Origin of the sequence: Methylobacillus glycogenes JCM 2850, from assembly GCF_000617925.1 — a bacterium.
GTDB lineage: Bacteria > Pseudomonadota > Gammaproteobacteria > Burkholderiales > Methylophilaceae > Methylobacillus > Methylobacillus glycogenes.
On the sequence record NZ_BAMT01000006.1, the window covers coordinates 1 to 56,704 of the forward strand.

Consider the following 56,704-nt stretch of genomic DNA (forward strand, 5'->3'; position numbering starts at 1 on the left):
TTTAAGTTCCAGAGTTTCTCTGGAATTCCGCAAGAGCCCTCTTTAAGAGGGCTTTTGTTTTTGTGCTATTTGTATTATCAATTGCTTGTGGTGATTGATATAATGTAACTCTTTTGAGATGGGCTTATAGCCCATTTTTTATTTGTAAAACCTCAGCATTAGGGTTCGCTATGCAGGATTTGAACGCATTGTTGGATAAGTCATTGAGTCAGCTCGGTTATGAGCTGGTTGATATGGAAATCAGCAATCGAGGCAAGTTGATTCGCTTGTTTATAGACAAGCCGGAAGGCATCAATATTGATGACTGCGTACTGGTGAGTAATCACTTGAGTGATTTGCTGGCCGTTGAGCACGACATAGATTACGACAGATTGGAAGTTTCTTCCCCCGGTTTGGACAGGGCATTGAAGAAAGAAGCCGATTTTGTGCGCTTCAATGGTGAACGTGCACAAGTGAAGTTACGTGTTCCCGTTGAAGGACGTAAAAATTTTGTAGGTATATTGCGTGGTTTGGAGCAGGACCAGTTGGCCATTGAGTGCGAAGGCGTGCTACATCATGTAGCGCTTTCCAATATCGATAAGGCCAAGTTAGCGCCTGAGTTCTAAACACCCAACATTTGGCGGAGATTGAAATGAGTCGCGAAATTTTACTATTGGTTGATGCCTTGGCCCACGAGAAGAACGTGGCCAAGACGGTTATTTTCACAGCGCTGGAATTAGCGCTGGCTTCAGCCACCAAGAAGCGTTTCCCTGATGATGCGGATGTCCGCGTCGAGATCAATCGCGAAAACGGCGAATATAATTCTTTCCGCCGCTGGCAAATTGTTGAAGATGAGTTGCTGGAAAATCCAGCAGCTCAAATTGCACAGGATGACGAGCGCGCTGCCAATCTGTCCATAGGTGACTACATTGAAGAGCCGCTTGAGTCTGTAGAGTTTGGCCGAATTGGCGCCCAAGCTGCTAAGCAGGTGATTTTGCAAAAAGTGCGTGAAGCTGAGCGCGAGCAAATTCTCGATGATTTCCTCGCACGCAAAGAGCACCTGGTGACTGGTGTGATCAAGCGCATGGAAAAGGGCAATGCCATTATCGAGGTGGGCAGGATTGAATCCATGCTGCCGCGCGAACACATGATCCCTAAGGAAAATTTGCGAGTGGGTGACCGCGTGCGCGCCTATTTGTCGCGTATCGAACGCGGTGGCCGTGGTCCGCAATTGATACTGTCGCGTATTGCACCTGAATTCCTGATCAAGTTGTTTGACCTGGAAGTGCCTGAAATTGAAGAAGGCCTGTTGGAAATTCGTTCTGCGGCACGTGATCCTGGTCTGCGTTCCAAGATTGCGGTGAAGTCTAACGACCAACGTCTGGATCCTGTAGGCACTTGCGTAGGTATGCGTGGTTCACGCGTACAAGCGGTGACTGGTGAGTTGGCCGGTGAGCGTGTGGATATTGTGCTCTGGTCTATGGAGCCTGCGCAGTTTGTGATTAACGCCATGGCACCTGCAGAAGTTTCCGGCATTGTGGTGGACGAAGATGCGCACAGCATGGACGTCATTGTCGATGAAGAACAACTGGCCCAGGCCATTGGTCGTAACGGCCAAAACGTCAGACTCGCATCTGAGCTGACTGGTTGGACGCTGAATATTCTGACTGAAGAAGAAGCTGCGAAGAAGAACGAAGAAGAGCACACCGGCATTCTCAGCCTGTTTGTCGAGAAGCTGGATGTAGATGAAGAAGTGGCGGACATCCTGGTGCAAGAAGGTTTCAGCACTCTGGAAGAAATTGCCTATGTACCGCTGGCCGAGATGAGCGAAATTGAGCGTTTGATGAGGACACCATCAATGAATTGCGCAAGCGTGCACGTGCTGCCCTGCTGACCGAGGCGATTGCCAAGGAAGAAAAGGTAGGCGAAGCCGCTGACGATCTATTGCATATGGATGGTATGGATGATTCCACCGCGCGTACCCTGGCAGGTAAGGGTGTAACGACGATGGATGATCTCGCTGATTTGGCTGTTGACGACTTGGTTGAATTGACCGGCATGGATGTTGAGCGCGCCAAGCAATTGATCATGACCGCGCGTGCGCCTTGGTTTGCCTAAGGCAAAAGTTAGAGCGTAGCAGAAATGCACTGTTAGTCAGTGCAAACAGAAAGAGACTGGAGTAACAGGATGGGACAATCGAGCGTAGCACAGTTTGCCAGTGAATTAGGGCTGCCGACTGAACTGCTTCTGGAGCAATTGAAAGGTGCAGGTGTCACTAAGCGGGCATCCGATGACACGTTGACTGAGCAAGACAAGAACTCGCTCTTGGAATATCTGCGCAAAGAGCATGGCTCTGAGACTGCCAAGACCAAGATCACCCTCACGCGTAAGCAGGTTACTGAGATCAAAAAATCGGACAGCAGCGGTAAGGCGAGGACGATACAGGTTGAAGTGCGCAAAAAGCGTGTATTGGTACGTCGTGATCCTACGCAAGATCCTGTTGCTGAAGAAGAATTGAGCGCTGAGTCAGCAGAAAGCTTTGTTGAAGAAACTGCTGCTGAAGTGGTGGTTGAGCCTGTACTAGAAGCGGTGGCTGAAGTTGAAGCCGCTGCTCCTGAAGTAGAGCCAGAGCCTGTGGTTGAAGTCATCCCTGAGCCAGAGCCCGTGGTTGAAGCTGCGCCAGAGCCGGAACCTGAAGCGCCTGTTGCAGAACCCGTCGTAGCTGCGGAAGAAAAACCTGCTGAACCTGTACGTACCAAGCTCACCGTCAAGGAAATCTTGGGTGCGGATGAGCTTGCCCTGCGTGAGCGTGAAGCCAAGCGTCACGCCGCTCTGGTTGCTATTCAAACTGAAGAGCTGCGCAAGAAGCAAGAAATGGCGCAGCGCCGTCAGGAAGAAGAAGCCAAGCGCGCGGCAGCAGCCGCTGCCAATGCCAGCAAGCTCTCTGAAGGTACATTGCACAAGCCCGCAGCCAAGGAAGCGCCTAAGGCTGAAGATAAGAATGCCAAGAAGTCAGGCAAGGGCAGTGCTAAGGAGTGGGCAGATAAGGATAGCAAGAAGCGTCCAGGGGTGAAGACCCGTGGTGATGCTGCTGCCACACCAGGTTGGCGCGCACATAAAACCAAGGGTAAGGCGCAAAAAGGCAATGATGCACAACACGCCTTCAATGCACCGACTGAACCTATCGTTCATGATGTATTGGTACCTGAAACCATTACGGTGGGTGATCTCTCGCACAAGATGGCCGTGAAGGCGAGCGAAGTGATCAAGACGCTCATGAAAATGGGCATGATGGTCACCATCAACCAAGTGCTAGATCAGGAAACCGCGATTATTATCGTTGAGGAAATGGGCCACAATGCCAAGGCGGCAGCGTCTAACGACCCGGAAACCTTCCTCGATGATGCTGAACATGCAGAAGCTATTCAGGAATCACGTCCACCAGTAGTGACCGTCATGGGTCACGTCGACCATGGTAAAACCTCGCTACTCGATTACATTCGCCGTAGCCGTGTAGCTTCTGGTGAAGCTGGCGGTATTACCCAGCATATCGGCGCCTACCATGTGGAAACCCCGCGTGGCATGGTGACCTTCCTGGATACCCCTGGTCACGAAGCCTTTACTGCGATGCGTGCACGTGGTGCCAAGGCCACTGACGTGGTGATTCTGGTGGTAGCAGCGGATGATGGCGTGATGCCACAAACCATAGAAGCTGTGCACCATGCCAAGGCGGCAGGTGTGCCTCTGGTGGTTGCAGTCAACAAGATTGATAAATCCGAAGCCAATCCAGAACGTGTGAAGCAAGAGTTGGTGACACATGAAGTCGTGCCTGAAGATTGGGGTGGCGACACCATGTTTGTCGAAGTCTCTGCCAAGACTGGTCTGGGCATAGACAATCTGCTGGAAGCGGTATTGCTGCAAGCAGAAGTGCTGGAGCTGACCGCACCTAAGAATATCCCGGCCAAGGGCCTGGTGATTGAAGGTCGTCTGGACAAGGGTCGTGGCCCAGTGTCTACCATTCTGGTACAAGCTGGTACGCTGAAGCGTGGCGACATGATTCTGGCAGGTTCCACCTATGGCCGTGTGCGTGCCATGCTGGATGAGTCTGGTCAGGATGTGAAAGAAGCTGGCCCATCGATTCCGGTGGAAATTCTCGGCCTTTCTGATGTGCCTAGCGCAGGTGAAGAAGTCATTGTGCTGAATGATGAGCGCAAGGCGCGAGAAATTGCCTTGTTCCGTCAAGGCAAGTTCCGTGACGTCAAGCTGGCCAAGCAACAAGCCGCCAAGCTGGAAAATATGTTCGAGCAAATGGGCGAAGGCGAAGTCAAGGTCTTGCCATTGATCATCAAGTCCGATGTACAAGGCTCTTACGAAGCGCTGGCGACTTCGCTGCAAAAATTGTCCACCGACGAGGTTAAGGTCAATATCATTCACACAGGTGTGGGTGCGATTACCGAGTCTGATGTCAATCTGGCAGCGGCTTCCAAGACAGTGATTATCGGCTTTAACGTACGTGCCGATGCCGGAGCGCGCAAGCTGATCGAAAGCTCAGGCGTGGATGTACGTTACTACACCATCATCTACGAAGCTGTGGATGAAGTGCGCGCAGCCTTGGGTGGCATGTTGTCGCCAGAGCAGAAGGAAAACATCATTGGTACCGTGGAAGTGCGTGAAGTGTTCCGTATTTCCAAGATTGGTGCTGTTGCTGGTTGTTATGTGCAGGATGGTCTCATCCGTCGTAACTCCAAGATACGCTTGATCCGTGACAACGTGGTCATCCATACCGGTGATCTGGATTCCTTGAAGCGCTTTAAGGATGACGTCAAGGAAGTGAAGGCTAACTTTGAGTGCGGCTTATCCTTGAAGGGTTACAACGAAATCGAAGTCGGCGATTTGCTCGAAGTCTTTGAAGTCGTGGAAGTGGCGAGAACTCTGTAGTTTATGGCCAAGGTATTTTCAAGAAGCGACCGTGTGGCCGAGCAGATTCAGCGTGAACTCGCTGATCTGCTGCAATTCGAGGTCAAAGACCCACGCGTGTCCATGGTGACGGTGACTGAAGTTGAGGTAAGCGGCGATATGGCGCATGCCAAGATTTACTACACCGCAGCTGCAGGCACGCCCGAATTGCAGAAGGGGCTGGAAAAAACCGCAGGTTTTCTGCGCAGCCAGCTAGCCAAGCGTTTGCTGCTGCGCACGGTGCCGCAACTGCATTTCAACTATGACGCCTCAATTGACCATGGCATGCACATTGCCAAGTTGATTGATGAGGTGTTACCTCCTGGTGAGCGCGAGCAAGACCCAGAAGACGATTAAAAGGCAAGTTAGGCGTGCAATTCAAACGTATCAAGCGTCGTATTGATGGCGTCTTGTTGCTGGACAAGCCTTTGGGTATTTCCTCCAACCAGGCGCTGCAAATCGCTAAGCGCCTATTTCAAGCAGCAAAAGCCGGGCACACCGGCAGTCTGGACCCGCTAGCCAGTGGCTTGCTGCCTATCTGTTTTGGTGAGGCCACCAAATTTTCCCACTTTCTGCTGGATGCTGATAAATCCTATAGAGCCCGTGTGCAACTAGGCAGCACCACCACAACGGGTGACGCCGAAGGCGAAATACTGCAAACACGCCCAGTGCAGGTGACCTTGGCACAGTTGCTAGCGACTTTGCAGCAGTTTATCGGTGAAATAGATCAAGTCCCGCCTATGTATTCTGCGCTGAAGCATGAGGGCAAGGCCTTGTACGAATACGCGCGCAAGGGCGTGGATATTGAGCGGCCAGCCAGACGCATTACCATTCATGATATCCAGCTGGAATCCGATACGCTGGAGCATGCGTGCTTCGATATTGTTGTCAGCTGTAGCAAGGGCACTTATATCCGTACGCTGGCAGAAGACATAGGCGAAGCGCTGGGCTGTGGTGCTCACCTCGCAGGCTTGCGTCGTTTGAATACCGCGCACTTCCACTTGGAAGATGCGGTCACCATAGAACAGCTAGAGCAAATGTCGCTAGAGCAGCGTGACCAAGTGCTTTTGGGGCCCGATGTAGCGATTGAGGACTTGCCCGAAGTCACCATAGATGCCGATAGCGCGTTTTATTTATTGCGCGGCCAAGAGGTCTGGAAATCAGGCTTGAAAATCGATGGTTTGTTCAGAATTTACTCCGAAGATGGTGTCTTCCTGGGTATAGGGGAGCAAACATCCCGCGGATCTATAGCGCCCAAACGCTTGCTTAGCCAGGCAAGTTAAATACAACGGTTTCCCCTCTCGCGCATTAGCAGCATTTTGCAAAAGTGGCTTGTTGATCATGAGTGTTTGATTGATCAGCAACTGACCTCCCACTTATACCAGCGCGCCCATATTGCTTCATTGAACTCACGCCCAAATAGCGTTATAATCGAAAAGTTGATTGTAAATGAATGCTCTAGCGGGATTGAAGTAGCCTGCATTTGCATTGACGCAAAACACATCTCAAACATTAGGATTAAGTTATGGCAATTACAGTACAAGAAACAGCAAAGATCGTTGCTGATTTCCAACAGGCTCCAAACGATACAGGTAGCCCAGAAGTTCAAGTAGCACTTCTAAGCGCCCGTATCACCTACCTTACCGAGCATTTCAAGAGCAATGCCAAGGATCACCACTCCCGTCGTGGTCTGCTGAAGTTGGTAAGCCAGCGCCGCAAGTTGCTGGATTACCTCAAGCGCAAGAATGCTGATCGCTATCGTACTTTGATCGAGCGTTTGGGCCTGCGTAAGTAATCATCGCGCACTTGTGAATTCATAGGATAAGCCGAAAGCAAAGCGGAAACGCGATGCTTATCGGCTTATTTTTTTATTAAAGGACAAATATTGTGACGGCAATCAAGAGAACGATTACCTATGGTCAGCATGAGCTGACTATTGAAACTGGCGAAATTGCTCGCCAGGCAGATGGTGCAGTCGTAGTTAGCTATGGCGATACCGTGGTCCTGGTGACCGTGGTAGGCAAGCGTGAAGTTAAGCCTGGTCAAGATTTCTTCCCATTGACCGTGGACTACCAAGAGCGTACTTATGCTGCTGGCAAGATTCCCGGTGGTTTCTTCAAGCGTGAAGGCCGTCCTTCCGAAAAGGAAACGCTGACTTCCCGTTTGATCGATAGACCACTGCGCCCCCTTTTCCCAGAAGCTTTCTACAATGAAGTGCAGGTTGTGGCGACTGTGATGTCGTCCGATAGCGAAATCGATTCCGATATCCCTGCGATTATTGGTGCTTCTGCAGCCATGGCGCTGTCTGGCATTCCTTTCTACGGCCCTATCGGTGCTGCTCGCGTTGGTTACATCAACGGTGAGTATGTATTGAACCCCACAGCCAGTCAGCTGAAGGAAACCCAACTGGACCTGGTGGTTGCTGCAACCGACAGCGCAGTTTTGATGGTGGAATCCGAAGCGCGCGAATTGCCAGAAGATATCATGCTGGGTTCCGTGGTTTACGGTCATGAACAAATGCAAGCCGTCATCAACGCCATCAACGAACTGGTGGCTGAAGTTGGTAATGAGCCATGGGACTGGACCCCGCCAGAAGAAAATACCGCGCTGATTGAAAAAGTCACCGCCACTGCGGGTGATGACATCAACGCGGCTTATCAAATCAAGTCCAAGGGTGCACGTTCTACCAAGCTTGATGAAATCAAGAGCCGTGTACTGGGCGAGCTGGTGACTGAAGAAACTTCTGCCAGCGAAGCCAACGAAATCAAGTCCATTCTGCACAATCTAGAAGCCAAGGTTGTACGTAGCCAGATCCTGAACGGTGAACCACGTATCGATGGTCGTGATACCCGTACCGTGCGTCCTATCAGCATTCGTACTGGCGTACTGCCACGCACCCATGGTTCTGCTTTGTTCACACGTGGCGAAACTCAGGCACTGGTTGTTGCTACCTTGGGCACAGGCCGTGATGAGCAAGTGATTGACGCCTTGCAAGGTGAATACACAGACCGCTTCATGCTGCACTACAACATGCCTCCATACGCCACTGGTGAAACTGGTCGCGTAGGTACACCTAAGCGTAGAGAAATCGGTCACGGTCGTCTGGCCAAGCGCGCCTTGCTGGCAGTATTGCCTAGCCAGGAAGAGTTTGGTTACACCATCCGTGTGGTTTCCGAAATCACTGAATCCAATGGTTCCAGCTCCATGGCGTCTGTCTGTGGTGGCTGCCTGTCTCTGATGGATGCTGGTGTTCCAGTGAAAGCGCATGTGGCTGGTATTGCCATGGGTCTGATCAAGGAAGGTAACCGTGTTGCCGTGCTGACCGACATTCTTGGTGATGAAGATCACCTGGGTGATATGGACTTCAAGGTAGCAGGTACTGAAACAGGTATTACTGCCTTGCAAATGGACATCAAGATCACTGGCATTACTGCAGACATCATGCGTGTTGCATTGTCCCAGGCCAAGGAAGGTCGTTTGCACATTCTCGGCCTGATGAAGGAAGCCCAGGGCGAGACACGCCAAGAGCTGTCTGCCTTTGCCCCGCGCATCATCACCATGAAGATCAATCCGGAGAAAATCCGTGATGTGATCGGCAAGGGTGGTGCTGTAATCCGTGCCTTGACCGAAGAAACTGGCACCACTATCGACATCGAAGAAGATGGCACCATCAAGATCGGTTGTGTCAGCGCAGAAGCAGGCGAAGAAGCCAAGCGTCGTATCGAGCTGATCACGGTTGAAGTGGAAGTGGGCCAGGTCTATGAAGGCACTGTGATCAAGCTGCTGGACTTCGGTGCGATTGTTTCGCTGATTCCTGGCAAGGATGGCTTGCTGCACATCTCGCAAATTGCGCATCAGCGCGTGAATGCCGTGGCGGACTTCCTCAAGGAAGGCCAAGTAGTTAAGGTTAAGGTACTGGAAGTGGACGACAAGGGTCGTGTACGTCTGAGCGCCAAGGTCTTGCTTGACCCGCCTGCCGCTGAAGAACCAGCTAGCGATGCGTCTGACGCATAAGCTTAGCATTTAGCCAGTCTGATTCAGGTCAGACTGGGCAAACAAAAAGGCCGGATGAAAATCCGGCCTTTTTTATTATCCTGTTAATGCTGCTAGGCTGCTTTTATAAATCGTAAAGATGATAGGCGCATTACGGTTTATAGTGCGTCGCTCTCCGCATGCGTGATACTAGATCCGCATGGAAGAACAAAAGCAGAAAGCTTATTTGGCTACTTGCTTTTCGCGGATTTCATCCAGCGTCTTGCAATCTATGCACAGTGTAGCAGTAGGACGTGCTTCTAAGCGTTTAAGCCCGATCTCCACACCACAACCATTGCAATAGCCATAGTCGCCTTCATCAATCTTGGACAGGGTTTCGTCTATCTTCTTGATCAGCTTGCGCTCGCGGTCACGGTTACGCAATTCGAGGGCCATGTCGGATTCTTGGCTAGCCCGGTCGTTAGGGTCAGCAAACATGGTGACTTCGTCTTGCATGGTATGTACCGTGCGATCAATATCATGACTCAGCTCTGCTTTCCAGTCGTTCAAAATCTTGCGGAAATGATTGAGTTGCTTGTCATTCATATATTCCTCATCAGCCTTGGGCTGGTAAGGAACAAACTGTCGTGTAATTGCTTCAGCCATGTGCGCCTTAAGTTAATTTTCGATTAACAGAAAAATAAAGCAGGCGCAAGTGTACACGGAATAATTGGGCGATGCAAAAGCCTTGTCTCGCAAGGCTTGCATAGTTTATGAGGCTATTTTGTATGTGCGGTGAAATTACCCGCTGAAATTAACTCGCTAGCTTGCCAGCTTCGCGCAATTCCAGGGCTTTCAGGGTGTTCTGCATCAGGGTAGCAACCGTCATGGGGCCCACACCGCCAGGCACTGGAGTAATCCATGCCGCACGTTGGCTGGCAGTGGCAAATTCAATATCGCCGCACAAGCTGCCATCTTGCAAACGGTTAATACCAATGTCGATGACGATGGCACCAGGTTTGATCCACTCACCCTTGATTAGGCCAGCCTTGCCTACCGCAGCAACCACCAAGTCGGCACGTTCAACTGCTGCACGTAAATCCTTGGTGTGGCGATGGCAACTGGTGACGGTACAGCCTGCCAGCAGTAATTCCAGCGCCATGGGTCTGCCCACATGATTAGAAACACCCACCACGACGGCGTCTAACCCGAGGATATTGACGCCCGTAGATTGCAGCAGCTTGATCACGCCGTAGGGGGTGCAAGAGCGTAGGGTAGGTTGGCGCACGGCCAGTCGACCAATATTGTAGGGATGGAAGCCATCAACATCCTTGCTGGCGCTGATGGTCTCTATAATCTTCTTTTCTTCTATATGGGCAGGCAGTGGTGACTGCACCAGAATGCCATCCACCTCATCATCATCATTCAGCTGCTGGATCAAAGCCAGTAAATCGGCCTCGCTGGTACTGGCGGGGAGATCATAAGCCAGAGAGCGGATGCCGGTTTTCTCACAAGCGAGGCGTTTGTTGCGTACATAGATGGCCGAAGCTGCATCCGTGCCTAACAAAATCACCGCCAGAGTGGGCGCACGCTGGCCTTGGGCCAAGCGCTTTTCAATCAATGATTTAATCTCGTCTAGCGTTGCTTCTGCTATTGCTTTACCGTTAATGATGTTGGCTGACATGACATTTTTTTCAAAAATAATGCGCTATTTTAGCAGAATCAGTTTGACCTTCCCTCTGGAGTGCGCTATATTTCTCGCCCTCGGGGTGTAGCGTAGCCTGGTAGCGCGCCTGCTTTGGGAGCAGGATGTCGGGAGTTCGAATCTCTCCACCCCGACCAAATTCTTCAATGTATAGATTGTCCGACAATCTGCCCGTAGCTCAACCGGATAGAGCACCAGCCTTCTAAGCTGGGGGTTACAGGTTCGATTCCTGTCGGGCAGGCCATACACTGTTAGATGTCGTAGTTTCAATGGTGGCTGTAGCTCAGTTGGTAGAGCCCTGGATTGTGATTCCAGTTGTCGTGGGTTCGAGCCCCATCAGCCACCCCACATTCCTCCCTTAAATATCCTCATTTGATTCGCCAGTTGCACTAGGCGAGCATGCTGTCCTTGGCTGCTGTCAGCCATGGCGCCAGTAGCATCCAGCGTGTTGATTTATGCGGGTGGGATGTAGGGAGTGACGCAACAAAACGGGTAGATTGAAGATTGATCAAGGCCATTTGATCAGCAGCCCATTTGATCAGCAGCTTAGATGGCCTATGTGCTTGAATTATTGATGGACACCTCAAGGCGTAAGCCGTAGACTGCCGCCACTGTTGTTTTGCACTCCTCATCGATTCAGGCCTTATTAGTTGCAATAGTGCTTGATGCAACCAGTCCACAGCGTTAAAGCCTTACCGTGTGGCCTACTTTCCCTTCCGGCTAGCAATTTCTCGGACGGTACAAATAGGTGCCGTTACCGCCTGCCGCTTGCATAGTAATAAGTTGCAATGTGGATGATGGACTGTGGAGAGCGCGCTTAAGGTATTACCCATACAGAAAAATATAGGAGTAATTATGGCTAAAGAAGAACTGATTGAGATGCAAGGTAAAGTGGACGAGGTGCTGCCAGACTCTCGTTTCAAGGTCATACTGGATAACGGTCATCAGATCATTGCCTACACTGGCGGCAAAATGCGCAAGCACCATATTCGTATCTTGGCGGGTGACAGTGTTTCAGTGGAAATGTCACCTTATGATTTAGGCAAGGGTCGTATTACTTTCCGTCATCTTGATGTGACGAATCGCGCTCCCAAGCCCACCAAGCAATTCAAGCGTTAGGCCATTGAGCTGAGCACCCACAGTGGTGCGCAGTATCAACCCAAGCCCTAGCTTTAACCATTCCTAGCACCCGTGCTAATGCTAACTTTAGCGCTTTAATGCAGCTGCAATTTGCTCTCTGACACGCTTCAGATTCGATTTGTGCAAGTTTGCGCAATGCGTGCATGGAGAGCTTGTTAGGACATGTTCTAAGTTCTCCCGCCATGCGTCTTCAGTAACATGGCTTGAATCCGTCAACGGTACTAATCTTGTGTGAACATGGCGATATGCTTATAGTAGCGCCATGGTTTACGCTCATACTTCCCCCCGCATGATTCCAAGAAAGCCGCGCTAATGGCTGCATTGCGCCCAACCTTGATCATCATCGATGATGATCCACTGATCTCCGATACCCTACATTTTTTGCTTGGCAAGGATTTTGAAGTCTACGTTGCCGAGTCACGCACCCAAGCCAAGAGCGTGTTGCGCCAGTTGCCAGAGCCACCTTCATTGGCCTTGGTTGACTTGGGGCTACCGCCAGTGCCGCACAAGCCTGATGAGGGCTTCAAAGTCATAGGTGAGTTGCTGGCCCATTCCCCCACCATGAAGATTCTGGTGTTGTCGGGGCAAAATGAAGAGGTCAATGTCAAGCATGCGCTGACCTTGGGTGCGGTCGATTTTATTCCCAAGCCTTGTGATGTCGATAAGCTGCGCGAATTCTTGCACAACGCGCTGAAGTTGCAGGACGCCGAACTGGGAGAGAATCAGTCCGCGAATGACGGTTGGGGTCTGCTGGGCAAAAGCTTGCCCATGGATACCTTGCGTACACAGATCACGCAATTTGCCGACGCGCCGTTTCCGGTGTTGATCGAAGGTGAGTCGGGCAGTGGCAAGGAGTTGGTGGCAAGTTGCTTGCATCGCTTCAGTCGCCGCTCACAACAGCCCTATCTATCATTAAATTGTGCGGCGATTTCGCCCAACTTGGCAGAATCCATCTTGTTTGGACATGGCAAGGGCTCTTTCACTGGCGCTGCCAATGCCCATACCGGCTATTTCGAAGATGCGGGTGAAGGCACGCTGTTCTTGGATGAGGTTGGCGAATTGCCGCTGGAGCTGCAATCCAAGCTGTTACGCGTGCTGGAAAATGGTGAGTATCAACGCATAGGGGAAACTCAGACCCGCCGCTCGCGCGCTCGTATAGTCGCGGCGACCAATCGTGATTTGCGGGAAGAGGTGCGTAAAGGCAATTTCCGAATTGATCTCTACCACCGACTTAGTGTGTTTGCTGTGCGTGTGCCGCCTTTGCGCGATCTGGATCAGGACAGATTATTGCTACTGGAGCATTTCAACCTGTTTTATTCGCGTGAAACCGGGCAGCAGCCGTTTGAACTGGATGAAAAAGCCAGACAGCGCTGGATGGCTTACCACTTCCCTGGCAATGTGCGGGAGTTGCGCAATATCATCATCCGCCTGGTGGCCAAGTATTCCGGGCGTATTGTCAGTGATGTGCAGTTAGCATCCGAGCTTGATTTGATGCATAGCGGATTTGCCAGTGCTGCGAGTGGCCCTAGTGAAACAGCATTGCTCAGTGACGATGCCGCGATGGCAACGCAAGCGCACAAACATCTGCAGACGCAGGCCAATGTCAATCTGGATCAGGTGCTGAAATCCTGGGAGCGTGCTTATGTCGATGCTGCCATGAAAATTACCCACGGTAATCTTAGCCAGGCCGCCAAGCTCTTAGGCATCAATCGCACCACCTTGTATAGCCGTATTCAACTGCAGCAGGATTACAAAGGCGAATAGTGTATTACGCTCACTTCGGCCTGAAAGAACCGCCCTTTAAAATCACCCCCAATACCGATTTTTTCTTTACTGGCGGTAACCGCGGTGCAGTGCTGGAGGCCGTGCGCTACGCCATTCTGCATGGCGAGGGCATCGTCAAAGTGGTGGGAGAGGTGGGCAGTGGCAAGACCATGCTCTGCCGTATGCTACAAGCGCAGTTGCCGTCCCAGGTAGACAGCGTTTACCTGGCCAACCCCAGCATGGCACCTGAAGACGTGTTGTATGCAATTGCTCAGGAATTGCATCTTGACGTCAGTGTGGAGGCAGGGCGCTTGGAGGTGATGCAGCGATTGCAACAACTCTTGCTGGAAAAGCATGAGGCCAAGCGCAGGGTGGTGGTGTTTGTCGAAGAGGCGCAGGGCATGCCTTTGGCTACCCTGGAAGAAATCCGCTTGCTCACCAACCTGGAAACCCGCCACGACAAACTCTTGCAAATCGTGCTCTTTGGCCAGCCAGAGCTTGATGATAATTTAGCCTTGCGCGAAATCCGTCAGCTCAAGGAGCGTATCACCCATAGTTTTTATCTCGGGCCGCTCAAGTCCGAGGAAGTGGGGGATTACCTGATGTTCCGCCTGCGTGCTGCCGGATATGCCGGGCCGCCGCTATTTACTCAGCGTGCAGTCCGCTGCCTGGCCCGCCAGGCTAATGGCCTGGTGCGGCGGGTGAATATTCTGGCGGATAAATCCTTGCTGGCGGCTTTTGCCGCCAATACCTATCAAGTCACGCCCCGACATGTGCGGGCAGCCATACAAGATAGTGATTTTTCTGCCGTGTCTGCGCCCGCATTACCGTATCGCTGGTTGATGGCAGGTATGTTGGCGATAGGACTGATCAGTGCAACAGCCTGGGTTTATTTTGCGCCTGGGCCCATCGCCCAAGCGCCTCAGTCATCAGCTTTACAAGCCTTTACACCCCCTGCAATAGAAAATCCAAGTATGATGTCCGTGATTGAGCAACGGCGCGCTGAAGCTGGCGATTGGCTAGCAGCTCAGAGCGATTCTGACATTAGCCTGGAGCTGATTCGAGGACAAAATCTCGGCACGCTGCAACAGGCGTTGCAAGCTTGGTTACCTGAGCTGGTGCTGGATGAGTTGCATGTGCTGGAAACGCAGCAAGAATCAGGGGTTCTGGTGCTTTACGGCACATTTGCAGACAGGCAGCAGGCTCTGGACGAGCTCAATCGTTTGCCAGCGGCGGTGCAGCAAAACGCTCATCTGCGAACTATCGCTGGAATCAAGCAAGAATTAGCGCAAAATCAATAGCTTGATTGCATGCAGCTGTAATGTGAGATAAATTCAGCAAAACAATATCAATATCTAACGGGGAGTTGTGTCTTGTCCGGCCATTTGCCACGCGTTGTCAGCATTCTGATCTTGCCATTCGTGCTTGGTTTGGCCAGCTGCGCGCATCAATCTGCCGTCACACCTTCCAGCGGCCATATTGATGGCCACATCAATCCGACTATCCCTGATCCTGCGCTAGCCGCCAGCATTCCCGCGCCTGCCCGCAGCACTGCCTATCTACCTGCACCCAAGCCACGCACCAAGGAGCAGACTTATAGCGTGGTGGTCAACGATGTGCCCGTAAAAGAAATCCTCTTTGCGCTGGCGCGTGAGAGCAAGCTTAATATCGATATCCATCCTGCCATTCAAGGTCGCGTGACACTGAATGCAGTAGACCAGACCCTTCCTGCCATTCTGGAACGCTTGTCCAAACAGGTAGACCTAACCTATCGCGTAGACGGCAATGTGCTGAGCATTGTGCCTGACATGCCTGTGCTGCGAAGTTACAAGGTGGATTACGTCAATATGTCGCGCGATACAGTTGGATTTATAGGGGCTGCGGCTGAAATTGCCAGTACCGGACGTAGTGCATCCACTACCAGCGGAGCAGGTGGTAGCGCCAGCAGCTCCAGTTCTGGCACTTCAGGCACGGGTGCTGCCAATAGCTCACGCACTGCCGTTAATAGTGAATCAAAGAATCATTTCTGGCAGACCCTGATCCAGAATCTGCAAGATATCCTGGCTGAAACCGATAAAGAGGTCATCATCACCCGCGCAGGTAGCCCTGCGCAGCAGGCTGAGACAGCAACTCAGACGGCAGAAGATGGCACGGTAACGCCAGCCGCAGCAAGTGGCCGTACTACTAATGAAGATAGAGAGCAGGCTCGTACCGAATATAAAACCCTGTTTGCTGCCACCGTGATTGCCAGCCCGGAAGCGGGCATGGTGAGCATACGTGCAACCAGCCGACAGCATGAGAAGGTGCAAGAGTTCCTCGACAAGATCATGACCAGCGCCAAGCGCCAGGTGCTGATTGAGGCTTCTATTGTCGAAGTCACGCTTAACGACACCTACCAGGCTGGCATAGACTGGACTCGTCTGGGCAATGGTTTCAATATGACCAACCAGTTGGGCTTGAGCACGGTGCTGGCCCCAGCCGGAATTGCAGGTACTGCAGGCACCAGTGTGCCATTCAGCGTTGGCTATTCAAGCACCAATAGCAATATTGATTTCAACCTGCGCCTGCTGCAGCAATTTGGCAATACCAAGGTATTGTCCAGCCCCAAGCTCATGGTGCTCAACAATCAGACCGCTGTACTTAAGGTCGTGGATAACTTGGTGTATTTCACTATCCAGTCGCAGATTTCGCAGGGCACAACACTGGGCGCGAATAACCTGCAATCCATCACCACCACCCCCAACACAGTGCCGGTTGGTGTGGTCATGAGTGTTACCCCGCAGATCAATGACAGTGGCGCGGTCAATATCAATATCCGTCCGACAATTTCCCGCGTGCTTAGCTATGTACCGACCCTAACCCGCAATTAGGCTTGGGCACCACCCGCATTGAAAGTCGTATCCCGCAGATTCAGGTGCGTGAGCTGGAGTCTGTGCTGCGTATCAACAGTGGCAATACTGCCGTGCTCGGCGGCTTGATGCAGGACAATATCCAGCAAGCCAGTGATCATGTACCTGGCCTCAGCAAGATTCCGCTGGTGGGCAAGTTGTTCACGGGACGTAGCAATTTCAACGTCAAGACCGAGTTAGTTATCTTCCTGCGCCCCGTGGTGCTGCAGAATGCCAGCCTGGAAAGTGATGAGTTGAGCAGTTACAAGCAATATCTTCCTGCTCAGCAATTGCAGAGAATGATCAATGAGTCTGTTAATTAGCGCGCTACAGAAGGCGGAACAGGCTCGTAAACAGTCCGTGGACAAAGCGGATGTTGAGGATTTTCTGCTCGAACTTGCCCCACAGGAAGAGAGCAAGCCTGAGGATGTGGCTGCACCTGCCAGCGTTAATCTGGCACAAGAGAACGCAAGCAGGCAAAGGGCCGCTGCACAGCTGCTGGCAGCCAAAGCCAGTGCAGTAAAGCTGGAAACACGTATCTCACCTTTCATGCTGGGCTTGTTGCTGCTGTCGCTGTTGCTGATGATAGGGGCAGGTGTCTTCTGGTATCTCAGCTCCCTGACTCAGCCCGAGGTCATGATTGCAAAGCCTGTGACTCTGCCCGCACCCAGTACGCCCGGCGTAGCGAATAACGCAACCATAGAGGATGCTAGTGCGGAGACGCTACTCTCAGAGCCGCCGCTGGCAGAGACTGCCCAAACTCAAACTCCAGCCGAAAGCGTCGCTCAGCCCCCGCTGGAGGCATCGTCACTTAGGCCAGAGCGTGTTGCAGCCAATCCAAGCGCTAAATCACAAGCAAGTGTAGAGCCTGCCCCAGCTGTGCCTCCCGTATTTGGTGAGCCGCTCACAAGCTCAGAGGCAAGCCGGGTCTCGATCAGTAAAAATCGCGCTAGTGTAGGTGTTAGCCGGGATGTCATGACGGCATATGAAGCATTTAACCGCGGCGATGATCAGGCGGCACAGCAGGCTTACCGCCAGGCTCTGCAAGCAGATGTGCGCAATATTGATGCCTTGCTGGGTATGGCGGCGGTAGCGGCACGGCAGGGACGCCAGGCTGACGCGTTGGCGTGGTATGGCAAAGTGCTGGAACTCGAGCCGCGCAATAGCGTGGCCCAGACCGCCCTGCTGGATCTGCAAGGGCAAGCAGACCCCCAGGCCAGTGAATCGCGCCTTAAGACCATGATCAGTGCTAACCCGCAAGCCGCCCATCTGCACGCCGCACTGGGTCAGCTCTACATTAGCCAGGGTCAATGGCCGCTGGCTCAGCAATCTTTCTTTGAAGCTCATCACCTCGATGCCACTCATCCCGACTATGCATTCAACCTGGCTGTAAGCCTGGATCACATGGGCAAGTCCGCACTTGCCCTGCAATATTACCTGCAAGCACAGTCTTGATGGCCACGCATGCAGCAAGCAGCGTCAATCCGGCGCAACTGGCGACAAGAATCCAGCAACTTCAGTAAGTCTCTCCCGCTCATAGGGAAGAGGCTAGCCTCAAGTTGTCCGATTAACAGAACAAAAGTACTCATCACATGGTAGAACAGCGTCGCAAACTCCGTTTAGGGGAGTTGATGGTTCAGCAAGGCCTGATTAGTCAGGACCAGCTGCGCATCGCCCTTATGGAGCAGGAGCAAAGCAATATACCGCTGGGCAGGCAGCTGGTGCGCCTGGGCTTTATCACGGAATCTGTGGTGCGCGATCTGGTGGCGCATACCATAGGCCAGGAAAGCATAGACCTCGCCACAGTGATTGCCGATGCCGATGCGCTGAATATGGTGCAGGAAGCTTTGCCCGCCGTTATCATCTGTTGCCAGTCGCTTTCGACAGCAGCAACAAGCAGCTCACCGTGGCCATGTCCGACATGTTCAATGTGGTGGCGCTAGATCAATTGCGCAGCATTGTCGGGGTGCAGGTGCAGGTCAAGCCTGTGCTGGCTGCCGAAGCCCAACTCGAAGAATACATAGATCAGTTCTATGGCTACGAGCTGTCGGTGGACGGCATACTGCGCGAAATCGAGACTGGCGAAATTGATTACCAGAGCCTGCAATCGGTCAGTGATGAATATACCCAGCCTGTCGTACGTCTTGTGGGTGCGCTGCTCATGGATGCGGTCAAGCGCGGCGCTTCGGATATTCACTTTGAGCCAGAATATGCCTTCCTGCGCATACGTTACCGTATAGATGGCGTGTTGCAGCAGATTCGCAGTTTGCACAAAACTTACTGGCCAGGGATAGCGGTACGCCTCAAGGTGATTAGCGGCATGGATATCGCCGAAACCCGTTCGCCGCAGGATGGCCGCCTGAATATGAATCTGTGCGGCCGCCCGATTGATTTCCGCGTGGCCAGCCATCCCACCATACACGGTGAAAACATCGTGCTGCGCGTGCTGGATAGAGAAAAATCCATTATCCCGCTGGAGCGCATGAGCTTGCGCGGCGATGCGCTGGATGAACTCAAACTGATGATGACCCGGCCCGAGGGCATCTTGGTGGTGACTGGGCCTACCGGTAGCGGCAAGACCACCACACTGTATTCGCTGCTGTCATTCCAGAATACCGAAGCGGTCAACATCATGACCCTGGAAGACCCCGTGGAGTATCCGGTGACCATGATGCGTCAGACCTCGGTGGCCGAAGTTAATAAAGTGGATTTTGCCAATGGCATACGCTCCATCATGCGGCAAGACCCGGACATCATTCTGGTCGGTGAAATCCGTGATGCCGACACCGCCACCATGGCCTTCCGTGCTGCGATGACAGGCCACCAGGTATTCACCACGCTGCATACCAACTCAGCACTGGGCACATTCCCACGCTTGCTGGATATTGGTATTTCACCCGATATCATGGCGGGCAATATCATAGGCGTGGTGGCCCAGCGTCTGGTGCGCGTGCTGTGCCAGCACTGCAAACTTGAATATGCGCCCAATGATGACGAGCGCAAGCTGCTGGGCAGTACCCACCGTCTGGATTTGCGCATACACCGTGCGCAAGGTTGCAAGCAATGCAACTACACTGGCTATCGTGGACGTATGGCCATCATGGAGTTGCTGCGCATAGATCATGACATGGATGGCCTTATCGCGCGCCGTGCGCATTTCGATGAAATGCGCACCATGGCGCTGGATAAAGGCTTTACCACCTTGGCCGAGGATGGCATACGCCGCATTCTGGAGGGCTATACCAGTCTGGCCGAAGTCATGCGTGTGATCGATTTGACCAGCCGCGTGAGATAAGCCATGCCCAGCTTCGTCTACAAGGCAGTGGATCAAGGCGGCAAAGCCACTCGGGGTCGCATAGATGCGCTCAATGAGATTGATCTTGAGCTGCGCTTGAAGCGTATAGGCCTGGACCTGATCACCTTTAAACCTGCGAATGTGGGCAACAGCATGCTGGGGCGGCGCAGGGTCAGCCTGCAAGATCAGGTGATTTTCTGCTTTCAGCTGGAGCAGATGACCTCGGCAGGTGTGCCCTTGCTGGAAGGGCTGGTAGATTTGCGCGATAGCACGACTAACCTGAATTTCCAGAAAACCATAGGCGGCCTGGTATCGTCGGTGGAGGGCGGCAAGATGTTGTCGCAGGCCATGGCCGAGCATCCCGATGTGTTCAATCGTGTGTTTATCAGCTTGATACGCGCTGGTGAACAGACCGGGCGTCTGCCCGATATATTCCAGCATCTGGCAGAGACCTTGAAGTGGCAGGATGAGCTGATAGGCCAGACCAAACGTCTGATGCTATATCCCGCCGCGGTGCTGGTGGTGGTGACCGCAGCCGTGGTCTTTCTCATGACCTATCTGGTTCCGCAGATGGTGTCTTTCCTCACCAATATGGGACAAGAGCTACCGCTGCAAACCCGTATCTTGATTGCGGTATCGCATGCGGTGGTGAATTACTGGTGGCTGATGCTCTCGGTGCCAGTAGTGTTAGTGGTGGCGCTGGCGATAGGGGTGCGCAAAAGTCCCCAGGTGCGCTACCGGTTCGATGAGTTTGTGCTGGGTATGCCCATCATAGGGCCGATTCTGAATAAAATTATACTGGCGCGTTTTTCGCGCTATTTTGCCCTGATGTATCAGGCTGGCATTCCAGTGCTGGATGCCATGCGCAGCTGCGAAGAAATTGTGGATAACCGTGTGGTGGCCGAGGCACTTAACCGTGCCTGGCAACAGATCAACGCGGGCGAAAGCATGAGCGATAGTTTCCGCAATGTGGGTTTGTTTCCGCCGCTGGTGGTGCGCATGATACGCGTAGGTGAGAGCACGGGCGGCCTGGACAAGGCTCTGCTCAATATCAGTTACTTCTACGATAGAGATGTCAGTGAGTCCGTGGAGAAAATGCTCAAGCTCATAGAGCCTATCTTGACCGTGGTACTGGGTACCATTCTGGCGTGGATCATGTTTTCCGTGCTGGGCCCGGTGTACGATTCCTTCAGTCAACTCAAACTCTAGCCGCCATGTTCGAGCGCCTTATTCTTTGTGCCACCCATGACAAGCTGATAGCCGGACGTTGGAGTCTCGGCCGCTTGCGCAGTTACGAAGTGTTTATCAATGATGCGTAAGGCCATGCGGCGTTTGCGCAATATTTGCTGCGGAATAGCTATATCCCCATTTATGTCATGGTGGATGCCCAGGAAGAAGATTTCCATCTGGAAACCCTGCCACATGCGAGTGGTACAGCACGCAAGGAAATGTTGCAGCGCAAGCTCAACCAGGTCTATAGAGGCGTGACCTTCCGCGCCGCACAGTTCTTGTTGCGCGAGCGTGACAAGCGCAAGGATGACCGCTTTTTGTTTGTGGCCCTCACCAATAGCGAGTTTTTCCAGCCCTGGCTAGAGAGCATCATTGCCCAACAGGCACCGCTGGCTGGGGTGTACAACCTACCCATGACAAGTCAGTTTCTGCTGCAGAAACTCAAACTAAGTGCGGGGGATATTCTGCTCAGCGAGCAGCTTTCTTCCGGCTTGCGCCAGAGTTATTTGCACCAGGGCAAATTGCGCGTCAGCCGTCAGGTCAAACTACCTACGGAAGACCCCGAGCAACTGCCGTTTCTGCACCTGGTGGAAACCGACAAGGCCAGATTGTATTTGCTGAGTCAGCGCCTGATTGCGCGCGATACTGCACTCAAGGTGGTGGTGCTGACTTCATCATCGGCGGCAGAGCGTATCTCGCGTGATATCCAACAGGAGCAAGGCCTGGAGTGCCAGGCCATCAACCTTGCCACGGTGGCACGCCAGATCGGGCTGCCGCCAGCGCATGTGCAGCAACTGCCAGAGTTGATGCATATGCATTTGATGGCACGCGGTTACCGTCCGGCCAACTTGGCACCGGTGAGCATGATCAAGACGCACAGGCTGGAGTTTGTGCGCAAAAGCCTGGTGGCTGCAGCCCTTGTCATTGCCTCCTTGGGCTTGTTGTTCTCACTGCTGTATCTGGGGCAAGCCATAGACGACGCGCAAGAAATACAGCAACTTGTGGCCGATACGCGTGTGCAAGAGCAGCGCTATCAGGAAGCCGCCAACAATTTCCCGCAAACCCCAATGCCAGGCCTGGCCCTGGAAACCGCGGCCAAGGTGCGCGAGAGCATACATGCGCAAGAGCACACGCCACGCCGCATGATGCAGATTTTGAGCGCTGTGTTGGAGCAGATGCCCAGCATAGAATTGCAGCGGCTGCGCTGGGTGCTGAGTACAGACCCAGAATTCAAGGACGAGGCGCAAGCCATGGGGGCAATTCAGGCATCAGGCATTAGCAACAATGCGGAATTAGAGCTGGGATTTGTGACGGGTGAAATCCGCGGCTTCAGTGGTAATTACCGTGCCGCGCTGGAAAGCGTGCATCGCCTCGCAGAAACCTTAAAAGCCAATCCTGAAGTGCAATATGTCAGCATTGTGCAGCAGCCCGTGAATGTCAGCTCCTATTCCAGCCTGCAAGGCAGCACCACGGATGAGCGCACTGCCCAGCGCGAGAAAGCAGTGTTCAAGCTTAAATTGGTATTGAAGCCACGCCAAGAGGCTGAAGCATTGCCCTTGGCTACCTTGGAGGCTCAGCCATGAATTTGACGCGTCAGGACTGGATACGCCTGGCCTTGCCACTGCTGGCATTGCTGGTGGCGATCATATTTGCCATCGGCATGGTCAGTTACGCCCAAACCTATAGTCACGATCTGGATCAGAAGCGCCAGCAGCAAGAACAGCAACTCATGCAGGCCCGTTCACGGCTGCAATCTTCCGGGCAAGAGCGTGACAGCATCATCAAGTATCTGCCTATTTATCAGCGCCTGATTCAACAAGGCTTTATCGGGGAGGAGCGGCGTATCGAGTGGGTAGATGCGCTGCGCAATATCCATCAACGTGAGCATCTGTTTGGCATACGCTATAGCATAGGCGCCCAAGCGCCTTACAGTCTGAGTTATATTGCCAATCCTGCGCCATTCAGCCTGTACCGCTCGGTCATGACGCTGGAGCTGCCCATGCTGCATGAAGGCGATATTTTGTTGTTGCTGGATCAACTGCGGCAGACGCAGCCCGCTGCATTTCTACCGCGCGATTGCATCATTACGCGCAATGGCATCCTGACGGTACCCCTTAGCCTGACCCCGACCTTGAATGCTGCTTGCGAGCTGGACTGGTTGAGCCTGCGTGAATCCGAGAATGGAGTGAAGCCATGAACGTACGCAGTTTGATTGTCTTGCTGGCGCTGATGGCAGGGCCAGTGCAGGCCGCTGATTCCTTGGGTAAGCTCTTCACCACACCCACCGAGCGCGCCAATCTTGAGCGCCTGCGCCAGAACAGTCCTGGTCAATTGATAGAGCAAGTGTTGCCTGTCACGGATGAAGGTGCGGCGCTAGCACCGCCTGCTGTACAGTCAGAACTCAGCGTGCAAGGCTATGTGCGGCGTAGTGATGGTGCACGAGGTACGGTTTGGGTCAATCATCAACCTTGCAAGAGCGCAGTGAACATAGCCATGTACAAGTGGGCAGCTTGCCCAAGGAAAGCAGTCGCGACAGCAACCGCGTGCCTTTGACCGTGCCCAGCACCGGCAGCCAGGTTAAACTTAAAGCGGGGCAGTCTTATGATGCCAATACCGGGCAGATATCCGAGCGTAATGTGCACAGTGACCAGGCCGAGCATCAGGCGCTGGAACAAGGCGAAATCCGCTAGGGCATCATGTCCGGCCAGGGGACCTCACACGTGCTAAGCAAGCAAGGTGGTATGGCCATGTTGATGATGATGTTTATCATCGGCTTGGCGAGTGTGACCTTTGTGCTCAGATATCTGGAAGCGGGCCGTTGGGACAATCAACGCCAAGCCACGACCTCCAGGGCGCTCACTGATGCCAAGCAGGGGCTGCTGGGCTGGGCTATCAGCCATAACGACACGCCTGGGCAAATGCCGTGGCCGGATAGGCGAGAAACCCAGAATCCCAATTATGATGGCCGCAGCGATTGCTCGGCCAGTTCATTCAATCTGGTCAATAGTGTGGGAGAGGCCAATTTCCTTGGGCAACTGCCCGCCCTGCCTTCCACCACTCCCTGCCTGGCCTATCCCGGCGTGGGTCATGTGTATAGAGATGCTGAGAACAACAAGCTTTGGTATGCGGTTTCGCGCAACTTGGTACGTAATTATTTTCAGCCCGGAAACCCCATCATCAACCCAAGCAGCATTACCAACCCCAGCTACCCATGGATGATCGTCCGTGATGGCAACGGCAATATCCTCTCAGACCGGGTGGCCGCAGTAATCATTGCCCCTGGTGGTCCGCTACAAGGGCAGAATCGCGGAGTAGCTGTACCGCCCGCCAGCGCTTTTCTGGATCGCATCAGCATCAATGGCACGGTCTACAACCACGCCGTATACACGGCAGAGCCTAATGAATTTATACAGACTTCTCCCAGGGCCGGTTCAATGATCGTTTGGTCTATATCACTATTGATGAACTCATACACGGACTGGAGCAACGCGTGGCACGCGAGGTCAAACGCGCGATGGATTTCCCCAAGCGTTATTCCGGTCTGCGCTATCTGCCCTGGATGATTCCGCTGGACGACGAGTCTGGCCCACCTGGGTATCACTTGAACGCAGGGGAGTATGACTTTGAGCGCGTGGGCTATGTGCCAGCACGTTGTGCATTGGATGAGAGCTGCAGGCGCTTCCCTACGCGCTTGAGTTGGAAATTCAATGGCGTGGTTGTGATTGCTCCGACTCAACCCTATACACCAGCCAAGGAAAGCGCACTCAAAAGCCACCTTACCAGCAATAGTGTTAGCAATCTGGAGTTCAACTGTGAGCGCGACGTGGGTGGTAATGCCTTGTATTGCATCGGGGAAGTGGCCAATGTCACTCCTAAACGCAAGCTTTACATCACACTCCCTACCAATAACGCTACCACGCTTGTGCTGCATGATTCCCAGCAAAGTAGTCTGAGTGCTGAAACCCTTGAGACTTTAGGTACAGGGGCCATTAAGGTAGTGGATGTTTATGAAGATCATGAAGATGTGCTTGGTCAGCTTGTCCCGGCGACATCGGGCCAGCTGACCGTCAGCAACATCAATCTCTACCCCATACTACCCACCTGGTATTTCAGCAATCGCTGGTATGCTTTTGTTTTTGCTGCAGTAGCGCCCGCCTATGTTGGCGGCGGTGACGCAGTGTGCAGTGCTGAGGACTGCCTGAGCTTGCAAACCCTGCAAGGCGGGGCCAGCAGCCGTATTGCGCCATTGCCAGCATTGGTATTTACGCGTCAACCACCTGGTAATTTCTCCTTGGTGACTGGGGATGCAGCGTCGCTGAATTTCACGCGACCAGCAACTATAAATGGAGTAGTGGCATGGTAGGACAGACACGCATAAGCCGGAAAAACAAAGCCCAAGCTGCGGGTATGCACGTGAGCGCAGTGCATGCAGGTTTTTCGCTGGTGGAAATGGCGGTGGTGCTGGTTATTCTAGGCTTTGTCATTTCGGCATTGATATTGCCCGTTACGGCCCAGCGTCAGGCGGCTTTTCTGCGCCAGACCGATGCCCAGCTGGAGTTGGCCAATAAAGCGCTGCTGGGCTTTGCCCAAACCCATGGCCGTCTGCCGTGCCCGGCATCGGCCAATGGCGAAGGGGAAGCGGGCAGTAGTGGTCGTGAGGAGTTTCTCAATGGCAGCGCTGGTGCGTGCAGCAGCATGGCTGGCTTTGTGCCGGCAGCTACTTTGGGCTTAAGCCCGGTGGATGCATTTGGTTTTATGCTGGACGGCTGGGGTAGACGCATACGTTATGCGGTGGCACAAAACCCTGCGGGTAACCCGCCGTTTACCACGCCCAATGGCATGGCAACCACAGGCATGGCCAATCTGCTGCCCAATCTGCGCGTGCTGGACAGAGCCAATGGCAACCCAAGGATTGAAAATGCCGTGGCGGTGGTGTTTTCCCTGGGTGCTACGGGTAATCTTGGCAGTGGTGGGGCAGACGAATCTGCCAATCTTGACGCTGATAATGTGTTTGTCAGCCACGATATTGAAGCCAATGGCCCCAATGGCGAGTTTGACCATATGTTGGTCTGGCTTTCACCCTATGTGCTGTATAACGCCATGATACAGGCGGGGCAATTGCCTTAGGCGCGCTTGGGATTTTTCCATCACATCATGCGGGCTTGGTAAGCAGCCAGCCAGCCCTTTAAAATGCAGCTCGGGCGCAATCCAAGCCCGCTAAAATCTGAACACTCATGAACGACAATCAACTATTACGCTATAGCCGCCATATTCTTTTGCCGCAGATTGGCTATGAAGGTCAGGAGCAACTGGTTAACAGCCATGCCTTGATCATAGGCGCTGGCGGCCTGGGTTCTCCCGTGGCGCTTTATCTGGCGGCTGCAGGTGTAGGCACCTTGACCATCTGCGATTTCGACGTGGTGGATTTGACCAATCTGCAACGCCAGATTATCCACACGACTGCTGCGGTTGGTAGTAACAAGGCGCACTCAGCGGCGCAGACCATTGCCGCAATCAATCCGGAAACTCAAGTGCAGGTGATAGAGCAACGCGTGGATGCGGCCAGCTTGCAGGCGCTGGTGGCAGATGCCGATGTGGTGATTGATTGCACGGATAATTTTGCCATACGCTATGCCACTAACCAGGCATGTGTAAGCTTGCGCAAACCCTTGGTATCAGGCGCGGCGATAGGCTTTGAAGGCCAGGTCAGCGTGTTTGATATGCGCCATGATGACAGTCCCTGTTACCACTGTCTGTTTCCCAATCTGGGCGGGGATGAAGCTTTGCGCTGTGCTGATAATGGCGTGTTTGCGCCCTTGGTGGGCATGATAGGCACTACCCAGGCAGCTGAGGCAATGAAGTTATTGCTGGGCCTGGGCCGTAGCTAGAAGGGCGTCTGCTGCTGCTGGATGTGCTATCCATGGAATGGCGCAGCTTAAATTGAGCAAGGACGCCAGCTGCCCGGTTTGCAACCATGAGGGCGGTGCTGGCGTTAAGGCTTAAGCAAAAGAAATTTGGACGAGAGACATTTGGCCCAGAGGCCTTGCGCTGTCAGGCTAGATCTTCCCGCCACCCACCAGTGATTTCACCGCACTGACCACATCGCCAGGCATCACCACAATCTTGCTGTTATTGCCCGCAGACATGCGTTGCAAAGCCTGAATGTAACGATCACCGAGCAGGAAGGTGGCAGAGTTGTCATTGCCTTGCACTGCGGCGGCAATCAGGCGTATCGATTCTGCCGAAGCCTCGGCCGCCACTTTCTGTGCCTCTGCATCCTTACGCGCCGCTTCCAGCCGCGCTTCGGCGTTAAGAATCAGCGATTGCTTGTCACCTTCGGCCCGGGTCACTACAGCTACGCGCTCACGTTCGGCTGAGGCCTGCTGCTCCATGGCGTTCTGCATATTAACGGAAGGCTTGATATCCTGAATTTCAACCGATTTCACCGTCAAACCCCAGTCGGCTGCTTCATCGGCAATCGCCAGTTTGAGTTCGCTCTTGATGCGCTCACGTGAAGTCAGGGCTTCGTTCAGATCCATGCCGCCTATGATAGAGCGCAGATTGGTCTGCACCATATTGCGCATGGCCTCACGGAAATCCTCAATGCCATAGACCGAACGCTCAATATTGGTCACCTTGATAAAAGCCACGGCATTGGCCAGGATCACCGCATTATCCTTGGTGATGACATCCTGCTCCGGTACATCAAGAATAATGTCCTTGGTGGTGACTTTGTAGGTGACCTTGCTGAACAGCGGGTTGATAACAGTCAAACCCGGCTTGAGCACGCTATTGAACTTGCCCAGACGCTCTACCACCCATTCTTCACCCTGGGGCACGATGCGTATGCCTTTCCAGGCCAAGACTAAAACGACGGCGATAAGTACAGCGGCGAAGAAGAACATGCAAGCTCCTTATTGAGTGTTAATTATTGTGATCAATGCGCTATGGGCAGGCGTGTGCGGTAGTGGCTGTCAGGTTGGCGGCTATTCAGATTCTCTTGCTCACGCGCAAGCGATTGCCCTCTACCGCAACCACGATGGCTTCAGCGCCAATCTCTATTTCTTCATTGGCAATCGCCACCCATTGCCTGCTACCGAGCACACCCTGAGCAAACTCTATACTGCCGTTCTGGCGAGGGCTGACGCTGGCAGTGATAACGCCTATGCGGCCGATTTCATCACCACGCGATTGGCCAATATTGGAGTCATCCCTGACGCGTTGGTAAAACTGTTTCCAGACAAACAAGCTTGTCAGTGACAGCACCGCAAAAATCAGCAATTGCCAGGCGATTGCCATGTCAGGAAACACAAAAGACAGCATGCTAAGTGCAAAAGCCGCGATGCCAAACCAGAGGATGTAAAGCGTGCCCGTCAGCATTTCCAGTGCAAGTAAAGCCAGGCCCAATATGCCCCATATCCACTGCGCTTCCAGCATGGTCGTCATCTCGTTTTGAACAGGCCATCATCGTACCAGAACTTGGATGTGGAAACTTTCTTATGACTACCCTGTCCTCCTAAAGGGGGGATGACTGGGGTTATTAGCTTAAATCCGCATTAATAACCGTAGGAAATTCCAGGAGTTCATATGAAAAAATCACTGCTTGCTTTATTACTATCTTGCGCCCTAGCGCCAGCCGCATATGCGGACACGATCAGCACCCTGGATCAGTGGGATGGCACCATAGATTCCAGTGTTTCACCGTTTGGTAATCCCGACACTGCGACCTATGGCCAAACCATCACAACCGGCAATGTTGCCCAGGTATTGCAATCCTTCACCTTTAACCTCACTGCCCTGGATGCAGCGTTTACCGTAGAGGTAGGGACATGGACAGGTAGCAATGTGGGTGAAGTGATTTACCGTTCCGACCCATTTAGTTTCACGGCACAAAGTGAGTTCACAGCGATTACTGCAACGCCAGATGTCACTCTTAATGCAAACAGCCAATATGTGCTGTACTTCACCACTTCAGGCATACAGGACAACACAAGCAGCACCAATGCCTGGGGCTTTACTGCGGATACTGCCTATAGCGGTGGCACATTTGTCTATCTCAACAATGGCAATGACAGAAGTCAGCTCACCTCGGCTGCATGGAATTCTGCCTTAGGCGGTGATCTTGCGTTTACCGCCACGCTGGCGCCTGTGCCTGAACCCAGCACTTATGGATTGCTGCTGGCAGGCTTGGGCTTGGTTGGCGTATTTGCCCGCAGGAGAAAATAAGCCTTTGCGCTTGGCTAGCATTGGGTGTAAATGCCATTTGGTTGGCACATTGAACAAGACATGTCATTGCACGTCTGGCGCATCGCGGATTACACTCCCGGCATCAAAGGGGAGGGTGGTATGCCGATTTTCTTGTTGGTTTTGCTGGTGGTCTGCGTGATTTACTTCATTCTGGTCTACAACGGACTGGTGAGTCTCAAGCACAACGTCGAGAAGGCCTGGGCCAATATCGACGTGCTGCTCAAACAGCGTCATGATGAGTTACCCAAGCTGGTGGATACCTGTAAGCAGTATATGCAGCATGAACAAACCACCCTGCAGCAGGTGATACAGGCTCGCGCCCGCGTGCAGTCTGCCACTGAGCAACATGATGTCAATGCGCTGGGCGCGGCAGAAGGTGATTTGCGCGCAGGTCTGGGGTCATTATTTGCGCTGGCGGAATCTTATCCCGAGTTGAAGGCCAATGAGCAATTTCTGCACCTGCAAGCCCGTATCAGCGGCCTGGAAAATGCCATCGCCGACAGGCGCGAGTTCTATAACGAAAGCGTTAACCTGCACAATGTGCGCATCGCGCAGTTTCCTGACCTGATAGTCGCGCGTAGCCTGGGGTTTTCTCGCGAGCAGATGCTACGTTTTGCCAGCCGCGAACTCAGAGACGTGGATATCGCCAGCCGCTTCAAGCAGTAAGCAAGGTAGCGCTTGATGTTCAAAGGCTGGCGCAGCCATTATCTGGATTTTCTCAGCGGCAGCGCCTATATGCTGCTGGGCGGCTTTGCCCTGCAAATCTCCGAGGCGCGCGCCTGGATAGTATCTTTGCTGTTGGTGGCTGGCATAGGCTTGATCGCATGGATTGCTAGCTACAGGCGCATGCGCACCATTGCCGATTTACCTACTTCACGGATTGCCTCGCAGCACAAGGCTATGCCGAACTCTATGGCAGGGCCGTCTCAGCACCCGATCATCTCATCGTCAGTCCCTACACCGCAGCACGCTGTGTGTGGTACCGCTTTTGCATTTATGAGCGTGGTGAGCGCAATCATTGGGAATTGCAGCATGAGGGTGTCAGCCATGAGCTGTTTGTGATCAGTGATGGCTCAGGTCAATGTTTTATAGACCCTGACCATGCAGAGGTGGTGGGCACTGAGCGTAGGGTCAGTTACGAGGGCCAGTACAAGCGTGTCGAGCATGTGCTTTATGCTGGGGCGATTTATGCGCTTGGGGAGTTCACCACCGTAGGCGGCGCCAGCATGCCACTGGACAGCAAGGAGGACGTAGCCAACTTGTTGGCAGAATGGAAGCAGGATAAAACCAGTCTGTTGCAGCGATTCGACTTGGATGGCAACGGCGAGATTGATATGCAGGAGTGGAACCTGGCGCGTCAGGCTGCCAGGCGCGAGGTTGAGCGCCAACACCGGGAGTTGCGTGCAGCACCAGGTGTGCACCTGCTGCGCGCGCCTGCCGATGGCCGCATGTTTCTGCTCTCTAGTCTCTCGCCGCAAAAGTTACGTCGCCGCTACTTCTGGCTATGCAGCATGCATGGGCTGGTGGCACTGAGCGCTTTGTTGGGTTTGATGCTGTTACGACAGCATTTGCCAGTGTTCTAAGCCGCGTTTTTCCTTGCGATGTTTCACCGCGCTGGCGATGTATAGCACGACTGCTATGCTAAAATCCCACCCCTATGAATACCGACACCACTACAAGCAATACCTTGGATAAATCCTTTGAACCCAAGAACATAGAAAGCCGCTGGTACCAATTCTGGGAAGACCGCGGTTTCTATGCAGCAGGCATGGACGCCAGCAAGCAGGACAATTTCTGCATTCTGTTGCCGCCGCCCAATGTCACTGGCACCCTGCATATGGGCCATGGCTTCAACCAGACCATTATGGATGCGCTGACCCGCTACCATCGCATGCGCGGCGACAATACGCTGTGGCAGCCTGGTACCGATCATGCCGGCATTGCCACGCAAATCGTGGTGGAGCGCCAGCTGGATGCGCAAGGCGTGAGCCGCCATGACCTGGGCCGCGAAAAATTCCTCGAGAAAGTCTGGGAGTGGAAGGAATACTCCGGCGGCACCATCACCAAACAAATGCGCCGCCTGGGCACCTCGCCAGACTGGAGCCGTGAGCGCTTCACCATGGATGAAGGCCTGTCGCGTACGGTCACCGAAACCTTTGTGCGTCTCTACAACGAAGGCTTGATTTACCGTGGCAAACGCCTGGTAAACTGGGATCCCAAGCTGCACACCGCTGTATCTGATCTGGAAGTGATCTCCGAGGAAGAAGACGGTTCACTCTGGCATATACAGTACCCACTCGCTGATGGCAGTGGCCAGCTGGTGGTGGCGACTACACGTCCAGAAACCATGCTGGGTGACGTTGCTGTCATGGTGCACCCTGAAGATGAGCGCTACGCCCATCTGATAGGCAAACAGGTCAAGCTGCCCTTGTGTGAGCGCGAGATTCCGGTGATTGCTGACGACTATGTAGACCGTGAATTCGGTACTGGGGTAGTCAAGGTCACGCCTGCACATGACTTTAACGATTATGCCGTGGGTCAGCGTCATGGCCTGCCCATGATCAGCATCCTGACCTTGGATGGCCATATCAACGAAGCGGCACCTGCCAAGTATCAGGGCCTGGAACGCTTTGCCGCACGCAAGGCTGTGGTGGCTGACCTTGAAGCGGGTGGTTTTCTGGTCAAGGTCGATAAGCACAAGCTCAAGGTGCCGCGCGGTGACCGTACTGGCGTGGTGATTGAGCCTATGCTGACCGATCAGTGGTTTGTGGCCATGACCAAGCCTGGCGATGACGGCAAGAGCATCACCGAAAAAGCCCTGGAAGTCGTCGCCAGTGGCGAGATTCGTTTTGTGCCGGAAAACTGGGTCAATACCTATAACCAGTGGCTCAACAACATTCAGGACTGGTGCATCTCGCGTCAACTGTGGTGGGGCCACCAAATCCCGGCATGGTATAGCGATGCGGGCAAGGTCTATGTCGCCCACAGCGAAACGGAGGCCATACAGTTGGCGGCCAATGATGGTTATCGCGGCAATCTAAAGCGTGATGAGGATGTGCTGGATACCTGGTATTCCTCAGCGCTATGGCCATTCTCCACGCTGGATTGGACTGGCGATGCCGAGAAGGACCAGGCTAATCAGGCGCTGCAACAATACCTGCCTTCATCGGTGCTGGTCACAGGCTTCGACATCATCTTCTTCTGGGTGGCACGCATGGTCATGATGACCAAGCACCTCACTGGCAAAATCCCGTTCAAGGATGTATACGTTCACGGCTTGATTCGCGATGGCGAAGGTCAAAAAATGTCCAAGTCCAAGGGTAATGTGCTGGACCCGATAGACCTGATTGATGGCATAGCCCTAGACGCCTTGGTTGCCAAGCGTACTACTGGCCTGATGAATCCCAAGCAGGCTGAGCAGATTGAAAAGCGCACCCGCAAGGAATTCCCCGAGGGCATTCCGGCCTTTGGCACCGATGCCTTGCGCTTCACCTTTGCCTCGCTGGCTTCGCCGGGCCGCGATATCAAGTTTGATTTGCAGCGTTGCGAGGGTTATCGCAACTTCTGCAACAAACTGTGGAACGCCACGCGCTTTGTGCTGATGAACACCGAAGGACAGGACAACGGCCTTGAAGATTGCAAGACCCAGCCTGAAGGTTATCTGGACTTCTCACAGGCAGATCGCTGGATAGTCAGCCTGTTGCAGCAAACCGAGGCTGAAATTGAGCGTGGCTTTGCTGAATACCGTTTCGATAACGTGGCGCAAAGCATCTACAAATTTGTCTGGGATGAATATTGCGACTGGTATCTGGAACTGGCCAAAGTGCAATTGCAGACTGGCGATGAGGCCCAGCAGCGCGCAACACGCCGCACTCTTCTGCGTGTGCTGGAAACCATATTGCGCCTGGCTCACCCCTTGATGCCGTTCATCACCGAGGAAATCTGGCAAACCGTAGGCCCGCTGTCTGGCCGCAAAGGCATCAGCATCATGCTCGAAGCCTACCCGCAGAGTCAGCCCGCCAAGATTGATGCCGCTGCTGAAGCCTGGGTAGCCTTGCTCAAGCAGGCGGTGGATGCCTGCCGCAGCTTGCGGGGCGAAATGAATGTCTCGCCCGCCACCCGCGTGCCACTGATAGCCGCTGGTGATCAGACCAAGCTGGCGGCGTATGCGCCTCATCTCAAGGCCTTGGCCAAACTGAGTGAAGTGGAAATCGTTGCTGAATTACCAGAAGCCGAAGCACCAGTGGCCCTGGCAGGTGATTTCAAGCTTATGCTCAAAATCGAAATTGATGTGGCGGCAGAACGTGAACGTCTGGGCAAGGAAATCGCCCGCCTGGAGGCTGAAATCGGCAAGGCACAGGCCAAGCTGGGCAATGAGAGCTTTGTGGCACGTGCGCCTGCCGCTGTGGTGGAGCAGGAAAAAGAAAGACTGGCAGGGTTTACTACGACAGTTGAAAAACTGCAGTCACAACTGGCCAAGCTTAAATAAGGGCTATAAGGAATAAGCAGCACACCGGGCGCAGGGGGAAAACATGATCACACATCCACATAACCCCAGCGCCTGGACTCTGCTGTTTTCACTGCAGGGCTCCATCATCCCGGCCATCTGGCGCAAAGTGCTGTTCACTGTGGTGCTGAGTTCGCTGGTGGTGCTGAGTCATGGCACCCTGTATCACTACAAAATCACGCCCACTGCCACGCCCTTCACTTTATGGGGGCTGACTCTGGCAATCTTTCTCGGCTTTCGCAATAGTGTGGCTTACCAGCGTTACTGGGAAGCGCGCACGCTCTGGGGTGAGCTGCTGATCAGTGCACGCAATCTCACGCGCCAGGTGCAGGATCATATGCCCAATCTGCCACGCGAGCAGCGCCTGCATGTCTTGCAACCCTTGCTGGCTTTTCCCTATGTGCTGAGAAATTTTTTGCGCGGCGTTGTATATGAAGATACCAATCGGGTGTTGCTGGATGTAGAACTGCATAGTCACAGGCAAGCACCGGCACTGATGCTGGCCTTGCTGGGAAAACGCCTGCATCAGCAGGGGCAGCAATATGGGTTGAACCCTATCCTGCAGGCGCAGATGGATATTCAACTCAACCAGCTATCGCAGGTGCTGGGCGGTTGTGAACGCATCAAGTCCACACCCATCCCTTATCCCTATATCCTCATGTTGCATCGTATCGTGCATGTGTATTGCTTCTTGCTGCCGTTCTGCTTGATAGACAGCATAGGTTGCTGACGCCGCTGGCGGTCTGCATCCTGGCGTATACCTTCTTTGGGCTGGATGCACTGGGGGACCAGATTGCCGACCCGTTTGATACCCAACCCAACGACCTGCCGCTGGATGCCATGAGCCGGGGTATAGAAATCGCGGTATTGGAAATGCTGGGAGAAAAAGCGCTGCCGCCAGCTGTGGAGGCCAAGGACGGCATACTGCTCTAAACAGGGGGTATCAGGTAAAGGCGGAGTTAGCTGCTGCGTTTGCGGATATGGAAGATGAATTCCTTCACCTCCGCCACTGTATTTTCTTCTGTGGCCAGCATTTCATGCCCGGTCTGCTTGCAAAATGCCTGGAAGTCACGCACTGAGCCAGGGTCGGTGGCGATGACCTTGAGCGTTTGGCCAGGCTCAACTTCTGCTAATGCCTTCTTGCAACGTAGTATGGGCAGAGGGCATTTCAAGCCGCGCGCATCTAGTTCCTTGTGAAATTCCATGATGTTTACTCAGTCTTGGCGCTAAAGGTAAAACCAGCATTGGCCCAGGCCAACACACCTCCGCGCAGGTTATAGACATTTTCACGTCCCAGCTGGGCCAGATAAGCCGCCGCTTGCGCCGAGCGTATGCCACTGTGACAGTAAATCACCATGGCGGTATCTCCCTGCTCGCACAAGGTCTGCGCAATGCCGGGAATCACTGCCATAGGCAGATGAATGGCGCCTTCAATGATGCCGCGCGCAACTTCATCGTCGTTACGCACATCAACGAGTATGACTTTCTCGCTGGCGAGTTTGCTGTTGAGTTCTATCGGGTCTATATCGGCGTGGCGGGTCATGGGTATGCGACTGGAGGTGGCTGAAACGAGAATAGGGTAGGGAGTATATCCTCCCACCCCTATTTGCTCAAACCAGGGTGATCAATTCTGTTCAATGAATAGGCAGATGCAATCTTCAGCATTTGGCGAGTGTGGTGGCGAATCTGGAACTGCAATGACAACGTAGCTGATCTATGTTGGAGCGAGTTGGAGTGCGTTGTCATGAAGCCATTGTTGCTAAAAGGCTTAGAAGCTGAGGACAAGACGGGTGCATGAGGTTACGCAAATGCATTGTCTGCGTGAGGACAATAAATGAAAAAGGGCTAGCTTCATCACTGAAGCTAGCCCTTTATATTCTTTGGTGGCCAGGGGCGGGATCGAACCGTCGACACGCGGATTTTCAATCCGCTGCTCTACCAACTGAGCTACCTGGCCATTTACTACTGCTACGCTGGCTTTAGAAGCTCACGCAAGGCCAGCATTATAGCAAACTTCGGCATTTCGTCCAGCGCATTTAAAAAATTCCTGAACTATCTGCGCATTTAAAATTATGCTCGGGTATGCTCCAGCCTTAATATTCCACGACTGAATCCACACTAAGCATAGATAGCGATTGATGATTTCTGCACAACCTGTATTCCATATTGCATCTCTGAGCGCTGACTCTGATGCGCAGCTCAAGCTCGAATTACAAGCCAAGATTGATAACAAGACCAAGCCTTTGGGGGCCTTGGGCCAACTTGAAGCCCTGGCCTTGCAGGCTGGCTTGATTCAGCAGACCTTGACCCCAAGCTTGAGCCGCCCGGTGATGCTGGTGTTTGCTGGCGATCATGGCATTGTCGAGGAAGGGGTTAGCCCCTATCCGCAAGCGGTCACTCAACAAATGGTGAAGAATTTTCTCGCAGGCGGGGCAGGCATCAATGTGTTTGCAAAACAAAATGGCATGAGCATCCGTATTGTCGATGCTGGGGTTAATCATGAGTTTGCAGCCCACCCTAACTTGATACGCGCCAAAGTGGGCCTGGGCACCAATAATTTCCTGCATCACCCGGCGATGACTGAGCAGCAATGCGCGCAGGCCATCTTCAAGGGTAAGGCTTTGGTGCAAATTGAGGCAGAAGCGGGCAGCAATGTCATCGGTTTTGGTGAAATGGGTATAGGCAATACCACCTCTGCGTCCGCCATTGTGGCGGTGCTGTGCGGCCTGCCTGTGGCGGAGTGTGTGGGCCGTGGCACAGGGCTGGATGATGCGGGCTTGCGCCACAAGGCTGAGGTTATCTCTGCGGCTATTGATCGTCATCAAACCAATGCGCAGGATGCAGATACAGTCCTGGCCACTTTTGGCGGCTATGAAATTGCATGATGGTGGGCGCCATGCTGGAAGCCGCAGAACGCAGAATGATTTTGCTGATTGATGGCTTTATTGCCACCGCCGCCTTGCTGGTGGCCAGCCGTTTGCAGCCTGCGGTGCTGGATTACTGTGTGTTTGCGCATTGCTCGGATGAATCCGGCCATGCCAAGGTGCTGGCTCATCTGGGTGCCAAACCATTGCTGAATCTGGGCTTGCGTCTGGGTGAAGGCACGGGGGCAGCGTTGGCTTATCCTCTGTTGCAGGCCGCGGTGAATTTTCTTAACCAGATGGCGTCATTTGATTCTGCGGCCATCAGCCGCCAGGGTGAGGCATGAGCCAGCAACTTAGGCTGGTGATATTGGCGCTGGCGTATTTCACACGTCTGCCCATGCCCCAGCAGCACAATGTGACGGCGGAAGAATGGGCCAAGGCAGCGCGCTATTTGCCGCTGACGGGGTGGCTTGTTGGTGGTTGGGCGGCCTTGGTGCTTTATGTGGGCTTGCAATATTTACCTGTCGGGCCTGCCATTGTCTTGAGTATGCTCAGTAGCATTTTGCTGACTGGCGCCTTGCATGAGGATGGCCTGGCGGATAGCGCAGATGGCCTGGGTGGCGGCTGGAGCACAGAGCAAGCGCTCACAATTATGAAAGATTCGCGCATAGGTTCGTATGGTGCTATTGCCCTGGTCATCGCCTTGTTGCTCAAATTCAATCTGCTCTCTTCAATGGAGCCGGAATACTTGCCGCTGGTGCTGATCGCTGCGCATGCAGTCAGCAGGCTGGCGGCATTAATGGTGATGTCTAGCCAGCGCTACGCGCGTGAAGAAGGCAAGGCCCAGGCTTTGGCCAGCCCGCCTTCAATAGCAGGTTTGCTCACAGGCCTATTGTTTGGCTTGTTGCCCATGCTGCTATTGCCTGTGCAGGCCTGGCTGGCATTGCTGCCTGTGCTGTTGGTATGGGTTTGGTTCAGCCTCAAGCTCAAGCGCCGGCTTGGCGGTTACACCGGGGATTGCCTGGGGGCGATGCAACAATTAACTGAGCTGGCGTTTTATCTTGGTATTGTGATCATTTCGATTTAATTACTAGTTTTTAATCTGGAGTCTGTCATTGGAAATTTATCTGGTACGCCATACCACCCCTGATGTAGTGCCTGGCACCTGCTATGGCCAAAGTGATGTGGATGTCACCGAAACCTTTCTTGCCGAGTTTGATGGCCTACACCCCAAGCTAAGACATTTGCAGCAGCCCTTAATTTTCAGCAGCCCCTTGCAGCGCTGCTTCAAGCTGGCCACTTCTGTGGCTGCTACTTACAGCCCGCAGATTCTGGTGAGCAGGATGCCAGGCTGAAGGAGCTCAATTTTGGCGATTGGGAAATGCAGTCCTGGGATGATATTCCGCGCGGGCTGGTGGATGTCTGGGCAGAAGATCATGTGCAGCACGTGCCGCCGAATGGCGAATCCTTCCAGCAGCTGTCATCGCGGGCACAGGATTTTCTGCAGGACTTGCCCAGCCAGAGCGAACCTGTGGTGCTGTTTACTCATGCGGGGGTAATCCGCGCCATGTTGGGATTTGCGCTGGATTTACCGCTTATACATACATTTAAGCTACAGATTGACTATGCTAGTGTGAGCAAAATCATCGTAGAGGATAAGGTGACGCGCGTCGCTTACGTCAACCGCTGACCCATGACCGCATCAAACAAACAGAGTAAGCAAAAAACCCAGGCCGTGTTGCTGGAGGCAGAGCGACAATTGGCGCTGGATCAGCCCAGCAAGGCATTGGAGCTTTATAACCAGGTGCTGGCTGGTGATGAGCAGCAGTTTGATGCCTTGATCGGCTGTGGCCGGGCGCTGACTGCGCTGCGGCAGTATGATTTTGCGCTGGCGCATTTCAACTTCGCGCTGGGCTTGCAGCCGCAAGCGGCGATTGCCTTCCACTATCGTGCCCTGGCTTATCATGGAAGCAAGCATTTTGATGAAGCCTGATGGATCATCAGCAGGCACTGGCGCTTAATCCGAATGAAATTTCCACTTACCTCAACCTCGCCAATACCCTGACGGAAATGGATAGGTTTGAGGAGGCGCTGGAGTTTTATAACGGCGTTATCGACATGGCGCCCCAGTATGCGATTGCCTATAACAATCGGGGCAATCTGTTTCTGGATCAGCGCATGATAGAAGAAGCGCTGGCAGATTATGCCCAGGCAGCCAAGCTAGACCCCGGCCAGCAAAAATTCCGCTGGAACCAGAGCATCATGCATATTCTGCTCGGGCAATATGAGCAAGGCTGGCCTTTATATGAAGCCGGGCTAGGCATACAAGGCTTTGCGCGCGGCTTGCGCAAACAGGTGCCACAGCCGGAATGGCTGGGCAAGCAGAACGTCAGCGGCAAGCGCGTACTGCTCTATGCCGAGCAGGGTTATGGCGACACCATACAATTCTGCCGCTATGCCAAGCAGGTGCAGGCTTTGGGCGCTGAGGTAATTTTGGAGGTACAAGCGCCGCTGGTCAGCCTGTTGCAGACCATCAATCAGGGCAGTACGGCACAGAATGAGATCAAGGTAGTGGCACAAGGCCAGGGCTTTGCCGAGTTTGACTATCATTGCCCGCTATTGAGCCTGCCCATGGTATTCAATACCACGCTGGAGACAGTGCCTGCCCCCATCCCTTATCTACATGCTCAGCCCTCTGACCATGTGCTGTTGGAAAAGCCTGCGCGGCCACGCATAGGGCTGGTCTGGTCAGGTTCCACCACGCATAAAAATGACCATAGGCGCAGCCTTGCCTTGGCAGCACTTGCTCCCCTGCTGGCATTGCCCTACGAATTCCATTGCCTGCAACAAGAGGTGAGGGCGGCCGATGCAGAGTTGCTGGGCCAGCTTTCAGCCATCACCCTGCATCAGGCGCAGCTCAAGGATTTTGCTGATACCGCAGCCTTGATAGCGCAGATGGATCTGGTGATCAGTGTTGATACCTCAGTAGCGCATTTGGCGGGTGCCCTAGGCAAACCCTTGTGGCTGCTATTGCCCTTTGTGCCGGATTATCGCTGGCTGCTGGATAGAACGGACACGCCTTGGTATCCACAAGCACACTTGTGGCGGCAACCTGCCGTGGGTGACTGGAACTCGGTCATTGCGGCCATGGCAAAGCAACTCCAGCATTTCCCCAGCCCCAGCTAAATTCAAGCGCAATGCACTGTGTTATCAGCTTTTGAGCGCTGACAATGCCTCAGCCAGCCTGGCCCAGCTTTTAGCTGGTGGCAGGCCAAAGCGTAATGCCGGGGTGTCCGTGAATAAACGTAGCCACACACCCTGTGCCGCCAGTTGGCTATGCAGATTTATAGCCTGCGGAGTTGGCACCCAGCTAAACAGCGCGGTAGATCCACTCACTGGCAGGCCATGTTGCTGCAACAATGCATTCAATTGTGCGGCCTGCTGTTGCAGGGTTTGCCTGGTCTGCTGCTGCCAACCCTGGTCAGCCAGGGCGGCTTCGGCCACCAGGAGCGCGGGGCCGCTCACAGGCCAAGGGCCTAATAACTCGCCACAGCGCTGCATGAGCGTCTGATCAGCCAGCAGAAATCCCACACGCGCACCCGCCAGGCCAAAAAACTTGCCCAGAGAGCGCAGCACTATCAATCCTGGTTGAGAGCTGGCGGCGGCCAGGCTCAGTGCCGGGGTTGCATCCATAAATGCTTCATCCACTACCAGCCAGCCGCCACGTGCAGCCAGTACTTGATGCCAATGTTGCAGTGTTTCAGGTGCAATCACGCGCCCGGTCGGGTTGTTGGGGTTGCACAACAGCAGCACATCGGTGGCCGCCAGCTCGGACTCATCCGGTAGCGTGTTGAGCGCACTGACATCATGCCCATGCTGACGCCAGGCGTGGGCATGTTCGGCATACATGGGGGCCAGCACCCGCACGCGGCAGGGCGGGCGCAAGCGCGGCAAGGTCTGAATAATGGCTTGAGACCCGGCGGTCACCAGCACATTGTCTGCACCATAGTATTCGGCTGCCAGACGCTCCAGCCTGCCATCCGTTTCCGGCAGGCGTTGCCAGGCGCTGGCGGGTAGTGCGGGCAGGGGGTAGCCTTGCGGGTTGACGCCGGTGGATAAATCCAGCCAGTCAGCCAGCGGGCGGCCATAGCGCTGCGCGGCCTGCTGTAGATTACCGCCGTGTTCAAGCATGTAGCCAACCTGCAATCAGCATGGCCAGCACGCTGGCCAACAGCACAAACCCAGCCCAGAGATACAGGCTGCGATTCACCAGTTTAACCGCCGCCAGAATGGTGGCGGCTTCAGCCCTGGGGCCTATACCCAAAGCGGGACGTTGCTTGACTGTGCCATGGTAAGGCGCTGCGCCGCCCAGCTGAATATGCAGCGCCCCTGCGCCTGCCGCCATCACTGGCCCGGCATTAGGCTATACCATTGCCTGCCCTGCCAAAACCAGCACTGCAATGCCAGGCGCGTATGACCGCTGAGCGCATAACTAAGGGCGGTAAGCCGGGCGGGAATCAAATTGAGCAAGTCATCCAGGCGCGCGGCAGCCCAGCCGAAATGCAGGAAACGCGGCGTGCGGTAGCCCCACATCGCATCCAACGTATTTGCCAGCCGGAACATTAACGCCCCCGGACCGCCTAACAGTACAAACCAGAACAAGGCAGCAAAGATGGCGTCATTGCCATTTTCCAGTACTGATTCCACGCTGGCACTGGCAATTTCACGCTCATCCAGTGCCTGGGTGTCGCGGCTGACGATCATGCCTACGGCATGGCGCGCGGCGGGTAAATCCCGGCGCAGCAGTGCTGGTATATCGCCATGGCATGCTCCTTCAGGCTACGTGCGCCTATGGCAAAATAAAGCAAGAGCAGATGCGCTACCCAGCCATATTCAAGCTGGCATAGTGCCCAAGCCAGGGCCACGGGCGGCAGCAACAGCACCAACCAGGCAATCAGGCCCAGAATACGCGCAGGTACTGGGCCAAGCCCCAGATTCAAACGCCGTTCCAGCGTCTGGGCCAGATTGCCAAAACCCGCCAGCGGGTGCCAGCGCCGCGGTTCACCCAGGCACAAATCCAGCAATAGCGCGGCAATAAGCAGGCTTGGGCATACTAACCAAGAGATGGGATAATCGGACAATGACATACGCCAAAACACTGATGGTTCAAGGGACCACCTCGGATGCGGGCAAGAGCACGCTGGTGGCTGCGATATGCCGGGTATTGTACCGCAGGGGGGTAGGCGTGGTGCCATTCAAGCCGCAGAACATGGCGCTCAACTCTGCCGTTACCAGCGATGGCGGCGAGATAGGCCGCGCCCAGGCCGTGCAGGCGCAAGCCAGTGGCCTGACGCCGCATACCGATATGAACCCGGTGCTGCTCAAGCCCAATACCGATACTGGCTGCCAGGTGATTGTGCACGGCAAGGTGGTAGCCAATCTTGAGGCCAATGCCTATCACGCCTACAAACCCAAAGCCATGCAGGCGGTAATGGCCTCGTGGCAGCGCTTGCGTGAGCAGTATCAATGCGTGGTGGTCGAAGGCGCAGGCAGCCCGGCAGAAATTAATCTGCGCGAGAATGATATTGCCAACATGGGCTTTGCCGAAGCCGCAGATTGCCCGGTGGTTCTGGTGGCCGATATTCACAGAGGCGGCGTGTTTGCGCATTTGGTGGGCACGCTGGCGCTGCTGTCCGCTGCGGAGCGTGAGCGTGTCGTCGGTTTTGTCATCAACCGCTTCCGTGGTGATATTGCCTTGCTGCAACCCGGACTGGACTGGCTGGAGCAAGAGACGGGCAAACCCGTGCTCGGCGTACTGCCCTATCTGCACGATTTGCACATAGAGGCCGAGGATGCCGTGGCCAGTACCAGCCTGCACAAGCCACAAACCTGGCTAAGAGTTGTTGCGCCCGTGCTGCCGCATGTCAGCAACCATACCGATATGGATGCCTTGCGCATGCATCCGCATGTGGATTTCCAGTTTATTGCCCTCAATGAGCCATTGCCTGCTTGTGATCTTATTGTGCTGCCGGGCAGCAAGAATGTGCGCGGTGACTTTGCTGCGCTGCAAGCCCACGGCTGGCAGGAGAAAATCGCCAGGCACCTGCGCTACGGCGGCAAGGTGCTAGGCATTTGCGGCGGCTTTCAAATGCTGGGCCAGCATATTCATGACCCACATGGCATAGAAGGCGAAGCTGGTTCTAGCGATGGTTTTGGCTGGCTGGAAATGGAAACCACGCTGACCAAGGAAAAACGCCTGAAGGAAGTGGCGGGGCGCCTGAGTTTTGCCGAGGCTGAGATCACAGGCTATGAAATTCATATGGGCGTCAGCAGCGGCCCGGCTTTGCAGCGGCCAGTGTTGCATATTGGCGAGCAGCCTGAGGGCGCGATGTCTGCAGATGGACAGATTGCGGGTACTTATCTGCATGGCTTGTTTGACCATGCTGAGGCCACCCAGGCCTGGCTCAACTGGGCGGGTTATAACCAGGTGGCGGCGGCTGAAACGCAAATCGCGCATTACGATTATGTTGCGCTGCGAGAAGCCAGCCTAGAGCGCTTGGCCGACGCGGTAGAAGCATGCCTGGATTGGCAAAAACTCAAGGCCTATCTGCCCTGAAACCGTGGTCAAGCCAGCGTTGCTGAACGCTGCGCCAAGACAAAGCCCAGGCGCTAGAGTATAATGAGAATAATTCTTCTTTTGGTCTGAGCATGTCGTTCGAGCTTGAGCAGCAGGCGCTGCACTCTCTTTACAGCAATCACCACGGCTGGCTTTATGGCTGGTTGAAACGCAAACTCGGTGACGCTGGCGATGCTGCAGACCTGGCGCAAGATACCTTTGTGCGCATACTCACGGCCCCGTAACAAAGTACTGAAAAGCAATCCGGCTGGCAGTTGCAGGAGCCACGCGCTTATTTGACCGTGGTGGCCAAACGTCTGATGGCCAATCTCTACCGCAGGCGCGCGCTGGAACAAGCCTACCTTGAAGCCCTGGCGCAAATGCCGCCAGCACTGGCTCCCTCACCCGAACATAGCTTATTGATTCTGGAAACCCTGCAGCAGGTAGATAGCATGCTGGATGGCCTGGAAGAAAAACCTCGCGCCGCCTTCCTCATGGCGCAACTTGAGGGCATGACTTATGCGCAGATTGCCCTGGAGCTTGATGTGAGCGAACGTAGCGTCAAACGCTATATGGTGCAGGCCATGGCGCGCTGCATCATGCTGGCTGGAGAGTCAGAGTAAGGCATGAAGCCGCCGCCGCAGTTAGTCGTGGATGAACGCATAGCCGTGCAAGCCGCGGAGTGGTTTTTCCGCATGCAGGAACAAGATGTTTCGCCAGCCGAGCAGCTGGCCTGGCAAACCTGGATGCAGAGTGACCCGCGCCATGACCAAGCCTGGCAACGGGCGCAGCAAATCAGCCAGCGCCTAGGCTTGCTACCGCCTGACCTCTCGGCAGCTACCCTCAAGCGCAGCCGACTGAGCAAACATCAAGCTGGCAGACGCCAGGCAGTCAAGACCCTCGCCATCATGCTGGCCCTGGGCACGGCAAGCTGGCAAGGCTGGCGCAGCGAACCCGCGCAGCTATGGCTGGCGCAATACAGTACGCGCCGGGGTGAGCGTAAACAAATTCAACTGGCAGATGGCAGTGTGCTGCACCTCAACACTGCGAGCGGCATAGACACTGTGTTTGATGCTGCACAGCGGCGCATCATGCTGAAGACAGGTGAAATCCTGGTGCAGACTGCAAAGGATGCCAGACCTGCAGGTTGCTACCCGCCATGGCTTGTTACAACCCTTGGGAACGCGCTTTATTGTACGTGATCACGACGACAGCACTGACCTAGCTGTGCTGGAAGGTGCGGTAGAAATTACCACGGCTGGCGGTCAACGCCAGGTGATAGATGCAGGTTGGCAAACCCGTTTCGACAGCCGTGCTATCGCCTCCGCCAGTGCCTTACAACCGCATGCCGATGGTTGGATCAAGGGCATGATGCATGCGCGCGATATGCGACTTGCAGATTTTGCTGCCGAGCTCGCGCGCTACCGAAACGGTATCTTGCGTTGTGGGGCAAAGGTGGCAGATTTGCGCATTTCCGGCGCGTATCAGCTGGATCATAGCGAAGAAGTACTAAACAGCTTGCCCTTGGTGTTGCCAGTCAAGATTGAGTATTTCACCCGTTACTGGGTCAGCATTGCTGCGGCTTAGTCTGTCTATGGGCCTGGTTCTTCTTGCGCATAAGAGCCAGAGCGAATTTGTTTAAAAAGTTGTGTGTCATTTTTTGGCCCTTTTCTTGATCTGGTGTGTGAAGTGAATTGAAAGCGATTTTTATTCACGTTACCTAAGGGAAATTCATGCATCAGTCACCGCGTAACCCTGGTCTGCAACAGGCTGTCCGGGGCGCAATCCTTCTGTTGGCCAGCTTCAATCTGGCCACTATCACTCCAGCCCAGGCAGATGGCATCAACGCACAAGCCACGGCCTACCATATCGCTGCGGGCACCCTGGAAAGCGCATTGGGCGATTTCGCTGCTGCGGCAGGTATCAGTATCACCGTGCCGCCCGCCCTGGTCGCTGGCAAGCAAAGCCAAGGCCTTAGTGGCAGCTATTCTGTACAGCAGGGCTTTGATCGTTTGCTTAGCGGCTCAGGGCTGCAGGCCACAGAAGCCAGTAAGGGTGTGTATGTGCTGCAGAAGGCAAAATCTTTGGGCGCGGACAAGAGTAGCGAGGCTGCCTTACCGGAAGTCAGTGTAACTGGCCGTAGCGAGCGCAGTGCTGTCACTGAGGGTAGCGGCTCCTATACCACCAAGGCGGTGAGCATAGGCAAGACTGAGCAAACTTTGCGCGAGATTCCGCAATCGGTATCGGTGATGACACGCCAGCAGATGAATGACCAGAACTTCACTACCGTAGCCGAAGCGCTAAACCAGATGACGGGGGTACGCAGCTATGGTTATGAGCGCGGTGAAAGTTTTATGATCCGCGGTTATACCGCCAACACACAATTCAATGGTGTACCGCAGCAAGATAGCTCGCGGCATTACGATCTGGCTCTCTATGACCGTGTAGAAGTGCTGCGCGGCCCTTCCGGCCTGCTGACGGGCAGTGGTGAGCCTGGCGGTACCATTAATTACGTACTCAAGCGTCCTCAGGATGTGCTGAGCATGTCGGCAGTGGCGGGCTGGGGTTCCTGGAACCAGAAGCGTGGCGAGCTGGATGTAGGTGGCCCTCTGAATGAGGATGGCAGCCTGCGCGGTCGTACCGTCATGGTGTATCAGGATCAGGACAAGTTTTATGACGTGGGTGGTAACCGCGATCAGTTGCTTTATGGCGTGCTGGAATACGACATTACGCCGCAAACCACCGTGGGTTTATGGGCTAGCTATTCGGACCGTCAGTACAAGACCTTCTGGGGTTTGCCAGTCTATAGCGATGGCAGCCTGCCTAGCAGCCGTTCCAGCTTTGTTGGTATCAACAAGAATGCGGAAGATGAAGATCAGAATCTGGCGCTGGACTTTAAGCACAAGTTTGATAGTGGCTGGGTCGCCAAAGGCGTATACAGCTACAAGAACAATGAATATTCGGGTTATGGTGTCTATGCCACTACGCCAATCAACACGCTCACAGGTTTGAGCAATGTCAATGTAGGCTTTATTGATACCGAAAGCACCTGGCGCAGCCTGGATTTCAACCTCAGTGGCCCGGTGGAATTGTTTGGTCGCACCCATACCCTGACCGTAGGCTATAACAAGGCCGAGTTCGATTATCTGGGAGGCTCGCGCTACAGCAGTGCGACCAACCGCGATCCGCTTAATCAGCATAACTGGGACGGTGTGCTTAACAGCAATATCCTGCGCAAGAGCCAGACCTACACCGAGCAATCCGGTTTCTATGCCTCAGCCAGAATCAAGCTACTGGAACCGCTTAGCGTGATCTTGGGTGGGCGCTGGACCGATTACAGCAACAAGAGCCGCACAGGCTGGCCCACCAAGACTGCCTGGCAGCATAGCGATGCCAATACCGATGGCGAATTCACGCCCTATGCAGGCGTGGTCTGGGACATCAACCAGCAGATCACCTGGTATGCCAGCTATGCGGACACCTTTGTGCCACAGACGCAACGCAATGCCGGTGACCGTGTGCTGGACCCGCGTGTAGGTTGGCAGATAGAAACCGGCCTCAAGGGTGAATTCCTTGATGGTCGCGTCAATGCGTCAGCTGCCTTGTTCCGCATTCGCGACAAGAATCGTGCTTTGGTGGATACCAGCATCGCAGGCTGTACAACTTCCACAGGGGAGTGCTACCGCCAGGCGGGTGTGGTGCAAAGTGAGGGGGTGGAGTTTGAAGTGGCAGGGCAGGTCAGCCGCAATCTGGATCTCTCGGCAGGTTATACCTACAACCATGCTGAATACCTCAGCGATGGCACGGTAAGTTCAGGCACACGTTTTGCCGCCAACCAGATACCACGCCATATGTTCAAGTTCTGGTCGCAATATCGCTTTGATGGCAGCACTTTTGGGGGATTATTGCAGGGGCTGAGCGCGGGTGCGGGTGTGCAGGCACAAAGTGATATGTATACCGATACCACACGCCAGGGTAGCTATGCCATCGCTTCGGCCAAGCTGGGCTATAAAATCAACCAGCAATGGGATGCTTCGCTCACCATCAACAACCTGTTTGATCGCAAATACCTGCAATACCCAGGCTCTACCATGTTCTTCAACATTTACGGTGCGCCGCGCAATGCTTTGCTGATGGTGCGCTGGAACTACTAAATGCATCAACGCAGTTGATAGCGAGTTAAGCTTGAGGTGTCATTAAGCATTAATGCACACAGGCATGAAGTAGACAAAAGGCATCCAGTGGGTGCCTTTTGTCTATGCAGCTAGCACGCGGGCTATAATGCGGGGCGGCATGCCAGTTACAAGGTTAGGCATGTGACATTCAGCAAACAGGAGTACACATGGCGCAGCAAGCACAGCATATCCCCGAGAATACCCAGCCAGACCCAGGCAAAAAATCCGGCATCATTGCCCTGTTATTGTCGGTATTCGGTTTACCGCTGGTGGGCACGGTTATCGGCATCTACGCCTTGCTCAAGTCCCGTGCCGCCGGGCATAGCAATCTGTTTGCCATTCTGGCGATTGTGATCAACCTGATTTACACCATACTGCTGCTGCTATTTCTCAGCGGTATTTTCTATGTCTCCAAATCCGCGCTGGAACAACGCCAGCAGGAAGATGCGCTGGAGGCACTGACCGCAGCGCAGGAAAAAGCCGAGCGTGCGGCGGGTAATGTAGATACCGACCGCATTGCCGAGGAAATACAGGCCAAGCTCGCGCTTTATAACGAAGCCCATGGTCATTACCCATCTTTTGGTCAGTTGCTGGCAGCGCGTGGCCCTGAGGCTTTGTCTACAGAGCAGCGTGAGGTGTTGGTTAACACTGGCAAGCCACGCAGTACACGCGTGGGTTTTCAGGCCTGCGTGGCATCGAACGGGGTGGGTAGCGGTGCCATGCTGACACCGGGTTCTGGCAACCCAGTGCTGGTGGCGGGTAACTGCAACAATATGGCGGCTAGGCGCGAGTAAGCCTGCGCCAGCCCATCACCATGCCCGCCAGGGTGAGGATAAAACCACCCAGCGATAAGGTTATTACCAGCACCCAGCGCGGTAGTTCGGCATTATCAAAAGGCGTGAAATCCAGGCGGTGCAGGGCAGCAAACAACCAGCGATAGCCACGGCTGTTGTTGTCCTGCGAGGCGACGATGCGTGTGGTGGCGGGGTCTACGTAATAGCTGGTATTCGACGCATCGTTAAAATCAATGCGTATCACTGGCGAGGTCATCTCCAGTCTTTTGCCGTAGTAATAAATATCCCCATGCGCCAGCAGCGTGCTGGCTTTCACTGTGCCCTCGGCAACCAGTTTGGCCGCCTGTGTGGCAAATTGCGCAGCGCTAACTGCGGGCAGCAGCTGGCCGTCTTGCGGCTGGAGCAGACTGCGGCCTCTGGCGTTTGAGGCCAAGAGATAAGTCTGTCCGCCAAAGCTGACCCACTCAATCTCCTTAGCCTGCAGAGCTAAGGTAGCAGGTAGCGCAGGCGCTTGCGATAAAGGCCCGGCCTGTGTCCAGGCCTGCGTTTCCGCTTCACTGAGCTTTCTGCCAGATAAAAGATCAAAGGGTTTTACCGAAAGCCAGCCGCTGAATAGCCAGGTCAGGCAGAACATGCCTGCCAGCATGCCAGACAGATGATGCCATTTTGCCCAGCCACGATAAGGTGTGACGCGGCCACCTTTGTAACGGCGTCGCAGCCTTAGCCTGTCTATGCCTAACCAAATACCCAAGCCCGCCAGCAAGGTGGCAGGGAGTGACAGCCACATGATCACTTGACGCCAGGCCTTGGGGTAATCCGCACGTAGCGGCGTGAAGTACACCCAATGAATTACAGAGCCCAACCAGTTCCAGGCACGTTGCTGGTGGTGGTATCCAGTACCACTTCACCTGTGCGGCTGGAAACATACAAGCTGGTGCCATTGGCAAACTCGGCGCGGTATAGCGGTCTGTGTGGGTGCAGGGCTGAGGAGATGCTCCATTGATCACGCTCCAGCAGTTCCAGGTCGGTCAGCGTGGCTGCAGGCAGAAAGGCTTGTGCATTACTGCGTGCCAGTGCTGGCGTGACGGTGAGTCGCTCGCCATCATCAGCATATAAAGACTGCCATTTGCCCTCTACGCGCAGGTGGTAGAGCGGGCGGCCTTGCTGCATGGTCAGGCGCAGACTATCGGGCTCGGCCTGAATAATATCTGAGGCCTGGGCTGGCGTGATTTGCACCAGCCCAGGCTGTATGGGCTGCATATGCGGCCATTTTTCCTCGGGCGTCAGTGAGGGGTAGGCAACAAACAACATCACCACCCCGGAAATAAACCACAACAGCACCAAGAGGCCCAGGCCTATGCCCAGCCAGCGATGCCAAAGGTGGAGCTGACGCGCGAGGCTGGCCATTAGTAGCGGAACTCCGCCGTCAGTTCAATCTGCCGTGGTGCGCCTATGATTTGCTGGTTGTTGCCATAGGCAATGGCGGCATAGAACTTGTCGGTGATATTGCGCAGGTTGGCGCGCAAGGTCATTTTCTGGTTCACATGCCAGGCGGCGCTGGCGTCATAGACGGTATAGCCAGCCAGGGTGATGTCGTTGGCATTGTTGGCATAGCGCTTACCCACATAGCGTGCGCCTACGCCAGCTTCCCATTGCGTTGCCTGATAGGTCACCCAGGCATTGGCAACTTTTTCCGGCACGTTGACCGGGGTGTTGCCCGCACGGGAGATAGCAGTGCCACCCTCTCTCAGCTCGTCATAACGCGCATCCAGCAGTGCTGCATTGAAATCCAGACGCCAGTGCTCCAGAGGATACAGCGTAGTGGCAAACTCCAAGCCTCTGGAGGACTGCTTGCCGCCCTGCACTGATAGGCTCTGGATAATGGGATCGCGCGTGATGATGTTGTCTTTGGCGATATGGTAGGCCGCCAATGTCCACTCGCCGCGTATGCGCTGCAGCACCTGCTTGATGCCAATTTCGGCCTGGCGAGCGCGCGTCAGGTCAAATTCGCTATTGGCAAGGTTGAGCCCCAGCAAGGTGGTAATCGGGTCAGTGCCACGGCTGGTTTGCGCGTAAAGGCTGGTGTCCTTATCCAGGTCATACACCGCCCCTAGTCGCCAGGTATCGGCAATAAACTGCTTGTCCGAGTTGGGCGCACCACGGTAGTCCTTGCGCTCGGTATCCATATAGTCGCGGCGCAGGCCGATGACTAATTTAAGCTGCTCGGTGGCGCTCCAGGCGTTCTCCAAAAACGCGGCTTGCTGGGTGAAGTCGGCATCATAGTTGGGCAACAGCGCCGTGGTGCTGCGGAACACCCCAGTATTGCCGCCTACCGGGATGACATCACTGGCAGTATTGCCCGCATTGCTGGCCTGGCGGAAATCGGTGCGGCTGATTTCCCAGCCTGCAGCAAAGCGGTTTTGATGGCCCCAGAGTGTAGTGTTGTTACTGATCTCCAGGCGGTTGCCTATCTGCTTCTGTTCATGGGTAATGGCGAGAAAGCTGCCACGGCTGACGCTATTGGCCACCGCGTTGAGCGTAAAGCTCTCGGCATTGCGCCACTCACGCTCGGACTTGAACCAATAGGCCTCGTTTTTCAGCTTCCAGCTGTCGTTGATATCCCACTCCAGCTTGGCACGGGCGCGAGTATCCTCGAACGCCATGATATTGTCGGTGACGTTGTAATTGTCCTTGCGCAGCGAGTGCGAAATCTTGCCATTACGTAAGGGGGAGCCCAGGTTGGCCGTAGGCTCGTCCTTGGCATGATCCAGCGTGAAGCCTATGCGTAGACTGTCAGTGGGGGTGAACAGCCATGAGCTCATGAGCTTTTTGCTCTCATAATCGCCACGGCTGATATAGCCATCGCCGCCCAGCACAGAGGCATCAATGCGGAACGCGCCTATCTCACCCAGTGCGCCCGTACCTCCAAGTGCCGCTCTATAAGCCCCATAGCTACCTGCGCCAACCAGCGCTTCTACCGAAGTCTCGCGGCTGGGCTGCTTGCGCACGCTGTTGATAATGCCTCCGGCAGAACCATCGCCAAACAGCACCGAGGCTGGGCCGCGCAAGACTTCTATGCGCTCATAGCCCCAGCTGTCTGAAGGGTAGGTTTGCGTGCCTGCGCCTGTCATTAATCTCACGCCGTCTTCTGCCTGCGCCACCGAGTTGGTGCCAGTGAAGCCGCGCGATGAGAAAGCCTGGCCATTGCCCAGGGTGCTGACATCGGTAATGCCTGTGGTGCGTGTGACCGCCTCGCGTATGGAAATATCGCCGCGGCTGCGTATGGTCTGCGCATCCAGGCTTTCAACACTGGCTGGGGTTTCCTGGGCGCTGAGTCCCAGGCGGCTGGCGGTGCTGTTTTTCTTTTTCAGGTTGAGGCCGGGCGTATCGCTGCTGGCCTTGACCTGAATTTCCTCCAATGTGGCTTCCTCGGCCAGCGCCCCGCTGGAGAAGACAGACCACAACGCTGCAAGCAGCAGTGGATGGTGGTGTTTCATGGTGATAACTCCCTAAGATTGCATCAAATGGCAAGCCAGGTTGAGCGGGCGGGAGTGATGGATAAAGCTGCAGCAAGCGCAGATGGCCTGAACAGGCTCTTATGATGTGCGTGCAGCAAGGCTTGCGCCTGTAGCGTGGCCTATCAGGCACACTGCATATTCTGGTTCCAGGGGCACCCCGCCCTGATACAGTGGCCTAAACCAGCCGTACCGTGAACAACATGACAAGACTGACGGCAGGTCTCCTGACTTCCGGGTCAACACTGGCATGCGGCCTTCCCGGAAAACTCCAGTGGCAAGAGTGCATGCAAGCTCGTCGGTTACAGTTGCGGGGGCAGTTCCGGCATTGCGTGGTTTTTGAGGCCAGCTCGCGCACCGGATTCCCTATTATTCTGCTGCCCGTATGGACAGCAAAACCGTGAGTGATGCGGATTTTAAGTGGCGGCTAAGCAGCGGTCAATCTAAAAACAGTGACTTGACGCTGATTGAGGCTGGGCGTGCAAGGTGGAATGTAGCGGGTCTGCCGTCTGTGAATGATGCGGAAAAGCGCGGTGAGCGCTTATATTGGATAAGTGTGCTTAAGCGTGCTTACGCGTCAGTGGCAATCACGGTAATGCTTTGGCCCATGCATTCCACCACTTGTCCGGCGCGTATCTTGGCGGTCTTGCGGCTTTCGGGCTTGCCATCTACCGTCACCAGGCCTTCTGCCACCATGGCCTTGCCCTGGCCGCCTGAGTCGGCAATGCCTGCCAGCTTGAGCAGGTTGCACAATTCGATGTAATCGTCTCTGAGGGTGAATTCCATGCGGGGTATCCAGAAGGCGTGAGGAAAATAAGCGCGATTACATCATGATTAGCCCTGCGAGGGAAAGGGCGGATGTGACGCTTTGGCGTAAAATGCCAGCCAGTGAAATCATGAAAGTGCCAACATGCAGCAATTGTCCAGCTTAGAAGCCCAACTCATAGCCAATTTTGGCGAGCGCTTTGCGCAAGCGTGGCGGCTTGCGATGCACGCAATCGCCTGGACCCTAACCAGACCATAGTCGATGGTCAGCCTGTGCCCAAAGAGCTGGCCTATGCCAGACGCATGACCGAGATGCTGCACCGCTATCGCCCTGAAAGCGGTGAACTGCTACACCTGGCCGCGCGTGGCCAGCATATAGAACGCTGGACCCTGCCACGCGATGCCTACCCCATGACACGGCCTGGTTATCATCAATGGCGTACCCGTCTCAAGACCTATCATGGCGAAGTCATGAGCGAGATCATGCAGGCGGCGGGCTACGATGCAGCGGCTGCCAACGAAGTGGCTTTGCTGGTGAGCAAAAAGGCGTCCGCTACGGATGCGCAGATGCAAGTGCTGGAAGATGTGATTGTCATGGTGTTTGTTGAGTATTACCTCGAGGATTTTGTCGCCCAGCATCCTGAATACGATATCCCCAAATGGAAAGACATCCTGAAAAAGACACTGCGCAAGGTGTCAGCGGCGGGGGTAGAGGGGCTGGTACAAAAAGTGAATTTGCCACAAGCCTTGCTGCCTTTGATTCAGGAAGTCATGCAGGAAGGTTGGGCCTAGCGCCTATGGCCCAGCCAGCAACCCTTAACCAATGCCAATGGCAGCTGGTGCTGCAGGCCGGGGTGGTAGACCTTGTCGTCAAAGCGCATCAAGTACAGCTAACGCTGAATGGTGAAGCGGCGGGTAGCCTGCAATTCAAGGCGCTGACCTCGGCCAATTCCGACGAAACACCCTTATATAGATTGGATGTGGTAGATATTCAGGCCGAAGCCTTGCTAGCGCTGCGCGATAGCCTGATAGAAACTGCACTGCAATTGTTTGCGCAATGTACGGGTGCCAAGGTCATAGTCTCCAAGCGCTTGAGTTAAGCCCGGCTTGAGGATGCCTTGAAACCCGCTGTAGGGTGCGCAAAATTGTCATCGCCGTAAGCACGCAGCACTTCCGAGATAATGACCTGATATCCCTGCAGCCATTCAGCCTGGCTGGCCTTGGCCTCAAGATGCCTGGGGTGCTGCATCAGGGCTTGCAGGCCCTGCATGTCCTGCCAGTAATACACATTGCAGATACGGCCATTGCTGGGGTTCTCCCAGCTTTCTTCGCCCAGATAGCCTGGGGTTTGCCGTGCAAACACGGCAATCTCCTCATCCAGCTGATAAAAGCGCGCGTCAAACTGCTTTTTGTCGAAGATGAAAGTGGCAGAGATCATCTGCCTTAGCCCTTGAGCTTGAGCGGCAAGCCTGCCGCAACAAAGCTGACTTCCTGGCACAGCGCTGCCACCGCCTGGTTGAGGCGTCCGGCCTCATCCTGAAACTGGCGGTTGATCTCGCCCAGCGGCACTATGCCCATGCCGACTTCATTGCTCACCAGCAGTATGCGGCCTGGCAGGGTAGGTAATATATCCAGCAGGGCCTGGCGTTGTACCTGCCAATCCACGCCCTCAGGCGGTGCGCATTCCGGGCATATGCATTGCGCCAGCCACAAGGTCAGGCAGTCTACCAACAGGCAGCGCCCAGGGGCGGCTTGCTGTTGCAGGGTTTCGGCCAGGCGATGCGGCGCTTCCACCGTTTGCCAGTGTGCAGGTCTGCGTTGCTGGTGCTGGCTGACGCGCTGGCCAAATTCAGCATCGTAAACCTGGGCGGTGGCGATGTAGCGCACTTCCAGGCCGCTTTCCAGCGCAAGTTTCTCTGCCAGGGCGCTCTTGCCAGAGCGGGCACCGCCTAAAATCAAATGCAGGGCAGGGTTGGGATCACGCATGGTTAACTCCAGTGTTTGCTATGGGCTTGTTGTACGCCCCAGCGTTGGATAATGCTCTGCAAAGCTTTGAGGCCCAGGCGTATTGCCGCCGGGCCGGGTTGCAGAATGTCAGCAGACTTGATTTCATGAATTTGTCCGCTCTGTACCGCGGGAATCTCGCCCCAGCCTGGCCGTGCCAGTACTTGCTCGGGCTGGAATTTCTTGCCACACCATGAGCCTATGATGATATCGGGCTGGCGGCGTATCACTTCATCCGGGTCTGCAATCACGCGCTGCTTGGCGGATTGCGCGCTGGCGAGTTCGGCAAAGCAATCAATGCCGCCTGCCAGGGTGATCATTTCACTGACCCAGCCTATGCCGCTGATCAGGGGCTGATTCCATTCCTCAAAATACACCTTGGGTGCGCGCGGCAAAAACTCGGCTTGCGCCGCTACTTGATCCATCAGGGTCTGTAACTCTGTCACCAGTGCCTGCGCCTCTGCCTGTGCATGCACCAGCTGACCCAAGGTCAAAATCATATCCAGAATTCCGTCTATGGAGCGCTGGTTGAACACATGTACCTCCAGCCCGGCTTTTACCAGACTGGCGACAATATCAGCCTGTAGATTGGAAAAGGCCAGCACCAGGTCAGGCTCTACGGCGAGGATTTTCTCAATATTGGCGCTGCTGAAAGCGGCAATCTTGGGTTTTTCCCGCTTGGCGCGCGCGGGGTGGGTGCTGAAGCCAGAAATCCCCGCAATGCGGTATTGCTGGTTCAAGAGGTAAAGCACTTCCGTGGTTTCTGCCGACAGGCAGGCGATGCGCTGCGGGCCGCTCATAGGCTAGGCAGTTTCATTGCGTCTCTCATTAAGCTGCTCATTCAGTGTCTACCCAGCGGTTTTCCATCATCAGCTCAGACAGTGGCCGCTCCTTGGCCCAGCCTTCTTCTACCAGCATGGGGGATTTGTAGAATTCTTCCACTTCACCCAGGCAGAGGATGGCCACAGGCTTGGCACCTTCCGGCATGCCTAGTAGTTTTGCCAGTTTGACTGGGTCAAAAATGGAGACCCAGCCCATGCCCAAACCTTCTGCGCGCGCGGCCAGCCAGAGGTTCTGAATGGCGCAGGCCACCGAGGCCAAGTCCATCTCGGGCAGGGTGCGGCGGCCAAAGATAAAGCGTTCCCTGTGATCGCACAGCCCGGCAATCAATACCTCACTGCATTGCTTGATGCCTTCAACCTTGAGCCGCATGAATTCGGCCTCGCGCTCACCCATGGCATCGGCAGTCAACAGCCGTTCTTCCTGCACCAGCTGGTAAATCGCTTCACGCATTTCGTCACTGGTGATGCGGATAAAGCGCCAGGGTTGCATCAGGCCTACGCTGGGGGCGTGGTGGGCGGCATCCAGCAGCTTGTGCAGAATTTCAGTATCTATGCGCCCGGGCTTGAAATGGCGCATATCTCTGCGCTGGTGGATGGCGCGGTAAACCCCGGCGATCTCGGCTTCGGGGAAGGCAAACTTTTGATTGGACATAGGCGTGACAGGGTGGGCTTAGGCTGGGGATAGTATAAAGCCATCCCCAGTCTCTAAGTAAATCAAGGTTGGCTAATGGCTGGCGTTGTTGAACTGGATGTTGAAGCTGATGCTGAATTAGCCTGCTCTATCAGCAACAGCTTGCCAGTCTTGGGGTCACGGTAGACCTGGCCAACAGATTCATAGCCGCTACCCGCAGCGCTGCTGCTGGTGTCCGGCGCTTCTATCTCGCGGCCCTGAGTAATCTCCTTGGGCTGGGCCAACACTGCATGACCACCTGCGCTCAAGGCTGCCAGCAAGCCGCAGGCAAACACCAGCATCACATCCACCAGATTGACCAGACTGGCACGCGGGTCTTCGTCCTCGTGGTCAAAGCGGCTTTGCAGGCGCAATTTAGACGCGGCACGCTTAGGGTGATGGTGGATTCGCTCATGGCTATGCCTCCAGGCTTTCCAGCACATCTTCATACCAACGGCGGCGCAGCTTGCCTATGACCAGCCCTATGATGCCCGCAATCAGCCCCAGCACCGTGGCATCAAACGCGGTGGTCACTGCCTGCGCCAGCTGGGCCGGGTTGCCTTGCCCCAGTGCCGCCAGGCCAGGCCCGAGCGGGATGATAGTGGCCATCAGCCCTAGCATGGGCGGGATGCGCGAGAGCAAGTCGGCACGTTCCAGCCTGTGCCTGGCCAGTTTGACCACCGCTTGTGGTTGCTGCGAGGCACGCATGGCCTTGAGGCCAAACAGGCGTTCACCTATGGTCAAGCCTGCTTCCAGCACGGCAATAATCACGGCTA

Annotated in this window: 54 protein-coding genes, 4 tRNA genes, 7 pseudogenes and 1 riboswitch (1 of these 66 cut by a window edge); of the genes and pseudogenes, 46 read left to right on the forward strand and 19 right to left on the reverse strand. The window is 54.6% G+C overall.

What is annotated here, in order from left to right; genetic code table 11:
* The first annotated feature begins 170 nt into the window (after nt 1-170).
* From rimP to pnp, 7 genes and pseudogenes are all read left to right on the forward strand, one after another.
* Entirely contained in the window at nt 171-605 is a 435-nt protein-coding gene (gene rimP / locus JCM2850_RS09325) for a ribosome maturation factor RimP (protein WP_025871399.1), read from the forward strand.
* A gap of 26 nt (nt 606-631) precedes the next feature.
* A pseudogene (nusA, locus tag JCM2850_RS18320) lies at nt 632-2,097 on the forward strand (transcription termination factor NusA).
* 69 nt (nt 2,098-2,166) lie between these two features.
* Nucleotides 2,167-4,917, forward strand: a complete 2,751-nt coding sequence (infB, locus tag JCM2850_RS09335) for a translation initiation factor IF-2 (protein WP_025871401.1) — start codon at nt 2,167-2,169, stop codon at nt 4,915-4,917.
* Nucleotides 4,918-4,920: 3 nt separating this feature from the next.
* On the forward strand, nt 4,921-5,292 hold the full coding sequence (rbfA, locus tag JCM2850_RS09340; protein WP_025871403.1) for a 30S ribosome-binding factor RbfA: 372 nt from the start codon (nt 4,921-4,923) through the stop codon (nt 5,290-5,292).
* Nucleotides 5,293-5,306: 14 nt separating this feature from the next.
* Complete coding sequence (gene truB / locus JCM2850_RS09345; protein WP_025871405.1) at nt 5,307-6,218, forward strand: tRNA pseudouridine(55) synthase TruB; 912 nt, start codon at nt 5,307-5,309, stop codon at nt 6,216-6,218.
* Nucleotides 6,219-6,460: 242 nt separating this feature from the next.
* Entirely contained in the window at nt 6,461-6,730 is a 270-nt protein-coding gene (gene rpsO / locus JCM2850_RS09350; protein WP_015829110.1) for a 30S ribosomal protein S15, read from the forward strand.
* Nucleotides 6,731-6,822: 92 nt separating this feature from the next.
* Complete coding sequence (gene pnp / locus JCM2850_RS09355; RefSeq protein WP_025871411.1) at nt 6,823-8,949, forward strand: polyribonucleotide nucleotidyltransferase; 2,127 nt, start codon at nt 6,823-6,825, stop codon at nt 8,947-8,949.
* Between the two features lie 201 nt (nt 8,950-9,150).
* On the opposite strand, the gene dksA is transcribed toward pnp, so the two are convergent.
* Both dksA and folD read right to left on the reverse strand, forming a co-directional pair.
* A complete protein-coding gene (gene dksA, locus JCM2850_RS09360; protein ID WP_025871413.1) occupies nt 9,151-9,573 on the reverse strand; it encodes an RNA polymerase-binding protein DksA in 423 nt (140 codons plus the stop codon).
* A gap of 148 nt (nt 9,574-9,721) precedes the next feature.
* Nucleotides 9,722-10,591 carry a bifunctional methylenetetrahydrofolate dehydrogenase/methenyltetrahydrofolate cyclohydrolase FolD gene (gene folD, locus JCM2850_RS09365; protein WP_025871414.1) on the reverse strand — a complete coding sequence of 290 codons (870 nt, stop codon included), beginning with the start codon at nt 10,589-10,591 and terminating at the stop codon, nt 9,722-9,724.
* An 81-nt stretch (nt 10,592-10,672) separates the two neighbouring features.
* Here folD and JCM2850_RS09370 point away from each other — a divergent pair.
* From JCM2850_RS09370 to JCM2850_RS18340, 19 genes and pseudogenes are all read left to right on the forward strand, one after another.
* Nucleotides 10,673-10,749 (forward strand) — tRNA-Pro (locus JCM2850_RS09370).
* Nucleotides 10,750-10,779: 30 nt separating this feature from the next.
* Nucleotides 10,780-10,856: transfer RNA gene (locus JCM2850_RS09375), tRNA-Arg, on the forward strand.
* 28 nt (nt 10,857-10,884) lie between these two features.
* Nucleotides 10,885-10,960: transfer RNA gene (locus JCM2850_RS09380), tRNA-His, on the forward strand.
* 507 nt (nt 10,961-11,467) lie between these two features.
* Entirely contained in the window at nt 11,468-11,731 is a 264-nt protein-coding gene (gene infA / locus JCM2850_RS09385; RefSeq protein ID WP_025871416.1) for a translation initiation factor IF-1, read from the forward strand.
* Nucleotides 11,732-12,064: 333 nt separating this feature from the next.
* Nucleotides 12,065-13,516 carry a sigma-54-dependent transcriptional regulator gene (locus JCM2850_RS09390; protein WP_025871418.1) on the forward strand — a complete coding sequence of 484 codons (1,452 nt, stop codon included), beginning with the start codon at nt 12,065-12,067 and terminating at the stop codon, nt 13,514-13,516.
* Nucleotides 13,516-14,817: an ExeA family protein gene (locus JCM2850_RS09395; RefSeq protein WP_025871420.1), complete on the forward strand. Its 1,302-nt coding sequence runs from the start codon at nt 13,516-13,518 to the stop codon at nt 14,815-14,817. Before JCM2850_RS09390 ends, JCM2850_RS09395 begins: the two co-directional genes overlap by 1 nt.
* Before the next feature lie 72 nt (nt 14,818-14,889).
* Nucleotides 14,890-16,386, forward strand: a complete 1,497-nt coding sequence (locus tag JCM2850_RS18325) for a secretin GspD/PilQ domain-containing protein (RefSeq protein ID WP_439645855.1) — start codon at nt 14,890-14,892, stop codon at nt 16,384-16,386.
* Between the two features lie 2 nt (nt 16,387-16,388).
* Nucleotides 16,389-16,727 (forward strand): type II secretion system protein GspD, encoded by a 339-nt coding sequence (locus JCM2850_RS24285; RefSeq protein WP_439645856.1) that lies wholly within the window; start codon nt 16,389-16,391, stop codon nt 16,725-16,727.
* On the forward strand, nt 16,711-17,859 hold the full coding sequence (locus JCM2850_RS09405; RefSeq protein WP_025871421.1) for a tetratricopeptide repeat protein: 1,149 nt from the start codon (nt 16,711-16,713) through the stop codon (nt 17,857-17,859). Before JCM2850_RS24285 ends, JCM2850_RS09405 begins: the two co-directional genes overlap by 17 nt.
* Before the next feature lie 137 nt (nt 17,860-17,996).
* Nucleotides 17,997-19,699, forward strand: a pseudogene (locus JCM2850_RS18330) (GspE/PulE family protein).
* A 3-nt stretch (nt 19,700-19,702) separates the two neighbouring features.
* Nucleotides 19,703-20,908 carry a type II secretion system F family protein gene (locus JCM2850_RS09415; protein ID WP_025871422.1) on the forward strand — a complete coding sequence of 402 codons (1,206 nt, stop codon included), beginning with the start codon at nt 19,703-19,705 and terminating at the stop codon, nt 20,906-20,908.
* Between the two features lie 134 nt (nt 20,909-21,042).
* The gene (locus JCM2850_RS18335) at nt 21,043-22,512 is read left to right on the forward strand and encodes a hypothetical protein (protein WP_051525352.1); all 1,470 of its coding nucleotides are present in this window, start codon (nt 21,043-21,045) and stop codon (nt 22,510-22,512) included.
* Nucleotides 22,509-23,126: a hypothetical protein gene (locus JCM2850_RS09425; RefSeq protein WP_025871423.1), complete on the forward strand. Its 618-nt coding sequence runs from the start codon at nt 22,509-22,511 to the stop codon at nt 23,124-23,126. The genes JCM2850_RS18335 and JCM2850_RS09425 overlap by 4 nt, the downstream gene beginning before the upstream one ends.
* A complete protein-coding gene (locus JCM2850_RS09430) occupies nt 23,123-23,482 on the forward strand; it encodes a hypothetical protein (protein ID WP_025871424.1) in 360 nt (119 codons plus the stop codon). Before JCM2850_RS09425 ends, JCM2850_RS09430 begins: the two co-directional genes overlap by 4 nt.
* Complete coding sequence (locus JCM2850_RS21630) at nt 23,473-23,619, forward strand: hypothetical protein (protein WP_159105149.1); 147 nt, start codon at nt 23,473-23,475, stop codon at nt 23,617-23,619. Before JCM2850_RS09430 ends, JCM2850_RS21630 begins: the two co-directional genes overlap by 10 nt.
* Nucleotides 23,620-23,670: 51 nt before the next feature.
* Nucleotides 23,671-24,492 (forward strand): hypothetical protein, encoded by an 822-nt coding sequence (locus tag JCM2850_RS21635; RefSeq protein WP_159105150.1) that lies wholly within the window; start codon nt 23,671-23,673, stop codon nt 24,490-24,492.
* Complete coding sequence (locus tag JCM2850_RS20480; RefSeq protein ID WP_159105151.1) at nt 24,420-25,292, forward strand: cupredoxin domain-containing protein; 873 nt, start codon at nt 24,420-24,422, stop codon at nt 25,290-25,292. The genes JCM2850_RS21635 and JCM2850_RS20480 overlap by 73 nt, the downstream gene beginning before the upstream one ends.
* A 44-nt stretch (nt 25,293-25,336) precedes the next feature.
* Nucleotides 25,337-26,056, forward strand: a complete 720-nt coding sequence (locus JCM2850_RS09450) for a type II secretion system protein (RefSeq protein ID WP_036265934.1) — start codon at nt 25,337-25,339, stop codon at nt 26,054-26,056.
* Nucleotides 26,057-26,163: 107 nt separating this feature from the next.
* Nucleotides 26,164-26,932 (forward strand): annotated as a pseudogene (locus JCM2850_RS18340) (HesA/MoeB/ThiF family protein).
* A gap of 53 nt (nt 26,933-26,985) precedes the next feature.
* On the opposite strand, the gene JCM2850_RS09460 reads toward JCM2850_RS18340, so the two are convergent.
* Nucleotides 26,986-27,834 carry an SPFH domain-containing protein gene (locus JCM2850_RS09460; protein WP_025871428.1) on the reverse strand — a complete coding sequence of 283 codons (849 nt, stop codon included), beginning with the start codon at nt 27,832-27,834 and terminating at the stop codon, nt 26,986-26,988.
* A gap of 85 nt (nt 27,835-27,919) precedes the next feature.
* Complete coding sequence (locus JCM2850_RS09465; protein ID WP_025871429.1) at nt 27,920-28,366, reverse strand: NfeD family protein; 447 nt, start codon at nt 28,364-28,366, stop codon at nt 27,920-27,922.
* A gap of 150 nt (nt 28,367-28,516) precedes the next feature.
* On the opposite strand from JCM2850_RS09465, the gene JCM2850_RS21290 reads away from it, so the two are divergent.
* From JCM2850_RS21290 to JCM2850_RS18350, 6 genes and pseudogenes are all read left to right on the forward strand, one after another.
* A complete protein-coding gene (locus JCM2850_RS21290) occupies nt 28,517-29,155 on the forward strand; it encodes an FxDxF family PEP-CTERM protein (protein WP_025871430.1) in 639 nt (212 codons plus the stop codon).
* Nucleotides 29,156-29,275: 120 nt separating this feature from the next.
* Nucleotides 29,276-29,842: a LemA family protein gene (locus JCM2850_RS09475; RefSeq protein WP_025871431.1), complete on the forward strand. Its 567-nt coding sequence runs from the start codon at nt 29,276-29,278 to the stop codon at nt 29,840-29,842.
* Nucleotides 29,843-29,857: 15 nt separating this feature from the next.
* Nucleotides 29,858-30,238, forward strand: a complete 381-nt coding sequence (locus JCM2850_RS21295) for a hypothetical protein (RefSeq protein ID WP_088177751.1) — start codon at nt 29,858-29,860, stop codon at nt 30,236-30,238.
* Nucleotides 30,202-30,759, forward strand: coding sequence for a hypothetical protein (locus tag JCM2850_RS21300; protein ID WP_088177752.1), 558 nt, complete (start codon nt 30,202-30,204; stop codon nt 30,757-30,759). The genes JCM2850_RS21295 and JCM2850_RS21300 overlap by 37 nt, the downstream gene beginning before the upstream one ends.
* A gap of 74 nt (nt 30,760-30,833) precedes the next feature.
* Nucleotides 30,834-33,665 (forward strand): valine--tRNA ligase, encoded by a 2,832-nt coding sequence (locus JCM2850_RS09485; protein WP_025871433.1) that lies wholly within the window; start codon nt 30,834-30,836, stop codon nt 33,663-33,665.
* 43 nt (nt 33,666-33,708) lie between these two features.
* Nucleotides 33,709-34,616 (forward strand): annotated as a pseudogene (locus JCM2850_RS18350) (bestrophin family protein).
* Between the two features lie 26 nt (nt 34,617-34,642).
* Here JCM2850_RS18350 and JCM2850_RS09495 read toward each other — a convergent pair.
* From JCM2850_RS09495 to JCM2850_RS09505, 3 genes are all read right to left on the reverse strand, one after another.
* On the reverse strand, nt 34,643-34,888 hold the full coding sequence (locus JCM2850_RS09495) for a sulfurtransferase TusA family protein (protein ID WP_025871434.1): 246 nt from the start codon (nt 34,886-34,888) through the stop codon (nt 34,643-34,645).
* A gap of 5 nt (nt 34,889-34,893) precedes the next feature.
* Nucleotides 34,894-35,226: a rhodanese-like domain-containing protein gene (locus JCM2850_RS09500; protein WP_025871436.1), complete on the reverse strand. Its 333-nt coding sequence runs from the start codon at nt 35,224-35,226 to the stop codon at nt 34,894-34,896.
* A 338-nt stretch (nt 35,227-35,564) separates the two neighbouring features.
* Nucleotides 35,565-35,640, reverse strand: a tRNA-Phe gene (locus tag JCM2850_RS09505).
* 181 nt (nt 35,641-35,821) lie between these two features.
* Between JCM2850_RS09505 and cobT the strand changes: the two are divergent.
* The 6 genes and pseudogenes from cobT (at nt 35,822) to JCM2850_RS18365 (ending at nt 39,733) form a co-directional block, all read left to right on the forward strand.
* Nucleotides 35,822-36,891, forward strand: a pseudogene (gene cobT / locus JCM2850_RS18355) (nicotinate-nucleotide--dimethylbenzimidazole phosphoribosyltransferase).
* On the forward strand, nt 36,888-37,634 hold the full coding sequence (locus JCM2850_RS09515) for an adenosylcobinamide-GDP ribazoletransferase (RefSeq protein WP_025871438.1): 747 nt from the start codon (nt 36,888-36,890) through the stop codon (nt 37,632-37,634). Before cobT ends, JCM2850_RS09515 begins: the two are co-directional and overlap by 4 nt.
* Before the next feature lie 28 nt (nt 37,635-37,662).
* The gene (locus tag JCM2850_RS23435; RefSeq protein WP_267879267.1) at nt 37,663-37,902 is read left to right on the forward strand and encodes a histidine phosphatase family protein; all 240 of its coding nucleotides are present in this window, start codon (nt 37,663-37,665) and stop codon (nt 37,900-37,902) included.
* A 26-nt stretch (nt 37,903-37,928) separates the two neighbouring features.
* Nucleotides 37,929-38,237, forward strand: a complete 309-nt coding sequence (locus tag JCM2850_RS23440; RefSeq protein ID WP_267879268.1) for a histidine phosphatase family protein — start codon at nt 37,929-37,931, stop codon at nt 38,235-38,237.
* A 3-nt stretch (nt 38,238-38,240) separates the two neighbouring features.
* A complete protein-coding gene (locus tag JCM2850_RS22755) occupies nt 38,241-38,540 on the forward strand; it encodes a hypothetical protein (protein WP_051525353.1) in 300 nt (99 codons plus the stop codon).
* Nucleotides 38,540-39,733 carry a tetratricopeptide repeat-containing glycosyltransferase family protein gene (locus JCM2850_RS18365; RefSeq protein ID WP_051525354.1) on the forward strand — a complete coding sequence of 398 codons (1,194 nt, stop codon included), beginning with the start codon at nt 38,540-38,542 and terminating at the stop codon, nt 39,731-39,733. Before JCM2850_RS22755 ends, JCM2850_RS18365 begins: the two co-directional genes overlap by 1 nt.
* A 24-nt stretch (nt 39,734-39,757) precedes the next feature.
* Here JCM2850_RS18365 and cobD read toward each other — a convergent pair whose 3' ends face one another.
* Together cobD and cbiB are read right to left on the reverse strand one after the other, a co-directional pair.
* Nucleotides 39,758-40,738 (reverse strand): threonine-phosphate decarboxylase CobD, encoded by a 981-nt coding sequence (cobD, locus tag JCM2850_RS09530; protein WP_025871440.1) that lies wholly within the window; start codon nt 40,736-40,738, stop codon nt 39,758-39,760.
* A pseudogene (cbiB, locus tag JCM2850_RS24290) lies at nt 40,731-41,694 on the reverse strand (adenosylcobinamide-phosphate synthase CbiB). Before cbiB ends, cobD begins: the two are co-directional and overlap by 8 nt.
* 14 nt (nt 41,695-41,708) lie before the next feature.
* Here cbiB and JCM2850_RS09540 point away from each other — a divergent pair.
* The 6 genes and pseudogenes from JCM2850_RS09540 (at nt 41,709) to JCM2850_RS09560 (ending at nt 48,132) form a co-directional block, all read left to right on the forward strand.
* A complete protein-coding gene (locus tag JCM2850_RS09540; protein WP_025871442.1) occupies nt 41,709-43,163 on the forward strand; it encodes a cobyric acid synthase in 1,455 nt (484 codons plus the stop codon).
* A gap of 92 nt (nt 43,164-43,255) precedes the next feature.
* A complete protein-coding gene (locus JCM2850_RS24295) occupies nt 43,256-43,408 on the forward strand; it encodes a sigma factor (protein ID WP_439645857.1) in 153 nt (50 codons plus the stop codon).
* A gap of 30 nt (nt 43,409-43,438) precedes the next feature.
* Complete coding sequence (locus tag JCM2850_RS18375) at nt 43,439-43,786, forward strand: sigma-70 family RNA polymerase sigma factor (RefSeq protein ID WP_439645858.1); 348 nt, start codon at nt 43,439-43,441, stop codon at nt 43,784-43,786.
* Between the two features lie 3 nt (nt 43,787-43,789).
* Nucleotides 43,790-44,750: pseudogene (locus JCM2850_RS22760) on the forward strand (FecR domain-containing protein).
* Between the two features lie 146 nt (nt 44,751-44,896).
* Nucleotides 44,897-47,317: a TonB-dependent siderophore receptor gene (locus JCM2850_RS09555; RefSeq protein WP_025871444.1), complete on the forward strand. Its 2,421-nt coding sequence runs from the start codon at nt 44,897-44,899 to the stop codon at nt 47,315-47,317.
* Nucleotides 47,318-47,505: 188 nt separating this feature from the next.
* Complete coding sequence (locus JCM2850_RS09560) at nt 47,506-48,132, forward strand: hypothetical protein (protein ID WP_025871445.1); 627 nt, start codon at nt 47,506-47,508, stop codon at nt 48,130-48,132.
* Here the strand turns inward: JCM2850_RS09560 and JCM2850_RS20500 are convergent.
* The 4 genes from JCM2850_RS20500 to JCM2850_RS09575 all read right to left on the reverse strand — a co-directional run bounded on the left by JCM2850_RS20500 (nt 48,119) and on the right by JCM2850_RS09575 (nt 52,433).
* Nucleotides 48,119-48,994 (reverse strand): hypothetical protein, encoded by an 876-nt coding sequence (locus JCM2850_RS20500; protein WP_148301234.1) that lies wholly within the window; start codon nt 48,992-48,994, stop codon nt 48,119-48,121. The two genes, JCM2850_RS09560 and JCM2850_RS20500, sit on opposite strands and share 14 nt — an antisense overlap.
* Complete coding sequence (locus tag JCM2850_RS20505; protein ID WP_051525358.1) at nt 48,982-49,539, reverse strand: hypothetical protein; 558 nt, start codon at nt 49,537-49,539, stop codon at nt 48,982-48,984. Before JCM2850_RS20505 ends, JCM2850_RS20500 begins: the two co-directional genes overlap by 13 nt.
* The gene (locus tag JCM2850_RS09570; RefSeq protein ID WP_025871447.1) at nt 49,539-51,629 is read right to left on the reverse strand and encodes a TonB-dependent receptor; all 2,091 of its coding nucleotides are present in this window, start codon (nt 51,627-51,629) and stop codon (nt 49,539-49,541) included. The genes JCM2850_RS20505 and JCM2850_RS09570 overlap by 1 nt, the downstream gene beginning before the upstream one ends.
* A gap of 218 nt (nt 51,630-51,847) precedes the next feature.
* A riboswitch (cobalamin riboswitch) is annotated at nt 51,848-52,065 on the reverse strand.
* 152 nt (nt 52,066-52,217) lie between these two features.
* The gene (locus JCM2850_RS09575) at nt 52,218-52,433 is read right to left on the reverse strand and encodes an RNA-binding S4 domain-containing protein (protein ID WP_025871449.1); all 216 of its coding nucleotides are present in this window, start codon (nt 52,431-52,433) and stop codon (nt 52,218-52,220) included.
* 189 nt (nt 52,434-52,622) lie between these two features.
* Here JCM2850_RS09575 and JCM2850_RS09580 point away from each other — a divergent pair, with 189 nt between their 5' ends.
* Nucleotides 52,623-53,204: a DUF4202 domain-containing protein gene (locus JCM2850_RS09580; RefSeq protein ID WP_025871451.1), complete on the forward strand. Its 582-nt coding sequence runs from the start codon at nt 52,623-52,625 to the stop codon at nt 53,202-53,204.
* Between the two features lie 5 nt (nt 53,205-53,209).
* The gene (locus JCM2850_RS09585) at nt 53,210-53,512 is read left to right on the forward strand and encodes a hypothetical protein (protein WP_025871453.1); all 303 of its coding nucleotides are present in this window, start codon (nt 53,210-53,212) and stop codon (nt 53,510-53,512) included.
* Here the strand turns inward: JCM2850_RS09585 and JCM2850_RS09590 are convergent.
* The 6 genes from JCM2850_RS09590 to JCM2850_RS09615 form a co-directional block, all read right to left on the reverse strand.
* Nucleotides 53,509-53,850 (reverse strand): antibiotic biosynthesis monooxygenase family protein, encoded by a 342-nt coding sequence (locus tag JCM2850_RS09590; RefSeq protein ID WP_025871454.1) that lies wholly within the window; start codon nt 53,848-53,850, stop codon nt 53,509-53,511. The genes JCM2850_RS09585 and JCM2850_RS09590 overlap by 4 nt on opposite strands.
* 5 nt (nt 53,851-53,855) lie before the next feature.
* The gene (cobU, locus tag JCM2850_RS09595; RefSeq protein WP_025871455.1) at nt 53,856-54,398 is read right to left on the reverse strand and encodes a bifunctional adenosylcobinamide kinase/adenosylcobinamide-phosphate guanylyltransferase; all 543 of its coding nucleotides are present in this window, start codon (nt 54,396-54,398) and stop codon (nt 53,856-53,858) included.
* A gap of 2 nt (nt 54,399-54,400) precedes the next feature.
* Entirely contained in the window at nt 54,401-55,216 is an 816-nt protein-coding gene (locus JCM2850_RS09600; RefSeq protein WP_025871457.1) for a cobalamin-binding protein, read from the reverse strand.
* 37 nt (nt 55,217-55,253) lie between these two features.
* Nucleotides 55,254-55,910: a 5,6-dimethylbenzimidazole synthase gene (gene bluB / locus JCM2850_RS09605; RefSeq protein WP_025871459.1), complete on the reverse strand. Its 657-nt coding sequence runs from the start codon at nt 55,908-55,910 to the stop codon at nt 55,254-55,256.
* Nucleotides 55,911-55,972: 62 nt separating this feature from the next.
* Complete coding sequence (locus JCM2850_RS09610; protein ID WP_025871461.1) at nt 55,973-56,302, reverse strand: DUF2149 domain-containing protein; 330 nt, start codon at nt 56,300-56,302, stop codon at nt 55,973-55,975.
* 43 nt (nt 56,303-56,345) lie between these two features.
* Nucleotides 56,346-56,704 carry the 3' portion of a MotA/TolQ/ExbB proton channel family protein gene (locus JCM2850_RS09615; RefSeq protein WP_025871463.1) on the reverse strand. Its footprint extends 73 nt past the window's final position, so the window shows 359 of its 432 coding nt (coding positions 74-432); its start codon lies beyond the right edge, outside the window; it ends in the stop codon at nt 56,346-56,348.

Bases quoted from the DNA above. Each gene is read 5' to 3' on its own strand.
- rimP (WP_025871399.1), top strand. From the start codon at position 171: ATGCAGGATTTGAACGCATTGTTGGATAAGTCATTGAGTCAGCTCGGT.
- infB (WP_025871401.1), top strand. From the start codon at position 2,167: ATGGGACAATCGAGCGTAGCACAGTTTGCCAGTGAATTAGGGCTGCCG.
- rbfA (WP_025871403.1), top strand. From the start codon at position 4,921: ATGGCCAAGGTATTTTCAAGAAGCGACCGTGTGGCCGAGCAGATTCAG.
- rpsO (WP_015829110.1), top strand. From the start codon at position 6,461: ATGGCAATTACAGTACAAGAAACAGCAAAGATCGTTGCTGATTTCCAA.
- dksA (WP_025871413.1), bottom strand. From the start codon at position 9,573: ATGGCTGAAGCAATTACACGACAGTTTGTTCCTTACCAGCCCAAGGCT.
- folD (WP_025871414.1), bottom strand. From the start codon at position 10,591: ATGTCAGCCAACATCATTAACGGTAAAGCAATAGCAGAAGCAACGCTA.
- infA (WP_025871416.1), top strand. From the start codon at position 11,468: ATGGCTAAAGAAGAACTGATTGAGATGCAAGGTAAAGTGGACGAGGTG.
- JCM2850_RS09390 (WP_025871418.1), top strand. From the start codon at position 12,065: ATGGCTGCATTGCGCCCAACCTTGATCATCATCGATGATGATCCACTG.
- JCM2850_RS09405 (WP_025871421.1), top strand. From the start codon at position 16,711: ATGAGTCTGTTAATTAGCGCGCTACAGAAGGCGGAACAGGCTCGTAAA.
- JCM2850_RS09415 (WP_025871422.1), top strand. From the start codon at position 19,703: ATGCCCAGCTTCGTCTACAAGGCAGTGGATCAAGGCGGCAAAGCCACT.
- JCM2850_RS09425 (WP_025871423.1), top strand. From the start codon at position 22,509: ATGAATTTGACGCGTCAGGACTGGATACGCCTGGCCTTGCCACTGCTG.
- JCM2850_RS09430 (WP_025871424.1), top strand. From the start codon at position 23,123: ATGAACGTACGCAGTTTGATTGTCTTGCTGGCGCTGATGGCAGGGCCA.
- JCM2850_RS21635 (WP_159105150.1), top strand. From the start codon at position 23,671: ATGGCCATGTTGATGATGATGTTTATCATCGGCTTGGCGAGTGTGACC.
- JCM2850_RS09450 (WP_036265934.1), top strand. From the start codon at position 25,337: ATGCACGTGAGCGCAGTGCATGCAGGTTTTTCGCTGGTGGAAATGGCG.
- JCM2850_RS09460 (WP_025871428.1), bottom strand. From the start codon at position 27,834: ATGTTCTTCTTCGCCGCTGTACTTATCGCCGTCGTTTTAGTCTTGGCC.
- JCM2850_RS09465 (WP_025871429.1), bottom strand. From the start codon at position 28,366: ATGCTGGAAGCGCAGTGGATATGGGGCATATTGGGCCTGGCTTTACTT.
- JCM2850_RS21290 (WP_025871430.1), top strand. From the start codon at position 28,517: ATGAAAAAATCACTGCTTGCTTTATTACTATCTTGCGCCCTAGCGCCA.
- JCM2850_RS09475 (WP_025871431.1), top strand. From the start codon at position 29,276: ATGCCGATTTTCTTGTTGGTTTTGCTGGTGGTCTGCGTGATTTACTTC.
- JCM2850_RS21295 (WP_088177751.1), top strand. From the start codon at position 29,858: ATGTTCAAAGGCTGGCGCAGCCATTATCTGGATTTTCTCAGCGGCAGC.
- JCM2850_RS09485 (WP_025871433.1), top strand. From the start codon at position 30,834: ATGAATACCGACACCACTACAAGCAATACCTTGGATAAATCCTTTGAA.
- JCM2850_RS09495 (WP_025871434.1), bottom strand. From the start codon at position 34,888: ATGGAATTTCACAAGGAACTAGATGCGCGCGGCTTGAAATGCCCTCTG.
- JCM2850_RS09500 (WP_025871436.1), bottom strand. From the start codon at position 35,226: ATGACCCGCCACGCCGATATAGACCCGATAGAACTCAACAGCAAACTC.
- JCM2850_RS09515 (WP_025871438.1), top strand. From the start codon at position 36,888: ATGAGCCAGCAACTTAGGCTGGTGATATTGGCGCTGGCGTATTTCACA.
- JCM2850_RS23440 (WP_267879268.1), top strand. From the start codon at position 37,929: ATGCAGTCCTGGGATGATATTCCGCGCGGGCTGGTGGATGTCTGGGCA.
- JCM2850_RS22755 (WP_051525353.1), top strand. From the start codon at position 38,241: ATGACCGCATCAAACAAACAGAGTAAGCAAAAAACCCAGGCCGTGTTG.
- JCM2850_RS18365 (WP_051525354.1), top strand. From the start codon at position 38,540: ATGGATCATCAGCAGGCACTGGCGCTTAATCCGAATGAAATTTCCACT.
- cobD (WP_025871440.1), bottom strand. From the start codon at position 40,738: ATGCTTGAACACGGCGGTAATCTACAGCAGGCCGCGCAGCGCTATGGC.
- JCM2850_RS09540 (WP_025871442.1), top strand. From the start codon at position 41,709: ATGGTTCAAGGGACCACCTCGGATGCGGGCAAGAGCACGCTGGTGGCT.
- JCM2850_RS24295 (WP_439645857.1), top strand. From the start codon at position 43,256: ATGTCGTTCGAGCTTGAGCAGCAGGCGCTGCACTCTCTTTACAGCAAT.
- JCM2850_RS09555 (WP_025871444.1), top strand. From the start codon at position 44,897: ATGCATCAGTCACCGCGTAACCCTGGTCTGCAACAGGCTGTCCGGGGC.
- JCM2850_RS09560 (WP_025871445.1), top strand. From the start codon at position 47,506: ATGGCGCAGCAAGCACAGCATATCCCCGAGAATACCCAGCCAGACCCA.
- JCM2850_RS20505 (WP_051525358.1), bottom strand. From the start codon at position 49,539: ATGGCCAGCCTCGCGCGTCAGCTCCACCTTTGGCATCGCTGGCTGGGC.
- JCM2850_RS09570 (WP_025871447.1), bottom strand. From the start codon at position 51,629: ATGAAACACCACCATCCACTGCTGCTTGCAGCGTTGTGGTCTGTCTTC.
- JCM2850_RS09575 (WP_025871449.1), bottom strand. From the start codon at position 52,433: ATGGAATTCACCCTCAGAGACGATTACATCGAATTGTGCAACCTGCTC.
- JCM2850_RS09585 (WP_025871453.1), top strand. From the start codon at position 53,210: ATGGCCCAGCCAGCAACCCTTAACCAATGCCAATGGCAGCTGGTGCTG.
- JCM2850_RS09590 (WP_025871454.1), bottom strand. From the start codon at position 53,850: ATGATCTCTGCCACTTTCATCTTCGACAAAAAGCAGTTTGACGCGCGC.
- cobU (WP_025871455.1), bottom strand. From the start codon at position 54,398: ATGCGTGATCCCAACCCTGCCCTGCATTTGATTTTAGGCGGTGCCCGC.
- JCM2850_RS09600 (WP_025871457.1), bottom strand. From the start codon at position 55,216: ATGAGCGGCCCGCAGCGCATCGCCTGCCTGTCGGCAGAAACCACGGAA.
- bluB (WP_025871459.1), bottom strand. From the start codon at position 55,910: ATGTCCAATCAAAAGTTTGCCTTCCCCGAAGCCGAGATCGCCGGGGTT.